Consider the following 57,671-nt stretch of genomic DNA (forward strand, 5'->3'; position numbering starts at 1 on the left):
TAATGCTGGATACTTAGAAGTAGAAACACCAATGCTTCACACAATTGCTGGTGGCGCAGCTGCGCGTCCATTTATTACGCATCACAATGCCCTTGATATGGAATTATATATGCGAATTGCCATCGAATTGCATTTAAAACGTTTAATAGTTGGTGGTTTAGAGAAAGTTTACGAGATCGGACGTGTGTTCCGTAATGAAGGAATTTCTACACGCCACAACCCTGAATTTACAATGATTGAACTGTATGAAGCATTTGCTGATTATCAAGATATCATGTCTCTAACTGAAAACCTTATTGCACATGTAGCCCAAGAAGTTCTTGGTACAACATCCGTTCAATATGGTGAAGATGAAATCAACCTTGCTGTAGGCTGGAAACGAGTTCATATGGTTGACGCTGTAAAAGAGGCAACAGGTGTAGACTTCTGGCAGCCGATGACAAAAGAACAAGCACAAGCACTTGCTAAAGAGCATGGAGTTGAAGTGAAGGATGTTCACGAAGTAGGTCATATTATCAATGAATTCTTCGAACAGAAAGTAGAAGAGACGCTTGTACAGCCTACATTTGTATATGGTCACCCGGTAGAAATCTCACCTCTTGCGAAGAAAAATCCAGAGGACGAGCGTTTTACAGATCGCTTTGAGTTATTTATCGTTCGTCGTGAGCACGCCAATGCTTTCACTGAGTTAAATGACCCTATCGACCAACGCCAACGCTTTGAAGCACAAATGGCAGAAAAAGAAGCAGGTAATGATGAGGCACATGAAATGGACAATGATTTCATTGAAGCATTAGAATACGGTATGCCTCCAACAGGTGGTTTAGGTATTGGTATTGACCGTTTAATTATGCTACTAACAAATTCACCATCAATTCGTGATGTATTATTGTTCCCAACAATGCGTCATATTACAAAATAAATTGCTGCGTAGGCTCTTTATAGAGCTATTAAAGAGCAGTCAATGGATTAAGAGGAGAATTCACATGATAGTGAGTTCTCTTCTTTTTGTTCAATGAAAAAAATTAAGTTGTTTAAACGTGGTTTATATTTAGGTTATACTTTTATAGTTCTATGTTTTTCAAATACAATAAGTATAAAAAAGAAGTATTTTATTGGGGGCTTATAATGAATTACAAAATTATTAACAAACAAGTATTTGAACAGGCACAATTACGTTCTGTTTCTGATGTTCCGTTTACAGAGGAAGAGCTCGAGCATGGTATGAAATTAGTCGTTGCTAAAAAAGACGAGACTCTTACTTTATATTTAGTAGAAATAGATGGCCATAAGAAATTTGATGTTCGTTGGGACGATTCTTCTGAAATCTTTAGTGGCTGGTATTCTGCATGGGATAACTTCTTGTGGTGTTTAAATATAGTTGACCCTCAAGGTAATGAAATAAAATAGGGACATATTAGAAATAAGCAGGCGCTAAAGTACTTTTACTTTAGCGCCTGCTTATTTTCATTTATTGCATTTTTATAAAACCTTCTAATACCTAAACAACATATTTAAATTTGTAGTTTTTTTATGAGCTATATTTAACTTGAAAAGTAAGTAGTATTGTAATTTAAGATATTGAGATTTAATAGAAAGAGATGTATAGTAAAACAAATAATAAATAAGGAAAGATACTATGATTCGCGATTCTCGTAAATGCGCAAAATAGCTTATTAAAGCAAGTTTATTAAATAAAATTAGATTTTGTTTAAAAAACACTTGCGAAGTGCTTTCCAACGTGATAAATTATTACTTGTCGTTAAGACAATGCAATCAACGACATCGAACTTCAAAAACAATTTGAAAAAGATGTTGACACAAATGATTGATTATAATATAATTTAAAAGTTGTCTCCGATGATTTGAAAAATATTTTCAAAAAAGTGTTGACAACGAAAAAGAAGAAATGTTATAATTTAAAAGTTGCTGTCGAGAGATGGTTACTAAATGAACCTTGAAAACTGAACAAGCAAAACGTAATCAATAAAGTTTTAAGTAACTAGCTTCGGCTAGTGAACGAAACGCAATTTTGGACATCAAACATGATGCCAGCAAAACAATTTGAGCTAATCAAATTTCTTTTATGGAGAGTTTGATCCTGGCTCAGGACGAACGCTGGCGGCGTGCCTAATACATGCAAGTCGAGCGAACAGAAAAGGAGCTTGCTCCTTTGACGTTAGCGGCGGACGGGTGAGTAACACGTGGGCAACCTACCCTATAGTTTGGGATAACTCCGGGAAACCGGGGCTAATACCGAATAATCTCTTTTACTTCATGGTGAAAGACTGAAAGACGGCATCTCGCTGTCGCTATAGGATGGGCCCGCGGCGCATTAGCTAGTTGGTGAGGTAACGGCTCACCAAGGCGACGATGCGTAGCCGACCTGAGAGGGTGATCGGCCACACTGGGACTGAGACACGGCCCAGACTCCTACGGGAGGCAGCAGTAGGGAATCTTCCACAATGGGCGAAAGCCTGATGGAGCAACGCCGCGTGAGTGAAGAAGGTTTTCGGATCGTAAAACTCTGTTGTAAGGGAAGAACAAGTACAGTAGTAACTGGCTGTACCTTGACGGTACCTTATTAGAAAGCCACGGCTAACTACGTGCCAGCAGCCGCGGTAATACGTAGGTGGCAAGCGTTGTCCGGAATTATTGGGCGTAAAGCGCGCGCAGGCGGTCCTTTAAGTCTGATGTGAAAGCCCACGGCTCAACCGTGGAGGGTCATTGGAAACTGGGGGACTTGAGTGCAGAAGAGGAAAGTGGAATTCCAAGTGTAGCGGTGAAATGCGTAGAGATTTGGAGGAACACCAGTGGCGAAGGCGACTTTCTGGTCTGTAACTGACGCTGAGGCGCGAAAGCGTGGGGAGCAAACAGGATTAGATACCCTGGTAGTCCACGCCGTAAACGATGAGTGCTAAGTGTTAGGGGGTTTCCGCCCCTTAGTGCTGCAGCTAACGCATTAAGCACTCCGCCTGGGGAGTACGGTCGCAAGACTGAAACTCAAAGGAATTGACGGGGGCCCGCACAAGCGGTGGAGCATGTGGTTTAATTCGAAGCAACGCGAAGAACCTTACCAGGTCTTGACATCCCGTTGACCACTGTAGAGATATAGTTTCCCCTTCGGGGGCAACGGTGACAGGTGGTGCATGGTTGTCGTCAGCTCGTGTCGTGAGATGTTGGGTTAAGTCCCGCAACGAGCGCAACCCTTGATCTTAGTTGCCATCATTTAGTTGGGCACTCTAAGGTGACTGCCGGTGACAAACCGGAGGAAGGTGGGGATGACGTCAAATCATCATGCCCCTTATGACCTGGGCTACACACGTGCTACAATGGACGATACAAACGGTTGCCAACTCGCGAGAGGGAGCTAATCCGATAAAGTCGTTCTCAGTTCGGATTGTAGGCTGCAACTCGCCTACATGAAGCCGGAATCGCTAGTAATCGCGGATCAGCATGCCGCGGTGAATACGTTCCCGGGCCTTGTACACACCGCCCGTCACACCACGAGAGTTTGTAACACCCGAAGTCGGTGAGGTAACCTTTTGGAGCCAGCCGCCGAAGGTGGGATAGATGATTGGGGTGAAGTCGTAACAAGGTAGCCGTATCGGAAGGTGCGGCTGGATCACCTCCTTTCTAAGGATTATTTCGGAATACAAACCTTGGGTTTGTAAGATTACGTTTTGCGTTCAGTTTTGAAGGTTCATTCTATCTGAATGAAACACTTCAAAACTTGTTCTTTGAAAACTGGATAAAACGACATTGAAATTGTAACAAACACATTTATTTTTTAAGTTTTTTTATAGGCTTAATAACTTGGTTAAGTTATTAAGGGCGCACGGCGAATGCCTTGGCACTAGGAGCCGAAGAAGGACGGCACTAACACCGATATGCTTCGGGGAGCTGTAAGTGAGCTTTGATCCGGAGATTTCCGAATGGGGGAACCCACTACGTTTAATCGCGTAGTATCTTGACGTGAATACATAGCGTCTTGAAGGCAGACCCAGGGAACTGAAACATCTAAGTACCTGGAGGAAGAGAAAGAAAAATCGATTCCCTGAGTAGCGGCGAGCGAAACGGGAAGAGCCCAAACCAAGAGGCTTGCCTCTTGGGGTTGTAGGACACTCAATACGGAGTTACAAAAGAGCGAGTTAGATGAAGCGACTTGGAAAGGTCCGCCAGAGCAGGTAAAAGCCCTGTAGTCGAAAGTTCGTTCTCTCCTGAGTGGATCCTGAGTACGGCGGAACACGTGAAATTCCGTCGGAATCCGGGAGGACCATCTCCCAAGGCTAAATACTACCTAGTGACCGATAGTGAACCAGTACCGTGAGGGAAAGGTGAAAAGCACCCCGGAAGGGGAGTGAAAGAGATCCTGAAACCGTGTGCCTACAAGTAGTTAGAGCCCGTTAATGGGTGATAGCGTGCCTTTTGTAGAATGAACCGGCGAGTTACGATTACGTGCAAGGTTAAGCTTTAGAAGGCGGAGCCGCAGCGAAAGCGAGTCTGAATAGGGCGAAGTAGTACGTGGTCGTAGACCCGAAACCAGGTGATCTACCCATGTCCAGGGTGAAGGTGAGGTAACACTTACTGGAGGCCCGAACCCACGCACGTTGAAAAGTGCGGGGATGAGGTGTGGGTAGCGGAGAAATTCCAATCGAACTTGGAGATAGCTGGTTCTCTCCGAAATAGCTTTAGGGCTAGCCTCGTGATGAGAATACTGGAGGTAGAGCACTGTTTGGACTAGGGGGCCATCCCGGTTTACCGAATTCAGACAAACTCCGAATGCCAGATATTTATACACGGGAGTCAGACTGCGAGTGATAAGATCCGTAGTCAAAAGGGAAACAGCCCAGACCACCAGCTAAGGTCCCAAAGTAATCGTTAAGTGGAAAAGGATGTGGCGTTGCACAGACAACCAGGATGTTGGCTTAGAAGCAGCCATCATTTAAAGAGTGCGTAATAGCTCACTGGTCGAGTGACGCTGCGCCGAAAATGTATCGGGGCTAAACGATTCACCGAAGCTGTGGATTGACATCTACGATGTCAGTGGTAGGAGAGCGTTCTAAGTGCGTTGAAGTCAGACCGGAAGGACTGGTGGAGCGCTTAGAAGTGAGAATGCCGGTATGAGTAGCGAAAGACGGGTGAGAATCCCGTCCACCGTATGACTAAGGTTTCCTGAGGAAGGCTCGTCCGCTCAGGGTTAGTCGGGACCTAAGCCGAGGCCGATAGGCGTAGGCGATGGACAACAGGTTGATATTCCTGTACCACCTCCTCACCGTTTGAGAAATGGGGGGACGCAGTAGGATAGGGTAAGCGCGCCGTTGGTTGTGCGCGTCCAAGCAGTAAGGCGTGTGTGTAGGCAAATCCGCACACTGTAACGTTGAGCTGTGATGGCGAGTCCGTATGGACGAAGTTCCTGATTTCACACTGCCAAGAAAAGCCTCTATCGAGGTGAGAGGTGCCCGTACCGCAAACCGACACAGGTAGTCGAGGAGAGAATCCTAAGGTGTGCGAGAGAACTCTCGTTAAGGAACTCGGCAAAATGACCCCGTAACTTCGGGAGAAGGGGTGCTCTTGAGCGTGCAAGCGCATGAGAGCCGCAGTGAATAGGCCCAGGCGACTGTTTAGCAAAAACACAGGTCTCTGCAAAACCGTAAGGTGACGTATAGGGGCTGACGCCTGCCCGGTGCTGGAAGGTTAAGAGGAGTGGTTAGCGCAAGCGAAGCTGCGAATTGAAGCCCCAGTAAACGGCGGCCGTAACTATAACGGTCCTAAGGTAGCGAAATTCCTTGTCGGGTAAGTTCCGACCCGCACGAAAGGCGTAACGATCTGGGCACTGTCTCAACGAGAGACTCGGTGAAATTATAGTACCTGTGAAGATGCAGGTTACCCGCGACAGGACGGAAAGACCCCGTGGAGCTTTACTGTAGCCTGATATTGAATTTTGGTACAACTTGTACAGGATAGGTAGGAGCCAGAGATCTCGGAGCGCCAGCTTCGAAGGAGGCGTCGGTGGGATACTACCCTGGTTGTATTGAAATTCTAACCCATGCCCCTTAGCGGGGCAGGAGACAGTGTCAGGCGGACAGTTTGACTGGGGCGGTCGCCTCCTAAAAGGTAACGGAGGCGCCCAAAGGTTCCCTCAGAATGGTTGGAAATCATTCGTAGAGTGTAAAGGCACAAGGGAGCTTGACTGCGAGACCTACAAGTCGAGCAGGGTCGAAAGACGGGCTTAGTGATCCGGTGGTTCCGCATGGAAGGGCCATCGCTCAACGGATAAAAGCTACCCCGGGGATAACAGGCTTATCTCCCCCAAGAGTCCACATCGACGGGGAGGTTTGGCACCTCGATGTCGGCTCATCGCATCCTGGGGCTGTAGTCGGTCCCAAGGGTTGGGCTGTTCGCCCATTAAAGCGGTACGCGAGCTGGGTTCAGAACGTCGTGAGACAGTTCGGTCCCTATCCGTCGTGGGCGTAGGAAATTTGAGAGGAGCTGTCCTTAGTACGAGAGGACCGGGATGGACACACCGCTGGTGTACCAGTTGTCTTGCCAAAGGCATCGCTGGGTAGCTATGTGTGGACGGGATAAGTGCTGAAAGCATCTAAGCATGAAGCCCCCCTCAAGATGAGATTTCCCATTACGCAAGTAAGTAAGATCCCTCAAAGACGATGAGGTAGATAGGTTCGAGGTGGAAGTGTGGTGACACATGGAGCTGACGAATACTAATCGATCGAGGACTTAACCAAAAAAGTTTGAAACATTCAATGTGCCGTTTATCCAGTTTTGAAAGAACAAGTAAGCTTTAAAAAAAGCTTGTATTTATACTGAAATATGGTATAATAAATCTTGTCTTTTAATAAGTCTAGTGATGATGGCAAAGAGGTCACACCCGTTCCCATACCGAACACGGAAGTTAAGCTCTTTAGCGCCGATGGTAGTTGGGGGCTTCCCCCTGTGAGAGTAGGACATCGCTAGGCATAATACCCAGGAGGATTAGCTCAGCTGGGAGAGCATCTGCCTTACAAGCAGAGGGTCGGCGGTTCGAGCCCGTCATCCTCCACCATATGCCGGTTTAGCTCAGCAGGTAGAGCAACTGACTTGTAATCAGTAGGTCGTGGGTTCGATTCCTATAGCCGGCACCATTTTTTCGAGCCATTAGCTCAGTTGGTAGAGCATCTGACTTTTAATCAGAGGGTCGAAGGTTCGAGTCCTTCATGGCTCACCATTTTCAAATAATAATAAGCGGGTGTGGCGGAATTGGCAGACGCACTAGACTTAGGATCTAGCGCCGCAAGGCGTGGGGGTTCGACTCCCTTCACCCGCACCATTATTTTCATTGCCAGATAAAAAAAGCTTATGCACATGCGGAAGTAGTTCAGTGGTAGAACACCACCTTGCCAAGGTGGGGGTCGCGAGTTCGAACCTCGTCTTCCGCTCCAAATGTGCCGGGGTGGCGGAACTGGCAGACGCACAGGACTTAAAATCCTGCGGTAGGTGACTACCGTACCGGTTCGATTCCGGTCCTCGGCACCATTTTAAATGCGCCCGTAGCTCAATTGGATAGAGCGTCTGACTACGGATCAGAAGGTTATGGGTTCGACTCCTGTCGGGCGCGCCATAAGAACAACGGGAAGTAGCTCAGCTTGGTAGAGCACTTGGTTTGGGACCAAGGGGTCGCAGGTTCGAATCCTGTCTTCCCGACCATTTCCTAAAAATAAAAAAACGGGGCCTTAGCTCAGCTGGGAGAGCGCCTGCCTTGCACGCAGGAGGTCAGCGGTTCGATCCCGCTAGGCTCCACCAATTCAAATACATGAACCTTGAAAACTGAACAAGCAAAACGTAATCAATAAAGTTTTAAGTAGCTAGTTTTACTAGTGAACGAAACACAATTTTGGACATCAAACATGATGCCAGCAAAACAATTTGAGCTAATCAAATTTCTTTTATGGAGAGTTTGATCCTGGCTCAGGACGAACGCTGGCGGCGTGCCTAATACATGCAAGTCGAGCGAACAGAAAAGGAGCTTGCTCCTTTGACGTTAGCGGCGGACGGGTGAGTAACACGTGGGCAACCTACCTTATAGTTTGGGATAACTCCGGGAAACCGGGGCTAATACCGAATAATCTCTTTTGCTTCATGGCAAGAGACTGAAAGACGGCATCTCGCTGTCGCTATAGGATGGGCCCGCGGCGCATTAGCTAGTTGGTGAGGTAACGGCTCACCAAGGCGACGATGCGTAGCCGACCTGAGAGGGTGATCGGCCACACTGGGACTGAGACACGGCCCAGACTCCTACGGGAGGCAGCAGTAGGGAATCTTCCACAATGGGCGAAAGCCTGATGGAGCAACGCCGCGTGAGTGAAGAAGGTTTTCGGATCGTAAAACTCTGTTGTAAGGGAAGAACAAGTACAGTAGTAACTGGCTGTACCTTGACGGTACCTTATTAGAAAGCCACGGCTAACTACGTGCCAGCAGCCGCGGTAATACGTAGGTGGCAAGCGTTGTCCGGAATTATTGGGCGTAAAGCGCGCGCAGGCGGTCCTTTAAGTCTGATGTGAAAGCCCACGGCTCAACCGTGGAGGGTCATTGGAAACTGGGGGACTTGAGTGCAGAAGAGGAAAGTGGAATTCCAAGTGTAGCGGTGAAATGCGTAGAGATTTGGAGGAACACCAGTGGCGAAGGCGACTTTCTGGTCTGTAACTGACGCTGAGGCGCGAAAGCGTGGGGAGCAAACAGGATTAGATACCCTGGTAGTCCACGCCGTAAACGATGAGTGCTAAGTGTTAGGGGGTTTCCGCCCCTTAGTGCTGCAGCTAACGCATTAAGCACTCCGCCTGGGGAGTACGGTCGCAAGACTGAAACTCAAAGGAATTGACGGGGGCCCGCACAAGCGGTGGAGCATGTGGTTTAATTCGAAGCAACGCGAAGAACCTTACCAGGTCTTGACATCCCGTTGACCACTGTAGAGATATAGTTTCCCCTTCGGGGGCAACGGTGACAGGTGGTGCATGGTTGTCGTCAGCTCGTGTCGTGAGATGTTGGGTTAAGTCCCGCAACGAGCGCAACCCTTGATCTTAGTTGCCATCATTTAGTTGGGCACTCTAAGGTGACTGCCGGTGACAAACCGGAGGAAGGTGGGGATGACGTCAAATCATCATGCCCCTTATGACCTGGGCTACACACGTGCTACAATGGACGATACAAACGGTTGCCAACTCGCGAGAGGGAGCTAATCCGATAAAGTCGTTCTCAGTTCGGATTGTAGGCTGCAACTCGCCTACATGAAGCCGGAATCGCTAGTAATCGCGGATCAGCATGCCGCGGTGAATACGTTCCCGGGCCTTGTACACACCGCCCGTCACACCACGAGAGTTTGTAACACCCGAAGTCGGTGAGGTAACCTTTTGGAGCCAGCCGCCGAAGGTGGGATAGATGATTGGGGTGAAGTCGTAACAAGGTAGCCGTATCGGAAGGTGCGGCTGGATCACCTCCTTTCTAAGGATTATTTCGGAATACAAACCTTGGGTTTGTAAGATTACGTTTTGCGTTCAGTTTTGAAGGTTTATGAAATTTAATAAAACTTCCAAGAGGGCCTATAGCTCAGCTGGTTAGAGCGCACGCCTGATAAGCGTGAGGTCGATGGTTCGAGTCCATTTAGGCCCACCATATATACCTCTTGGGGCCTTAGCTCAGCTGGGAGAGCGCCTGCCTTGCACGCAGGAGGTCAGCGGTTCGATCCCGCTAGGCTCCACCATTTTTTTGTTCTTTGAAAACTGGATAAAACGACATTGAAATTGTAACAAACACATTTATTTTTTTAAGTTTTTTTATAGGCTTAATAACTTGGTTAAGTTATTAAGGGCGCACGGCGAATGCCTTGGCACTAGGAGCCGAAGAAGGACGGCACTAACACCGATATGCTTCGGGGAGCTGTAAGTGAGCTTTGATCCGGAGATTTCCGAATGGGGGAACCCACTACGTTTAATCGCGTAGTATCTTGACGTGAATACATAGCGTCTTGAAGGCAGACCCAGGGAACTGAAACATCTAAGTACCTGGAGGAAGAGAAAGAAAAATCGATTCCCTGAGTAGCGGCGAGCGAAACGGGAAGAGCCCAAACCAAGAGGCTTGCCTCTTGGGGTTGTAGGACACTCTATACGGAGTTACAAAAGAGCGAGTTAGATGAAGCGACTTGGAAAGGTCCGCCAGAGCAGGTAAAAGCCCTGTAGTCGAAAGTTCGTTCTCTCCTGAGTGGATCCTGAGTACGGCGGAACACGTGAAATTCCGTCGGAATCCGGGAGGACCATCTCCCAAGGCTAAATACTACCTAGTGACCGATAGTGAACCAGTACCGTGAGGGAAAGGTGAAAAGCACCCCGGAAGGGGAGTGAAAGAGATCCTGAAACCGTGTGCCTACAAGTAGTTAGAGCCCGTTAATGGGTGATAGCGTGCCTTTTGTAGAATGAACCGGCGAGTTACGATTACGTGCAAGGTTAAGCTTTAGAAGGCGGAGCCGCAGCGAAAGCGAGTCTGAATAGGGCGAAGTAGTACGTGGTCGTAGACCCGAAACCAGGTGATCTACCCATGTCCAGGGTGAAGGTGAGGTAACACTTACTGGAGGCCCGAACCCACGCACGTTGAAAAGTGCGGGGATGAGGTGTGGGTAGCGGAGAAATTCCAATCGAACTTGGAGATAGCTGGTTCTCTCCGAAATAGCTTTAGGGCTAGCCTCGTGATGAGAATACTGGAGGTAGAGCACTGTTTGGACTAGGGGGCCATCCCGGTTTACCGAATTCAGACAAACTCCGAATGCCAGATATTTATACACGGGAGTCAGACTGCGAGTGATAAGATCCGTAGTCAAAAGGGAAACAGCCCAGACCACCAGCTAAGGTCCCAAAGTAATCGTTAAGTGGAAAAGGATGTGGCGTTGCACAGACAACCAGGATGTTGGCTTAGAAGCAGCCATCATTTAAAGAGTGCGTAATAGCTCACTGGTCGAGTGACGCTGCGCCGAAAATGTATCGGGGCTAAACGATTCACCGAAGCTGTGGATTGACATCTACGATGTCAGTGGTAGGAGAGCGTTCTAAGTGCGTTGAAGTCAGACCGGAAGGACTGGTGGAGCGCTTAGAAGTGAGAATGCCGGTATGAGTAGCGAAAGACGGGTGAGAATCCCGTCCACCGTATGACTAAGGTTTCCTGAGGAAGGCTCGTCCGCTCAGGGTTAGTCGGGACCTAAGCCGAGGCCGATAGGCGTAGGCGATGGACAACAGGTTGATATTCCTGTACCACCTCCTCACCGTTTGAGAAATGGGGGGACGCAGTAGGATAGGGTAAGCGCGCCGTTGGTTGTGCGCGTCCAAGCAGTAAGGCGTGTGTGTAGGCAAATCCGCACACTGTAACGTTGAGCTGTGATGGCGAGTCCGTATGGACGAAGTTCCTGATTTCACACTGCCAAGAAAAGCCTCTATCGAGGTGAGAGGTGCCCGTACCGCAAACCGACACAGGTAGTCGAGGAGAGAATCCTAAGGTGTGCGAGAGAACTCTCGTTAAGGAACTCGGCAAAATGACCCCGTAACTTCGGGAGAAGGGGTGCTCTTGAGCGTGCAAGCGCATGAGAGCCGCAGTGAATAGGCCCAGGCGACTGTTTAGCAAAAACACAGGTCTCTGCAAAACCGTAAGGTGACGTATAGGGGCTGACGCCTGCCCGGTGCTGGAAGGTTAAGAGGAGTGGTTAGCGCAAGCGAAGCTGCGAATTGAAGCCCCAGTAAACGGCGGCCGTAACTATAACGGTCCTAAGGTAGCGAAATTCCTTGTCGGGTAAGTTCCGACCCGCACGAAAGGCGTAACGATCTGGGCACTGTCTCAACGAGAGACTCGGTGAAATTATAGTACCTGTGAAGATGCAGGTTACCCGCGACAGGACGGAAAGACCCCGTGGAGCTTTACTGTAGCCTGATATTGAATTTTGGTACAACTTGTACAGGATAGGTAGGAGCCAGAGATCTCGGAGCGCCAGCTTCGAAGGAGGCGTCGGTGGGATACTACCCTGGTTGTATTGAAATTCTAACCCATGCCCCTTAGCGGGGCAGGAGACAGTGTCAGGCGGACAGTTTGACTGGGGCGGTCGCCTCCTAAAAGGTAACGGAGGCGCCCAAAGGTTCCCTCAGAATGGTTGGAAATCATTCGTAGAGTGTAAAGGCACAAGGGAGCTTGACTGCGAGACCTACAAGTCGAGCAGGGTCGAAAGACGGGCTTAGTGATCCGGTGGTTCCGCATGGAAGGGCCATCGCTCAACGGATAAAAGCTACCCCGGGGATAACAGGCTTATCTCCCCCAAGAGTCCACATCGACGGGGAGGTTTGGCACCTCGATGTCGGCTCATCGCATCCTGGGGCTGTAGTCGGTCCCAAGGGTTGGGCTGTTCGCCCATTAAAGCGGTACGCGAGCTGGGTTCAGAACGTCGTGAGACAGTTCGGTCCCTATCCGTCGTGGGCGTAGGAAATTTGAGAGGAGCTGTCCTTAGTACGAGAGGACCGGGATGGACACACCGCTGGTGTACCAGTTGTCTTGCCAAAGGCATCGCTGGGTAGCTATGTGTGGACGGGATAAGTGCTGAAAGCATCTAAGCATGAAGCCCCCCTCAAGATGAGATTTCCCATTACGCAAGTAAGTAAGATCCCTCAAAGACGATGAGGTAGATAGGTTCGAGGTGGAAGTGTGGTGACACATGGAGCTGACGAATACTAATCGATCGAGGACTTAACCAAAACGTTTGAAACATTCAATGCACCGTTTATCCAGTTTTGAAAGAACAAATCTTTCAATAAAAAAAGAGAGCTTCAAGACGCCGTAATACGCCGTGTATTGGAGGTCGAATAAAAGTCTAGTGATGATGGCAAAGAGGTCACACCCGTTCCCATACCGAACACGGAAGTTAAGCTCTTTAGCGCCGATGGTAGTTGGGGGCTTCCCCCTGTGAGAGTAGGACGTCGCTAGGCAAATGAAAGATCAGAGAATAAATTCTCTGGTCTTTTTTGTTGTACACAAATTAAGAAGATAGTTTAAATTAGGCTGTCCCCCGAAAAAGACAGCCCTATATACTTAAAATTCAAGAGCACTCCGAAGATCATTTAGATAAGATTGACTCACTGGCAACTCACTTCCATCAATTAAAGTGACAATAAAATTTGATGTTAAATCACGTGCCATTTTTTTTATGAAATGTATATTTACAATGTAAGATCTATGGATACGAATAAAATATGATGGTAAGCGTAATTGAAGTTCTTTGAGTGTAATACTCGTTTTATACTGATCACCCTCTACATAAAACCATGTTTTTTTCTGTAGGCTTTCAATATGAGATATTTTATTAATTGCTACAGGATTCCATTCCTCCTCTTGCTTTCCAGTTAAAAATTGAAATGGTTCTGCTCTTTTTGCTGTAAATGATGACGGTAGGACAATGACGAGAGCAGCAGGCTTATTTTGAATGTATATAGGATAACCAATGCCGTAATATGGCGTATCGAATAGGGAATTATCTAAAATAGCATCTGTTCTTTTTTGAGTCTGTAATACTTGGTCCGCAATACTCCCAGGTAATACTTGTTGACCTATCTCTAAATGAATACTTTGGTGACCAGAGTGAAAATAAACATAAGAATTTTCAACAGCAATCGCAATGGATGAATCAGCAGGTATCCAGTCTTTCAACATAAAAATATATTGTTGTGAAATATCTTTTACGAAAGAATTTAACTCATTGTTCATTGTGAATATCCCCCTTGTTTGTAAACAGTCTTCCAAATTTCATCGTCAAAAAAGGTAGTTTTATCCTTAAAATTTGATCTTTTATCGAAAAATAATGAAAATTCAAATAGTCTGTTATATATTAATTTACAACAAATAAACCTGTTATGGAACAGATAATTAAAAGTTTTTTAACAGAGTATATTGTACACAAAGGGGAAGGTGGAATTTCAATATGTCAACTCGTCAAGAAAGAATCGAAGCTTTAGAAAAACAATGGGCGGAAAACCCACGTTGGGCTGGAATTGAACGCACATATTCAGCTGAAGAAGTTGTTAAATTACAGGGAACAGTAGTAATTGAACAAACACTAGCGCAAAAAGGTGCTACTCGACTTTGGAATTCATTACATGAGGAACCGTTTATCAATGCATTGGGGGCATTAACGGGGAATCAAGCAGTACAACAAGTAAAAGCTGGCTTAAAGGCTATCTATCTATCAGGCTGGCAAGTAGCTGCTGATGCAAACCTGTCTGGTCAAATGTATCCTGACCAATCATTATATCCAGCTAACTCTGTACCAGCAGTAGTAAAACGAATTAATCAAGCGCTTCAACGTGCAGATCAAATTGATCATGCTGAAGGACGTGTTGATCAATTTGATTGGTTCGCGCCAATCGTAGCAGACGCAGAAGCAGGTTTTGGTGGGCCTCTAAACGTATTCGAGCTTGTAAAAGGTATGATTGAAGCAGGAGCAGCTGGTGTTCACTTAGAAGATCAATTAGCTTCTGAAAAGAAATGTGGACACCTTGGAGGTAAAGTATTACTTCCAACACAAAATGCTGTTCGTAACTTAGTAGCTGCACGTTTAGCAACAGATGTTATGGGTGTAGATACAATTTTAATCGCACGTACAGATGCTGACGCTGCTGATATGGTTACATCAGATATTGATCCACGTGATGCAGAGTTCATCACAGGTGAACGCACACCTGAAGGCTTCTTCCGTACAAAAGCTGGAATCAAACAAGCAATTGCTCGTGGTTTAGCTTACGCTCCATATGCAGATTTAATTTGGTGTGAAACTTCTAAACCATCACTTGAAGAAGCTAGAGAATTTGCTGAAGCTATTCATGCTGAGTTCCCAGGTAAAATGCTTGCATACAACTGCTCACCTTCATTCAACTGGAAGGCAAATCTTTCAGAAGAAGAAATTGCAGAGTATCAACGTGAACTTGGTAAGTTAGGATATAAATTCCAATTCGTTACTTTAGCAGGTTTCCATGCACTAAACCACTCTATGTTTGAGCTTGCTCATGACTATAAAGATAATGGTATGGCTGCATATTCTAAGCTACAACAAGCAGAATTTGCTTCTGAGTCTAAAGGCTATACAGCTACACGTCACCAACGCGAAGTAGGTACTGGATACTTTGATGAAATCTCTCAGGTTATCTCTGGTGGTACTTCTTCTACAACAGCAATGGCAGGTTCTACTGAGACAGAACAGTTTGTATAAGTCGTAGTTTAAATACGTGTTTTCCTAAATTCATAATCATAGAATAGTCTCCTCCGCTCCTCCTAAAGCGGAGGATGACGAAACTAAAATGGCAAAGGTGGGTAAACAGCTAATGGAACAAGCAACGACAGGTAAGCTTAAAATTGTTGGAGAACAAAATGAGCAAACTAATGAAATTTTGACACCTGAAGCTCTTGAATTTGTTCTTGCTCTGCACGAAAAATTTGATGCTCGCCGCAAGGAGCTGTTGGAGGCTCGACAAGAACGCCAAAAACGACTTGATGCGGGAGAGAAGTTGGATTTCCTACCAGAGACAAAGCATATTCGTGAAGGTGATTGGGTAATCGCACCACTTCCAAACGACCTGCAAGATCGCCGTGTTGAAATTACAGGGCCAGTTGATCGGAAAATGGTTATAAATGCGTTAAATTCTGGAGCAAAAATGTTCATGGCATGCTTTGAAGATGCATCTTCTCCGACATGGGAAAATATGATTGGCGGTCAAATTAATATGCGTGATGCTATTAATAAGACGATTGAGTTTACACAAGTATCCAATGGTAAAACATATAAATTAAATGATGAGACAGCAGTGCTGTTAGTTCGTCCACGAGGTCTACACTTGCTTGAGAAGCATGTCCTGGTGGATGGAGAGCCGATTTCAGGCAGTTTCTTTGACTTCGGTTTATATCTATTCCACAATGCCAAAAACGCACTTGCACAAGGTACAGGGCCATATTTCTATCTACCAAAGCTTGAAAGTCATTTAGAGGCTCGACTATGGAATGATGTCTTTGTGTTTGCTCAAGATTATATTGGTATTCCACAGGGGACAATAAAAGCTACTGTATTAATCGAAACGATTTTAGCTGCGTTTGAGATGGATGAAATTTTATATGAGCTACGTGAACATTCAGCTGGTTTGAATTGTGGTCGTTGGGATTATATTTTCAGCTACATTAAACGTCTACGCAATCAAGCTGATGTTATTTTACCAGACCGTGGGCAAGTAACGATGACAGTACCTTTTATGAAAGCCTATACATCTTTATGTATTCAAACATGTCACAAGCGAAATGCACCAGCAATGGGCGGAATGGCAGCTCAAATTCCAGTTAAAAATGATGATGAGGCGAATGCAGTCGCATTTGCAAAGGTGGCAGAAGATAAACGTCGTGAGGCAACAGAGGGGCATGACGGTACATGGGTAGCACATCCTGGTATGGTTGCAACAGCGATGGAGCAATTTGATGCTATTATGACAACGCCTAACCAAATTCATAAAAAGCGTGAGGATGTACAAGTATCTGCCGAAGATTTAGTAGCTGTACCAGAAGGAACAATTACAATTGAAGGACTACGCATTAACTGTAGTGTGGGTGTACAATATATTGCTTCATGGCTTCGAGGTAACGGAGCGGCACCAATTAATAACTTGATGGAGGATGCTGCAACAGCAGAAATCTCTCGTACACAAGTATGGCAATGGATCCGTCATCCGAAAGGAATCTTAGATGATGGACGTGGTATTACACTAGCATTTGTTTTAGAAATATTGGAAGAAGAACTTGTGAAAATTAAAGAGGCTGTTGGGGAACAAGCTTATAACAGTGGTCGCTATGAAGAAGCTGCTGAACTGTTTAAATCCTTAATTGAACAAGATGAATTTGCGGAATTCTTGACACTTCCAGGGTATGAAAAATTAGCGTAAAATACAAGTCTACTATCCAACATATCAAACTTTCCTAATAACTATCTAAGGATTGCACTCGAGTACAATCCAGCCTATTCCACTAACATAACGTGACGGGGTCTGTTCCCCCGTTTAAAGAGATGAGCACGATTGATTTAAAAGGGGTCTATAAATAAAAGTTAAGAGCTTTTAAGGGGTAAAGATGTCTTACTAGCTTAGATGGGGAGCAGTAAGGCATCTTTTATATAGTACATCCGCGTAACTGCTTTTTTAGTTACGCGGTTTTTCTATGCTAATTTACTACGGCTAGTACAAAGCCGTCATACCCTTTGACACCCACTGTTTGTATAGCCGTTGCTTCAATTCTTGGGTTTGCTTTTACTAAATCCATAAATTCTTGTACGCCTCTAACACGTTCATCCTCACTATTTTCATTAGTTACCTCACCATTACGTACAACATTATCTGCAATAATAAGAGCGCCAGAGTTTGCTAATTTTAACGCCCACCTCAAGTAAGCGGGGTTATTAGGTTTATCAGCATCAATAAAGATAAAGTCAAATAATAGTCCAGCATTTTTTAAATTTGGTAAAGTTGGCGTTTCGGAAGCTACCGTTCGGAGAAGATTGAAAGAGAATAAAAGTGAATTTTAGACATATTAGCTGTATATATTTTGTATATATACTTCCTGATAAATGGATATGAATGTATATAAAATGTATCTCTTTCTTCATTTCATTGATATCACGAAAAAGCTTTGCCCTGCCTAGCCCCCGACTAGGTGGGGGGCACTTTTTCCTTATGCTCTTTCTAACTTTTTCTGGGGATTTCCAGAAGTTTTTTTAATTAAGGATCATCTGTAAATTTTTTTACGGATTTGATTTTACAGATCTTTTTCTGTTTCAGAGGGATAATAATTGAACTTTTAAAAAACACTAATGCCTTCCAATTCTAAACGGAAGGCATTAGTGTTTTGTTTATTATTTACTCTTTAAAAAATTAATCTCTTTCTTTAAATCTTCTAGTGTCTTGCCTGCTATAAAATCAGTTATTTGCCCATTAACTTCATTTGAAATAGAGAGAGTTGTTGTATCACTTATATTTATATCATCTGTAAAATCGTCTGGATTATAATCGATTAGATTACTATTTAATGTAGCAGCTTTATTAACTGTATTGGTATCAATACTAATTAAATAAGGTTCAATTGCTCTTAAGTAGATATTATTGTTGATATCAAAACTGAGCAGTTGTTACCATTTTTCCAAAAAAACCAGTATCTGCATTGGTGAATCTAGTTAAGAAATTTACTGATTTTGAATCATTAAAAAATCGTATGTTCTCCGATGTTGATGTTCTCTACGATGATGCTCCGTCTATCCATCCGGTTTTTATAACGCCATTATTGAGGCTATCACCCCATTTATACGAAATAAAGTTCGTACTAGTAAAACGCCAACCAGTTAAAGAGTATGCTGAAGCTGTGTTTTGAAATATAGAAAATAATAAAACAAAAGACAGAATCATAACAGCAAGTTTCGATTTTGATTTCAAGTTAAAAACCCCTAGGTATTTTTCAAACAACACCATTTTATACCAATAATTAAAATAAATAGTTTTTTATAAATTAGTTAATTTTAGTAAATTAAGGTAATTCAAAAGTCTTGGCTCAAAAGCAAAATATTTTTGATTTTTTTTAATAAATAACTCTGCCATGTTTACGAATGTATGGGGCGAATACCCATACTTTCCCATCAGCCTTGATATCAAAACTTAAAGAGTTGTGGAACGGATTCTTGTTCAACTAACGAAGAAATTTAGTTGAATATGTAACTTTTGGTAGACAATAGGTGTCTATATAAAAGAGGTGGGTAAATTGAAAATAAAAAAATTATTCTATGGTTTGATCGCATTAGCTTTATTCATGATTACAGGATGCAATATTCAAGGGGGAACTACAATAGTATCAATTGACAGTATAGATGCCGAAGAAGTTTTAACATTAGATTCTGATGCTGATATTTTTCAGTATGATGGAGTTATCTACAAAACTAATATTGATTGGGTTGAAGAATTATCTTTAACAAAAGATGTTCAAATCGGTGAAATAAAAAAAAATGATGCTAATACAGATTTTAGAGATGAGATGTCGAATAAACTTCCTGTTGGTACAAAGATTTTTTCCACCAAAGAACGGGGAGATATTTTAATTGTTGAATCTGAAGGAGAAATCAAAAAATATCTTGCAATTGTTGAAGGGTAAACAAAATTCTAATAGTCGTAGAATATATTTACAAGTTGCTAACTTTAGCGTATGGTAAGAATAACTAAACCGAACGTAAAAAAGCCATTCCACAGTGACTAATAGAGAGTTGGCGCTCTTTATTAATCGCCTTATCGTACCGAAACTACGATGCAGCTTATCGTGAAATGACTTATTTTTTACTGTTAGATGATACATAGTATCTATATATGTCATTCTAGTATGAATTAGACGACATTTCAACAGTTAATTAAAAGGTCATTCAAGATTATTCTTTAATCTAAAGCGTTTTGCATCGTTAAGACACGATGTGAAACGCTTTTTTGCTTCAAAAAGGGGCAACTACCATGAAAAATAAACTAAAAACTACACCAAACCAAGCAGTCCAAACATTTATTACATACGGCAATCAAAAAGGAGACCGGCAACTCAAAGAAGATCGCCTGCAGCAACTAGAAGAAACTTTGGCAGCACAAGGTATTTATCCTGGGGAGAAAGTACATAGAGTGTTAGAAAAATTGATTTATGACCTTACATACAACGGCATTATCAAAGTAAGCCGAGAGCATTTAAGTAAAAAATTAGAGGTTGGATTCAATACAATCTCAACAGCTTTCAAGTATATGGAGCAATCCAAGCTATTTATCCTGTCCAGAAACAAATCCGGAAAGACGAATAGTGGTTGTCGTGTCATTGTGGATGTGCAGCACGTTAATTTTGAAAGCATTTTAAGCGAAGTTTTTCATCTAAATGCGTATGAAATTGCAATCGTAAAAGATGAATTTAAACAACCAAATAAACATCAAAATAAACATCAGGATTTGGCTCAAAACACTGTTATATCAACGCTGAATGGCTCGAATTTGACTCTTAACTATAATAACCAAATTAAAACAATCACGAGCAAGAAGAAGAAATAAGCGAAGAAAAGAAAGCCTATTTTGCACAAGAACGTGAGCGAATCTTGGCCAAGTTACGTGATCTTTAATCAAATGAGGAATGATGAAAAATCATACCTCTAGTTTGTTATACTCATTTTTAATAACGTAAAACATGGTTCTGGAAAATTAGGAGGTTGTGAAATGGAAAACAATAATACACTTTCAGGATTTCATATCAAAAGTAAAAAAGATAATGACGTATTGAAGTTATATCCTAAACTCTATACTTGGCATAATCCTAAACATTTACGTGATGTCAATCTTCAACCAGGTGATATTGTGGCTGTGGGGAAAACATTGGCGCCTTTTTTGGTAACAAAGGTTTTTCGGGAAGAGTTTGAGGAGACAGGACAACGATATGAAAGGGTTATTCGGCTTTTAGAGAAAGCGCCTAGGGAAGAGCATATGAGTGTATAGCTGTAATTATTGAATCAATACAAAGGTTTGTTCAATGCCGCCAAGAGGATTTTGATGCAGTAAGATTGTCAATCTAAATTTGCTCCTTATCCTCTCTTTGGTTCGGTACCGCAATTTAAGATTGACAACCGCCACGTTTCACCTTTTCTCTCCAGCGACTGTAAAGCCAAAATAAAAAGAGTAGCAAATGGCTACTCCTTAATGTTACTTTTTAAAATTTAGTTTGAGCATGTGTACTCGCTTCTGTAAATTTATCAGATTGACTAGCTGAAACTCCGAATGAAAGAGGATAGAAAGTAACAGTTGGAGCAATTTGGAACGTTGTTTCTTGATGTAGGTACTTTCCATAAGCATCTATCTGACTAGTAGCAGCTAATTTATCAGCTGTATAATAAGAAAATGCAGATAAAGTTTTTACTTCTTCACTATTACAAGCATAAGATTTCACAACATCATTTGGTAAATCAATATTTAAGGCATAACCAGATGCCCCTTTTGACCATGAATTACTGCCACTAGAATAAGTTGTACTTAGATATTTAATTTGATCACAAGAATGTCTCACTGACCAACTTTGTTGACCGTATTGAGAATTTGGAGCAGGAGCCCAAAAAGAACTATTAATAGCTGTACCTATAACATCAATTTTTCTATTACTTGGCATAATACTCCACGTAATTGCAGTTTTTAACCTGTACTGTTGTTTTGCTGCTAAAGAAACAATTGTAGTAGTAACAGTCTTATAGGATGTAGTATGTGTACTTGAAAGTGTAGATACAGAATCATTACTTCTTTTAGCTTCTTCTAATTGAACTTCTCTTAAATACGTATTTTCATCAAGTTCAATAACGACTTCCTTACTAAAATTGTTAATATCGTATGTACTAACATTGTCGTTAGAAGTATCTCTTTCAATGACTTTAAAAAACTTTTTATCGACAGCTACAACTTCTCCGTCAATTTCTAAGTTTTTTAATATTTCTGTTTCAGGCATGTTCAAAATTTCTTCTTCAGTGAAACCTAAAGACTCTAAATGCCTTATTTGATCTATATTTAGCTCAGCAGCTTTAACATTCATACTTTCCAAATTAAAAACTACAAAATATACCATAAAAACAACTAATAATATTTTTTTCAAATAATCTCCCCCTTTATTTTATATTAACCTAATGATAAGTTTAAATGAAGTGAAAAAGTCCATTATTTTACAAAAAGGGGTTTTGTTGATGAAAAGGTTTATATTGCCATTTTTGGTATTGGTTATATTATCTATGTATTTATGGAATTATTATGAAAAGTATCATATAAAACCATTTGAAGAAAGTGTAAAGACTTTTATAGAAGAATCTAGCAAGGATAAAGTAGAGCTCATAAATTTTGAACAAATAGAAAATACTAATATATGGTTAGCTCAATTGAAGTTTAAAGAGGGAGAATTTGGTCATGCAAAATTTCAAAAGGGATGGAATCATAATCTAAAATTCATTTACCTAAAAACAAATCCTAATATCACTTATGAAGAATATAATACTAATAAAGGGAAGTATGGCGTTATATTTGTTAATAATTTAGATAAAAATATATCAAAAATAAAAGTCAAATCACAATTAAAAAACTTTGAAACAGAAATAAACATTTCAAACTCACAAACATTTATAAAAACATTCAAGTTGCCAAAGAATGTTGAAAATACTTCACCTGCAACCTTTGAAGTATATGATAAAAATGGAAATCTATATAATGATTGATAAATATGAAAGAGCATTTTCATTCTAGTTTTTATGAAAAAAATCAAATTATAGGGGCATTTACATTTGTTTTAAAACGCTTATTTTATTTTTGCTTTATATCAACTTCATGTTTTAATCTCAAAAGGCTTAAAAAAGCTTGTGGGAGCTTAGAGAAATATACAGGATTTTATGCAAAGTGAAGAATAAACCAAGTCAGTAAAAATGCTGCTATATCAGCATTTACGCTATTTGTATAAAAAGATGTATAAACAATGTTCATAAGAAAAGCCATAAAACGTTGATTTAACAATGTTCATGGCTTTTCGATGTGTTTCCAAACGTACATTTGGGAACGTTATTGGCTTTATGAATGTATATGTTATAAATCCTTGCTGCACTAAAGCACCCTTCCAGCACTTTATTGGGAATATGAGTACTAATATTCCGTAATTCGCCAACCTGTTTCCTCATCCCAAATGGCATCCGTATCATCTAGATGCACATGCCAATCACCATTAGAAATACTTCTTCTAATATCTGTCAAACAGGTCAACCAATAAAACAGTACATGCAATGTATCTTCAAAATTATCTGAAAGTGGTAGCTTTGTTGAACCTGCAAAGATCACTGTTGGTTCATCCTGATCATAGTCATAAACACAAAATGTTTCTCCAATATCCTTTCTTTCAAAACCTGCATTGTATTCATCAATGATAGCCGTTATCTGTTGCTCCTCACTGTTGGTAAGGTTATGGTTTCTCATACAAGTGTAATAAACAGAAACTCCCATGCTACATTACTCCTTTATTAGTTTTAAACCTGCGCCGTAAAATGCACCCAAAACGAGGAAAGCTTTCCTCGTAGAGTCACCAAACTTCCATTTGGGGAACGTTATTAGGTTTATTTATGAATACGTTATAAATTCTTGTAAAATTTTTATCCTCTTAATTGATTTTTAAAGAACAATACGGTTTCTAATTCGTCTTCCCTGTCTTTAAAAATCTCCAACCTTTTTCCAACTGCGACCGCAAATTCAACATACGCATTCCCTTCGGCTGTGATTAAATTTTCACACACGGTTACATCGGTTTCACTCTTGAATGCCTCATTGAAATAATGTTTGTAAGCCAAGTCATCGTCAATAGAAGTTGAATATTTCCTTTTTCGTAAAACGCCTGCTGCTGCTAGAAAGGCAGACCCTCCACAAATCGCTGAAATCACTTTACCTTGGTCATCAAATTCTCTAATAAGATTCAATACACGATCATCCTTAACAAACGGATCAGGTTCCCCACCAGGTATGATTAAAACATCATAGTCGTTGGGATTACATGCTTCGATATTCATATCCAATTTGACTTTGAACATCCCTTTATGAATGACTTCATCATTTAATGCGGTTGTATTAATTTCTACACCAGTTACATTTAAAATGTATGATAAAAGACTGATTTCCCAATCAACATACCCTTCATACAGAAAAAATAATGCTTTCAACTGTTTATCCCCCCACACTTTTTTATATAACAATCTGCTCCGTTAGTTAAAGTATAACCTTCCCAAAGCGCAGTTTGGTCACAATTCTTTCTCTTTCCTTCACGTTGTAAATCCACATAAATCTGACTAACGATCATATATCACTCATTTGTTCAGTCAGAGTAGCATTTTACTACTTTCTTAGTTTTGTAAAAAATTCAAGGTTAAAGTAGGGCAAGCAACGGGTATGGCATGCCATGCCCCAAAAAACAGAGTTTTTGGCTTGGTAAGAGATTCCTACGACCTTTACAAATATAGCTGCTTATTTTTTTCCAAATAAGCAGCTATATTTGTTGTCGCTTTGCTCGAATTGTAAAGAAAGAAGATACAAATAAAGTACAAAAGGATGCCTATTAGGCATCCTTTTGTACACCTTAATATGATTATGTACTAACCAAATATAAATAGTGCCTTTTTGTCCTTTGTGCAGAAGGATAAAAAGGTACCTTAATTAGAATATCAATTTCTTGAATTGAAAGCTATCGAACGAAGGGACTAAAAGTAAAATAAGGAAAAGTTTACTTAAAAAAATACAAATTATACAAGATTTATTGATATAACTATCTCGAATTAGGCAGTAATGAGAGGAAAAGAATTTTAAAGGAAAGAGCATAAGGGAAATCTGCTATCACTTGGGGTGATAGACTAGGCAGAGCCTAGTGTTTCGGTGTCCCCATAAAAAAGTGCATTTCTACATGCTTTCTATACAAACGTTTATTCGTTCCTATACGTTTTCTACATAGAGTATCCAATTATTTTTGTTCTTTCAACCGTCTCCTAATAGTTGCTTCAGAAACACTTAGTATTCGAGCAATTTCACGATTACTTTTCCCAGCACCTTTTAAATACGACAGTTTAAATTCATCGATGGTTAATTTAGGGCGACCATTTGGATTTCCACCTTGCCATTTCTCATCATTTTTTTCATCTTTATTATTTTTAAAAAACCTTTTCAGCAATATTCTCCCTCCGACAATTGCGTCTTAACTCTAAATCTTAAGTTTTGACGCACACAATATCAACCTTACATTTTGGTAGGGCTCAATAAAAGATTAGGGAATTTAATTATTCAACAAGAAATAAAGTAACTGGAAAATGAAATTGTTTAGGAGTTGCGAACAAAACAAGGGAAGTTGATAGGGAAAATTGAAATGATTCGCTCTAGTGATGATATAATTTTATGAGTGAAAACCACAAATAAGTTCAGGAATAAATACAATACTGTAAATTGAAATGATAAAATATAAAAGGAGAGGTTGTGAGAAAAGTTTGATTTTTCGATTAGTAGGATACATATTCTATTTAATAGCTGCTGTATTTCTTTTAACCGGTTTTATGGAAGTGGTCTTTGTAAAAGATTTAATACATTCCATAAATTTTAATATGAAATGTACAATTGGTTTAGTAAGTTTAATAATTGGTACCACACTGCTTCAGATATGGAAATTAAAACATGATTAGATTTTGTTGCAGCTACTAATTGAGCTAAAAAGTGCAGTGAAAATCAGGCTGTATGATGCGAAATCAAAAAGGTAGTAACGACAGGGCTTGGCCCTTGCTCGTTACTGCCTTTTTCTAATGTTATGTAAAATAAAATGTATGAACTGAATAAAACTTTTAAAAAAAGTTGTTAAATCAATTGAGAGACCCCTTTATAGAGTGTTAGGTTGTTCAATTCTAACAAATTCATATAATATAGGGGGATATATAATGGCAACATCAAAAGTGGTAAGACGAGAAACAGAGGTTGTAACAGTACAAAGTTTCCTCGCTGCGGCACACAAAGAAAACAGTAAAATCAGTCCAGATGATTTAGGGTTAGGAATTGCTTCGGTGGGTGTAGCCTTAGTAGCAACAGCTTTTGCTAAACATATTGCACCAAAAATGGCAAAAGTTTTGGAAGTTGTTGGCTTTGTATTACGATAACTGGATTTGTTGAAATGTTCTTAAAAAATCCGAATAAAAACCAGTTACAATCCGTTTTAAACGATTGTGCGAAGCGTAAAGGTACTCACATTTTAACAACTACAACTTAGTGGAGTATGTAGGTGCGAGTGGTAACAATATTACCTACTCAACACAAACAAAATATTCGTACCATTAATTTTGAAAAACAAGCAAAAGGTATTAATCCTTTTGCTTGTTTTTTTTGTTTAGCTTAATTGTTATATATAATGAAGAACTGAACGCAATAAACATTATTACAGAAAAAGCAATTGAGAACGTGGCTTTATAGTAGATAGATGTAATAGCCAAGACAATTAAACTGATGATGATAGCTACACGTAATAATAAATCTGTTTTTTTACTTGGATTAAAAAAATCTTGAAGAATGGCAAATAAATAAGCTAATCCGAAAAATATAATGTACTCATAAACCAATACAGGCTTCACAGAATCGGGAATTCCTAAATACAGTAATTGAAATATGACAAGAAGTAATGCTACATATTTTAAATATTTATAGGAGTTTTTTGACAAATTATCACCCTTTTTTAGAGCTATTTATCCTTTCCAGAAACAAATCAGAAAGACGGATAGTGGGTGTCGTGTCATTATAGATGCGCAACATGTGAATTTTTAAAGCCATTTTAAAATGAGGGAGCATCTTTTCTCATTATGTCAAACCTACCAAGTGAGACCACCCAATATCGCACTCCAATTTAATGGCATTCATGAAACCATTCGCTCAGTCATGGCGGGCTATGGTGCAAATTTTAATTCTTCTCTTGCTGTTAGAGAGTATGTAGAGAGTGGGCAATTGGCGAGAGTTTATGTGAAGGATATACATTCCATTTAAACATAAAATTGCAATTTGTACAAGGAATAATGAGAAGCAGAATTTACTTGTGCAAAGATTTATTGAAACCATAAAAAATTCCCCTATTTAAACATTTCAATCTCATGCAAGGTGGAGAGAAATTTGTTATATTGGTTGTATAACAAATATGGAGCTGATAAACATGTTTATTCAAATAGAATTTCAATCAGACGTACCTATTTATGAGCAGGTAACACGTCAAATTATCGAAGGAATTGCTAGAGGAGAAATGAAGCCAGGTGATACTTTACCGTCTGTGCGAAGTTTAGCTGCCGATTTAGGTGTTAATATGCATACTGTTAATAAAAGTTATCATGAATTAGAGGCGAAAGGGATTATTGCCATTCGGCCAAAATCTGGAGCTATCATAAGTTCAGCAGAGGAGAGAGCTTTATCACCTGAGCAACTGCGACAAATCGAAAAGAATTTGAAACCTGTTGTGGCAGAAGGAATGGTGCTCGGCGCAACAGCTGAACAAATTGAGCACATGATGAAAAAAGTTTTTGCCGATTTGCAAATTCCAGTAGAGGGAGTGTAGCAAAATGCTACTTGGCGTTTTTATAACCATTTACATCATGACATTAGCTTTGCAAATAGTCGTTCCCTATATTGTACGAGAAACAATCGTTTTTGGAGTCACAGTGCCTGATCAAAATATTAAGCATCCCATCTTAGCTCAGTTGAAAAAACAGTATGTGCAGTTCGTAGGGGGAACAGGGATAGTTTTTCTAATCATCATGATTATAAGTTACAATCAATTTGCTCCTTCTGAATCTATTCAAAGTATTGTTTTATTAAGCTGTTTGTTTAGTATGCTTGCAGTAAGCATGGCGTTGTATTGGATAAATCATCAAAAGGTATCGAAGTTGAAAAAACAAGAGCAGTGGGGCGCAAATATTAAACAAGTACGGGCAGTGGATTTAACTGCAAGAAGCCGTGATGAAATGCTTCCTTGGTCTTTTTTTGCTGTTCCATTAGGAATATCGGTATTTTTGATCATTTACACATACCTTCATTACGATCTCATGCCAAATGATATAGCAGTACATTGGGGGCCGAGTGGCGAAGCGGATGCCTGGAGAAACAAGACCTATTTTACAGCTATTTCACTGCCACTGGTAATGCTAATGATGCAATGTATGATGTGGGGAATTACCGACTCCATTAAACGTTCTGCAATTAAATTAGCTGTAAATCGCAAAGAGGAATCGTTAGAGGATCAGCTAAAAACACGAAAATACATGAGTTGGCAAATACTACTGATCAGTTCTGCATTAACAGCTTTATTAACTATTTTACAATTAAGCAACATCTATCCTTCTATGACAGTAGGCTATAAGCTATTACCAGTATTTATTTTGTTCTTAGTTGTTTTGCTGGGTTCATTACTTGTATATGTGGTGAAAAAGTATAAACATAAAGTACGCTATGAAGCAAATATAGATTCCCAAGTAATGGACGTGGATGAGGATCGTTATTGGAAGGGCGGCTTAATTTATATGAATCGACAAGACCCATCTGTTTTTGTGGAGAAACGCTTCGGGGTAGGATGGACCATGAACCTTGCTAATCCTAGAGGCTATATTGTGATTGGTTTACCTTTTCTCTTATTGCTGTTGATTTCTATATTTTCGTTATAAAATAATAGTAATTTGTGATGAAAAAATTCGTTCTATATGATCGGATTTTTTCTTATTAACTGGAGGTGGGCAGATGAAGATCCTTGTTGTCGATGATGACGTTCATATTTTACAGCTAGTCAATATTTATCTTACAAAGGAAGGCTATCAAGTGCTACTTGCTGAAAATGCAAAGCAGGCACTAGCCTTACTCGAAGGGAATCTGCCTGATTTAGCTGTTGTCGATGTGATGATGCCAGGAATGGATGGTTTTACACTAACAGAGTATTTAACTCAAGATTATGATATTCCTGTTTTATTATTAACAGCAAAAGGTGAGCTAGAGGATAAAGAACGTGGCTTTTTAGCAGGTTCTGACGATTATGTTGTAAAGCCCTTTGAACCAAAGGAATTATTATTTCGTATAGCTGCGATATTGAGGAGATTTGATAAAAAAAATCAAGTAACCATCCAAGTAGGTAAACTAGTAATTGACCGACGAAGCTTTGAGGTTGTAATAGGGGAAAATACACTTATATTACCTTTAAAGGAATTTGAATTACTGGCTTTGTTAGCATCACGTCCCCATCAAGTGTTTACTCGTAGCTATATTATGGAACAAGTATGGGGCTATGACTATGATGGAGATGAGCAAACGTTAAATACGCATGTGAAGCGGATTCGTGAAAGATTAAACCGATATGACACGGCTGTTGAAATTACAACAGTAAGAGGTGTTGGCTATAAGCTAGAGGAAGCAACATGAAAACCTTATATAGTAAATTTGTTGTAACAACCATGCTGGTAATGATCGGAAGCTTATGTATGGGCTTTTTAGCAACAAATACTTATTACCATCAAGTTATAAAAGAAAAAAATGATTCAAAAAACGTTAGCATAGCACAGGATATTGTGCATTATATTGAGACAGACAAACCAGAGGATTTAAATAGCTATCTGGCAACATTGGGTGAAATCGGCTATCAAATTTATGTGACAACTGGTCAGGAGGGGCAATTTTTTGGCGGTCCATATCGTGATAAAACATTGTCAACGTCTGTTGTGGAGCGTGTTTTAAATGGGGAAATCTATCATGGTATGCGAGATTTTCCTAAAGAGACCTTTGTAACAGGATTTTTTGCTAATGAACTGAATAATACAATTGGTGTGCCATTTACCTATGAAAGCAAGTCCTATGCATTATTCATAAGACCTGATATTCGTTTATTGTTTTCTGAGGTGCATACAATACTTGCGGGATTAATGTTGGTTATGACAATACTGAGCCTACTTGCCATGCTACTATTTGCTAAAGCATTAATTCGCCCCATTACGAAGTTAACAGCAGCCACTCAACAGCTAGCGCATGAAAAATTTGATACAGTTCTAGATATTGATCGTGCAGATGAAATTGGTCAATTAGCATCAAGCTTTAATAGGATGACCGAGAGATTACAGGAAACAGATCGTACACGGAAGGAATTTATTAGTAATGTATCACATGATTTTCAATCACCTTTACTAAATATTCAAGGGTATGTAGATTTACTGAAAAATCCTTCCCTTACTGAACAGGAAAGACAGGAATATGCAGCAATCATTGAGCTAGAAACAAAACGCCTATCTACATTAACCAAACAGTTATTATTATTAACCTCCCTTGACCAATCGACAATAATTGTAAAACGTGAGTCTTATCGTTTAGATGAACAGCTAAAGGAAACTGTACGAAAGTATCGTTGGCAAATGGAAGAGTCACAGCTTCAAATATCATATAAGCTTGAGCAAATTATTTTTGATGGCGATGCAGGGCTTTTACAAAACGTATGGGATAATTTACTGACAAATGCCATTAAATATAATGTAGAGGGTGGGCAAATACATCTACATTTACAAAAAAGATCCACCTCACTTGAAATTCTTGTGGAGGACAGTGGGATAGGAATGACTGAGGATCAATTAGCAAAAGTATATGACCGTTTTTATCGCGCCGATGCGTCTAGAACCAAGCAAGGGACCGGACTAGGCTTAGCGATTGTCAAACAAATTGTTGAGCTACATGGAGGGACCATACAGATGCAAAGTACGGTGCATGCGGGCACAAAGGTTTATATCCATCTACCAATTTTGTCATAAGAAGTTCATGTAAAGTTCATGTTCACAAGATAAACTGCTACTTAGTTGAAACACGACTAGGGGGGGTTATCGTATGGAACAAAAGTGGAGCATACGCCTTATTCGATTAGCGGCAATCTTTGCTTTAATCGGCACGTATTTAGGTTCACATATGTCGGGATCAGGTAGTTATGAATATAGACCGATACATGCACATATTTTACTTGTTGGCTGGCTTAGTATGTTTGCCTGGGGTATTTTTTATCGAGCCTTCAAAGTGAAATCACAAAAATTAGTAACCATTCATGGTTGGACAGCTATTGTGGGTGTTCTGGGCTTAACGTTGGGCATGTGGTTTTACAATATAAATCCATTTAATTTTGGTAGCACTTTTACATTAGTCTTCTTTATTGTAGGAGGAACTACGCTATTAATTAGCTTTGCTTTATTTATTGTTGTAACATTTATGATTCAACAACAAAAGGATAATAGCAGTCATTAATAAAACCTACCGTGTCTTATGTGATGCGGTAGGTTTTTTAATATTTATTTAATTTCTTCCAGTGACTTTTTCAGCCATCTTGTCGCCTCTTGATAGTCTTGTGCAACACCATGCCCTTTTTTGTAGAGCATACCAAGCTGGAATTGGGCTTTTTGATGCCCTTGATTAGCAGATAGTCGATAAAGCTGGGCGGCCTTTGCAAAGTCCTTTGGTACGCCCTGTCCATGAATGTGCATTTGGGCTAATTGATATTGTGCCTTCATATGTCCTTGTGATGCAGCCTGTTCAATCCATTTAGCAGCCTCTGTGTAATCCTGTTCTACGCCTTTACCTTTATCAAATAAATTGCCCAGTTGATACTGCGCACCTGCATGGCCTTGAGTGGCTGCTAGGCGATAACATCTGCGTGCCTCCTCAAGATTTAAGGCTACCCCTAATCCCTGTTCATATAGTAGGCCTAATTGATATTCAGCTTGAATATGTGATTGATCGGTTGCTGCTCGCCACCATTTAACGGCCTCCTTATAATTTATAGGAACACCAGTGCCAGATGTCAGTAATAGGCCAAGCTCATACTGTGCATCTGCATAGCCCTTTTCAGCGGCTGTCCTAAAATATGACATTGCCTTGACTGGGTCTTCAAGCTGATATGCATATAGACGTCCAAGCTCGAAGCCAGCGCTGATATGGCCATTGTCAGCAGCTAGCAGTAGCCACTTTTCTGCTGACACAAGATTCTGTTCTTTTTCATACAGCAGGCCAAGACAGTATTGAGCATTTAAATGTCCTTTATGTGCCGCTAGCTTGAACCATTTTAAAGCTTCTATATGATCCTTCGTCATTCCTTGCCCAGTATTATAGAGCATGGCCAGTTGAAACTCTGCGTTCACATGGTCCTGTAAAGCAGCCATATGAAACCATTTTGCTGCTTCTTCTTGGTTTTGAGGAATACCACACCCTTTAAGATGCATATAACCAAGATTGTATTGAGCACTTGCATCTCCAGTTAAGGCAGCCATTTTGAAATAAGCAACGGCCTTATCATAGTTTTGCTCCACACCCGTGCCATTATGATAAAGAAAGCCTAGATTGTTTTGGGCACTTGTATTACCTTGATTGGCTGCTAAGGTATACCACTTGGCAGCTTCGTTAAAATTTTGAGATAGGCCTAAGCCTTGATTATAGAGTACACCTAAATTGTATTGGGCGTCAGCATTCTCTAAATCAGCCGCTATTTGGTAATGACGTGCAGCCTCTAGATAATCCTGTATAACACCTTGGCCTAGATGATAAAGTACACCGAGGCTATAGTGAGCATTTGCGTCATTTTGTGCGGCAGCTCGTTCATACCACATTTTTGCAAGCCTATAGTCCTTTTCTACACCTCGCCCATGATTGTAAAGAGCACCTAAGTTATATTGAGCACTTGCATCTCCATTCTGAGCAGCTACTTCAAACCATTTGACAGCATGTTCGTAAGCCTCTCGTGACTGCTCATGCTGTAGTATATTTTTATCAAATATAGAAGGAAGTTCTGTGACATGAGAAGACAGGCGGTTCGATTTGAAACTACGATCATAGCGCTTCATAAACCATTCAACAATATCGCTAAGATAGTCTAAAACAATTTTAGCTGCTTTGGCTTCTACAATGTCATTACTGGTATGGCTTGTCATTTTATGAATTAGATTCATCAATAAATAAATTCGACGAGGATGAATTTGCGCCACAAAACTTCGATTATTTAATAGCATTCGGACATTTTTGAGTTTAGGTTCGGTATGCATTTCCAATCGATAAATCTCATATAAAATTTCCTCTAATACAAGAAGTGACTTCTGTAAGGATTCTGCTGGGGTTGAAATGGCGAGCAAACTAGCATCCTGTAAATTTTTGGATAATATTATGAAGGACAGCTGTCTTAATTTTTGACATTGTTCTTCAAGATTTTCATAATGCATGACGAAAGTACTCACCTCTTTCAGTTAATTACCTCGGCGTCATTGCAAGCATTTTACTTTTAAACCTTTTTACAAAGCGCCTCTTCATCTCTTTGTTCATATATCGGAGAAAAATCGATATTATTGATATGTTTTAATGGGATTGATCAGTTGAATTGTTGGTGTTACATGATACTATTTGATATAAGGGAGATTCGTAGCTACGGAGAACCTGTCAGCCTTTAGGTGGGGGATCGAAATGAAAAATATTGCAGCTATTATACCAGCATATAATCCACAACAATCACTCATTACCTATGTACATCAATTATTAGCAACGACTATTACACAAATCATCATTGTCAATGATGGGAGTGATCAAAAATATAAAGATATTTTTGAAAACCTAGATAAAATTGAACGCTGCCAAGTACTACAGCATGATTGCAATATTGGTAAGGGGGGCGCACTTAAGACCGCCTTTGCATATATACGAGAACAACAAGCAAGGTGCCATGGTATCCTTACAGTTGGGGCTCATGGGCAACATACTTTACAAGATGTGAAGCTTGTTTTAACCATGACAAAGGTGTTTTCTGAAGGGATTGTGCTAGGTGTGCGTAACTTTCGTTCAACTGATAGTACATTTCTTTCTTACTGGGGAAATCGTGCAACAAGCTTATTTTTCGAGATACTGTATCATAAAAAATTAATGGATACACAAACCGGTTTACGTTATATTTCCATCAATGAGTTGCCTTGGTTAATGAAAGTAAAAGGTGAACGCTATGATTATGATACAAACATGTTGATTGCTGCACTTAAAAGAAAGTGTCCAGTTTTCGAGGTAGAAATTGGGCAATTACGTATAAAGAAAAATTCAATAATTCAGTACGATGAAATAACAAACGCTGGTACCATTATTACGAGAATGCTCATCAATTATCTAAAACCAAGGAATAGTAATGGCTAGGTTTAAATTTAAAATAATGAGCTAGGATAAAGAATAACGATCACTCATTAGAGCGTAGCGAGTATAAGAGAAGGAGCAATGTATATGGAATATTCAGATCAAGTGAAAAATCGTGTGAAACGGATGGAAGGACAGCTACGTGGCATTTTGAAAATGATGGAGGAGGAAAAAGACTGTAAGGCCGTCATTACACAATTATCAGCAGTACGCTCTGCTGTAGACCGTACAGTTGGGGTTATTGTTAGTACGAACCTATTGGAATGTGTACAGAATGCGGAAGGGGATGGGGAAAAAATGAACGAAGCCATTCAGGAAGCAGTTAATTTAGTGGTGAAAAGTAGATAATTTACTAAACGCCTGAACAATTACAGAATCTAAATCGAAATAAAACTCACTATTAATTAGTTGAGTTTTATTTTTTTGCAAAAAAATAGTTATATTCGCTAATTATATTTTATTAGTAGGTATTTTATAGTATATAAAATTTAATATATTTTTAGTTAAAAGTCTTAGTTAGTGAACTTGTATGATAGCTTAGTAGGTACATTCTTTGCTATGCTAAATAGTAAAGAAAGAATCAAAGGGAAGGTGATGAGTGATGAAAAAATTATTGTTATGTGGTGCGGCTTTATTGATGTTAAGTCCAACTGCGGTCTATGCAAAACAAACAGAAAATACCTCCCCAATTTATCCTATGGTAGCTAACTCAACAGTAGCAAGTTGGGATCAATTAACAGAAGAACTTGCAAAGCAAATACAAAACTTTGAGACCGATATAAAAATTAAGTATACAGGCAAAATAGGCGACCTCAAAAAAGAAATGATGGACGCACTTGAAAAAGCTAAGCAACAAGCCATTTATGCAAGTGGACATATAGAAAGTACCATGGTTTCCGCAGATTCTCTAGGGAATGTAACGTATAAAATGAAGTACCTGACAAGTCAAACTCAAGAAGCAGCTGTACAAAAAAAGATTAATCTAATTCTGAAAAATATTATCAAACCTTCTATGACAGATTTTCAAAAAGTAAAAGCTATTAACGATTATATTGTATCCAATACTATGTACGGAACTAAAACTAAGGCAAGTCCACATAGTGCTTATGCTTTGTTTTTTGAAGGACAAGCTGTATGCCAAGGTTATGCATTGGCAGCACATGCCATGTTAGAGCAATCTGGGATAGAGACAAAATATGTTGTGGGCTTTGTAAATGGGAATGAGGCACATGCTTGGAATTTAGTAAAGGTTGATGGGGAATGGTATCATTTAGATACAACGTGGAACGATCCTTTGCCAAATCGCGTTGGTGCGGCGTCCTATGACTATTTTTTAGTCTCGGACAATCAAATTAGCAAAGACCATACTTGGATTAAAGGAAATTATCCTACTGCTACAAGCACTAAATACAGTTATATGCTTAATGTCCATTTCGCACATCAGTTAAATAATATTGTTTATTTTAGTAATACTGCAGATAACGATAAACTGTATAAGCTTGATATGACTAGTGGTAGTAAGTCAAAGGTATTAGATAAACGTTCGTTGTATATTACAGGGACTAATCAAAACCTATATTATAGTGATTACAGTAACGGTGGGTATTTGACAAAGCTAGATTTAAAAACGTTAAAAGCTGAGGTGCTAGTGAAGCAGCCAGTAACAAATTTAAAGGTTAGTGACAATTATTTACTGTATAATGTCCAAACAAAAGAACATACACTTAAAATTAATTAAGTCAACAAACAAATATTAACAAGCACAAATGGACCCTTAAGTGAGTTCTTTGTGCTTTTTTTGTATATAATGTAAGGAAGACGGTTGGAGGTGAGGAGTTTGTGGAAGAAATTAGCTATAATTGCCATTATTATTATTTTTATTGATCCTATTTATACGGCTGGTAAGGCAGTTGTTCAGCAGGTGGTCAATTGGACAAATAATGATGACATAGAAACGATGCTACTTTCAACAAAGGAGAAGATCGTAGATGTTACTGCAAGACTTTCAGATAATGCCTCAATTGAAACAGCCCTACCTATAGAAGATGTACATGAAGCGGAGGTAGCCCCTACAACTCCACCTATTCAGAAACCTGAAACAAAGTTAGTCGTGACAAATGCCAAGGAACTGGCTGATGCGATGTATGCGTATTATAATAGCTTTTCACCAAAGTTTGAAATTCAATATAAAGGGAATACACAGCGAATTGAACAAATTGTAGAAGAGGCCTATAACAATGCTATCAAACGCGATGACTATGTTTACGGCCATGTAAGTAAACATTCAATTCGATATGAATATGGGCGAAATAAAGCAACTATTTTTGGAGAACAGAGCTATTTAATGACGCCAGAGCAGGCGGCATATGTAGAGATGAATGTTCAAGAAATTATTGCTAAGATTAGTAAAAAATCTATGACGGATGTAGAAAAAGTACGAGCTGTCAATGACTATATTGTTGCCAATACTTCCTATACAGAACAAACGAATTCTAGCCCACACAGCGCTTATACCGTTCTTGCTGAGCACGGGGGAGTATGTCAGGGCTATGCTTTACTTGCTCACTCTATGCTTCAAAAATTGGGTATTGAAACAAAATATATCGTGGGCTATGTAGGTCAAGAGGGACATGCGTGGAATCTAGTCAAGTTGGATGGACAGTGGTATCATCTCGATACGACATGGAATGATCCAGTACCAGATCGTAAGGGTGCAATACGCTACCAATACTTTTTAGTAGATGACCGTACAATGGCGAAGGATCACTCGTGGATTGCTGAAGACTATCCAAAAGCAACAAGCACACTGTATAGTTATTATCATGATATAGACTTCCCAGCACAGGTTGGAGACCAATTGTTTTATAGTAATATTGCAGATGACAATAAGCTATATGTACTAGATATGAAAACTGGTAAGACGAAACGTGTCACAAATTCCCGGGCGCAATATATCGTTTATTCAGATGGTTGGCTCTACTTTAGTAATTATTCCCGAGGGGCATATTTAACAAAGATTCGTCCAGATGGTAGTGGAGAAGAGGTACTAAATAGGGAGGATTCGAAGGATTTATTTATAAAGGATGGCTATCTCTATTTTACAACGAATGAATTGAAGAGACTGGCACTTTAAAAGCAAGAAAAGGGCAATGACTTATAAACAGTCATATGCCCTTTTTGCTCGTTCGATTAAATAAGTAATAGGCTGATGCTGACAAAGGGTAATGACCACTTGAGGATACTTGAAGGTTATTTCCTCAGTAAAGTTCTTTAAAATGAGTGGATTATGCTTGATGGCACCACCATTACAATAAAAAGTAAATGGTTCATTCTGATAGTCAATATTTTTCAATACAGCGCTTGCTAGAAGGACTAGTTCATGAGCAGCTTGTTGAGATATTGCGATGGCACAAGCATCTTCTTGCTCGACTGCTCTTGCCACAAAAGAGCCCATCTTGGCCAGTTGTGCATTTGTATAGGAAGGGTGGAATAGCCATTCAGCAAGCTCCGTAACATCTTGTATACCTAAAGACTGATAGACAGCTTCCTTTAAGATTGTTGGTTTCCCACGACCATCCTCCATTTTAAATATAGCTCTTACGACTTCCTGCCCTAACCAATACCCACTTCCCTCATCGCCAGCCCGATGTCCCCAACCCCCTGCACGTACAATCCGCTGCCCATCAAAGGCATAGGCAATAGCTCCTGTTCCAGCAATGAGCAGTGCACCAGCCTGTCCAGCAGTCACACCTAATAGTGTGGCCTCTGCATCATTTTCAATAATCATTGTGTCTATTTGTAGCTGTGTGATCTTAAGAGCATTTTGAACAATAGTCACGACGGCTGCATGATCCTTCGGAGAATCAATGCCAGCTAAAGCAAAGGTAGCTACAGCAATTTGGGAATTAGGATACTTTCGCAAAAATCTTTCAACATTTGCTAAAAGCTCTTGTAATATTGCCGTAGCCGATTCAACACCAATGGCTTGATAATTAGAGCCCTTAGTGGATGTAGAATATTCAATGTCACCAGATTCAGCATGAACAACTGCACATGCTGTTTTTGTCGCCCCACCATCAATAATCAATAACCATTGCTTCATTGATTCCATTCCTCTAGAAAGGCTGCTAGTTCTTTTTCTGCTTCTATAATGGCACTTTCCTTTAAGCGAATCCATTCATAAAAATCATGGGCGTTCAGTTTGGAACGTTCAAGAGCAGCCTTCATAGTGGCTGGAGCGGGACCACCTAGTAATGTTCGCACACCAACAAAAGATTCTGGTTTTAACGTCTTATAGAAATCCTCTTCCGAAATAGTTAATTCGTTGCCCGTAATCAATTTCGATTGTGTGTTTACAAGTCCCCAGGTAAGACTAGCTAATGATTCCTCTCCATGAGCAAGTAGAACCTTAATACATTTACTAACAATACTATGTGCTTGACGGAAGGAAATTCCCTCTGAACGGACTAATGTATCAGCTAGCTCAGTGACATTCGCAAAGCTATTTTCAGCGCGATTTTTTAACTTCTTCTTATTGACATCCATTGTAACAACAAGCGAACCAAACAACTTGTAAATACCAACTAAGCGGTCAATGGCACGCCATAAATAAGGCTGCATATCATCCTCAGTGTCTACGATATCTCCAAAAGGTGTATTATGTACCATCTGTAATACTGTACTTGCATCTCCTACAACCGCAGATAGTAATGAGCGTGTATGTTCTATAGAAACAGGATTACGCTTTTGAGGCATAATAGAGCTTATTTGCACATATGGACTTGCGAGTGTAAACGCATTAAACTCCTGAGTAGCCCATAATAAAAAATCTTGAGAAGTACGGCCAAGATTGAGTGCAGCAAGCTGTACAATACTTGCAGCCTCGGCTATATAATCTGCTCCTGCAACTGCATCCCATGCATTTTCGATAATATCATCAAAGGCAAGTAGGTCACGCATACGTTCTCTACTAATTTTAAAGCCTGTCGTTGTTAAGGCAGCGGCTCCCATACTGCTACGATTGACCGTTTTATAGACATGCTGCATTCGTTCAAAATCACGCTCTAGCTGGTCGATGACCGCCTTTAAATAATGGGCGAAGGTTGTAGGCTGGGCCTGCTGTGTATGTGTGTAGCCAATCATAATGGTATCGATATGTTCCTCTGCAGCAGCGATTAAATCATCACGTAATGTTAGTAACTCGCGCATTAATAATAATAATTTTTTTCTTAATGTCATTCGATAGATGGCGATACCCATATCATTTCTGCTTCTGCCAATGTGAAGATTTCCAGCAATATCACCAGCAAGCTCTATTAATTTATTTTCAATGCGGAAAAATAAATCCTCATATTGGGGACTGTAATCCTCTAAACGATAATAATTTAAGTCAATTTTTTTTAGAGCTATCCCAATTTGCTTTGCTTCATCTTTTTTTACAAGTCCTTGTTCTTCTAACATTTTTAAATGAGCAATATTGATTTGTAGCATAATTGTTAAAAAATTTTTCTTTGCCTCATCATAAGCTGGCTGTAAAACGATTTTTCGATAGATGTTAGAAGGGAATATCATCCCATCTTCCAGCTGTGTTTTATTGCGAAAATCTTCAAACATTGTCATGGCCCCCTAATAGATTGGCAGTTAGATGGCTGTACCAGCACTGCCTTTTGATAGTTTTTCAGAAATAATAAGGACAACTAAAATTAAACAAATTTGTAAGACACCATAAGCACAGGCGGTCCCAAATTTAAATGCATATAATTTTTGGAATATCGCTACAGACAATGGAATAGTGGATGTACTGTAAATTAGAATGGATGCAACAAATTCACCAAAGCTTTGCACGAGGGCTAAGAGTGTCCCTGCTAAAATCCCGGTGAATGTTAAAGGCACGACAATACGTCTAAATGTATACCACCAGTTGGCCCCTAAGCCACGTGATGCCTCTTCAATCGATTGATCTAGCTGTACAAGAGAGGCAGATGTTGATCGAAAAACAAGTGGTAAATGTCGAATAAAGTAGGCTAATGGTAAGATCCAAAATGTCCCGATCAATACTTGATTAAAACTAAAGATACTTTCTGTACTAAAGGCTGCAATTAAATTAACAGCAACAACTGTTCCTGGCAAAGCCCAAGGTACCATTATCAAAATATCGAGCAAGGTTTTCCCTTTAAAATTTAAGCGCACCATAGCATAAGCTGCCGCGACTCCAAAGATGATATTGCCCAGTGTTGCAATGACACCCATTTGAATGGAGTTCCAAATAGGTCGCCATGTGCGTTCATCGGTAAAAAGAGCAATATAATGATCGATTGTATAATCGGTTGGGAGAATTTGCGTTTTCCAAGCTCCATCCACAGAAAAAGAGATCAATATCAACACTAAAATAGGCAGTATCAATATTAATGTGCCAACAAAAGAAGCAATGGTTGCTATAATTTTTACCTTTTTTGAGGATACCTCTGAACGATGAACACTAATTCCCTTACTCAGGTTTTGATAATTTCTGCGATTTTGATACCAACGCATAATGATTAAAAAAGTGATAGAGACAAAAGATAATATCATCGACTGTGTTGCCGCCATCTCAAGATTCCCATTTGTACGTGATAAATAAATTTGCATCGTCATAGTACGCTCCACACCAAACATCAAAGGTGCAGTATAAGAAGCCATAGAAATCATAAACACCAATAAGGATGAGGCGACAATAGAAGGTGTGAGCATCGGTAAAATAACCTTTGTCCATACGCGAATACGCCCTGCACCCAGACTAGTAGCTGCCTCTTCAAGAGCAGGATCAAGCCCCTTAATAGCAGCAGAGGCAGTCAAATAGAAGTACGTATACATTGTGAATGTATGAACAACGATGACGCCCCATATTCCCTTCAAGGCAAAAGGAACGTGATCCAACCCAAATAGATGCTGAAAAATTCGTGGGAAAATCCCGCTATCGCCATATAAAAATGAAAAGGACAAAACACCTACTAGAGGAGGAAGTGCCATTGGAACCAAAACTAAAACAGACAATATCCGTCTCCCAGGGAAATTATAGCGTTCTAGTAAAAAGGCCATTGTTACCCCAACAAGTGCACAGCAAATAACGCTGATAAATGAAATATAAATACTGGTCCACAAGGCCTCTAAATTTGCTGGACTAGCTATATCAAAAAATTTCTTATAGTGAAAGAACGCTTCATCACCAGCAAAGCTTTGGATGAAAGTTTGATAGAAGGGATAAACCACATAGGCGAATAACACTAAAAATAATGGCGATATTAAAACATAGACAAACCAATTGGCATGCAAAATTCGCGTCCACGTACTTTCAGACTGTTTCCCCATATTGGCTTCCTCCTATTCCCCTAAAAAGTACAGTGAATCTTGTGCCATATGGATTGTAATATCTTCACCGATCTTTTTGATTTGGTCATAAGAATTAATAAGCATTACTTTAAGTGAGAACGCAGTAAAATCTACAATGTAATTAACGCTAATACCTGTGAATTCAACAAATGTAATTTTTCCTGTTAATGTGTTTTCACCAGTACCAAGTTGGATCGATTCTGGACGAATAGAAATAAATACTTTGTCTCCAATCATATGCGTTAAAGAGGGAGAGCTTTGTTGCTTTCGCCCAATTAAATTATGTCCATTCACTGTTCGTACTTGTACATTTTCCCCATCAATAGCTTGGATTGAGCATTCAATTAAATTAGTTTCACCAATAAAATTTGCCACAAAACGATCCTTGGGTTGATGATAAATTTCCTGAGGAGTACCAATTTGTTTGATATAGCCATTTTCCATAACCATAATTCGATCCGACATAGACATGGCTTCCATTTGATCGTGAGTAACGTATATCGTTGTGACTCCAAGCTCAGATTGGATTCGTTTGATTTCAATACGTGTTTCCTCACGCAATTTTGCATCTAGATTGGATAGAGGTTCATCAAGCAATAAAATATCTGGCTCTATCACGAGTGCCCTAGCTAAAGCAACACGCTGCTGTTGCCCACCAGATAGCTCATTTATTTTTCTGTTGCCGTAAGCAGCAAGATGTACTTGACCTCTAATTCGATCCACCTTGTGCTGAATCTCAGCTTTTGAAAATTTTCGAACTTGTAAACCAAATGCAATATTCTCATCAACCGTCATATGGGGGAAAAGGGCATAATTTTGAAATACCATGCCGATATTGCGCTTATTGGGCTGAAGTCGAGTGACATCTCGATCATCAAAAAGAATTTTGCCTTTAGTAGGGTAATAAAAGCCTGCAAGCATCCTTAAAGTGGTTGTTTTGCCACAGCCGCTAGGACCCAGAAAGGTAAAAAATTCACCAGCTTTTATTTCAAGATTTAAGTCCTTCACGCTATACACTTGACCAAATTGCTTCGAGACATTTTCGATTCTGACACTTCTCAATCATTAGCTCCTCTCTAACAAAGAATCTAGATGATACAGGAAGGTGAAAATTCGCTGTATAAGCCGAATTTTTACTCGTTCTACTATTTACCGCGCCCTTTAATATTGTTATCCCAGTATTCCATCCATTCTGCTTCTTTGTCAGACATTAGCTGCCAATCAATATCAAATGTTTTTAAATCTAATTCCTGATACCATTCTGGCATGGAGCCTTTGTCAATATCTGAACGTGTAGGAATTTGGTAATAATCATTAGCTAATTGTGTTACCATCTCTTTTTCAAATAAAAACTCTACAAAAAGTTTCGCATTTTCTAGGTTCTTCGCATTGTTTACAACTGCTACACCGTCTACTAAAATAGGTGCACCACTTTTAGGATAAATATAATCAAAAGGATAATCTGTCGTATATTTTTTTAACAAAATATCTTGTAGATTCCATAGGGAGACACTGCCTTCTTGACGTGTTAGTTTTAAATACAAAGCATTAGGGTCTTGTGTGTACTCCTTTGTATTGGCATCTAATTGTAGTAACCACTCGTAGCCTTTATCAGGTGAATCCGCACCTTGTCGTACAATCATGGAAGAATAAATCGTACGCATTGTGCCTGACGCCAGTACACCTCTGATTAAAATTTGATCCTTCCATTTAGGATCTAATAAGTCATCCCAGTCCTGTGGACCAGTTTCTTTTGTTAGTAAATCACTATTAATCATAATTACTTCAGGTAACAGCATCTCGCCGAACCAACGTCCATCTACATCTTTGTGTGCGGTATCAATAGCGTCAATAAAGCTCGGCTGCCAAGCATGTAGTAAGTCTTCATTGGCGCCAACAATGAGTGCGGATTGCGTTCCGCCCCACCAAAAATCTGCTTGAGGATTGGCTTTCTCTCCACGAAGACGTTCTAAAATCTGTTGAGCACCCATTGTTAGAAATTCTACTTCAATGTCTGGATATTTTTCATTAAACTGATCGATCACATTTTGCACCATTTCTTCGTCACGTCCAGTGTAAATTACTAGCTTGCCTGAAGGCGACGTTGTTGCTACTTCTGTTTGTTTACCATCTGATGCCTCGTCATTATTTGCTGCATCATTTGTAGAATTTTGCTGATCTTCGCCATTACAAGCAGCTAAAACGACAAGCATTAACATAAGGAAAAAACCAAGAATATAGGCTTTTTTCATCAACTTCCCCTTTCTTAAAGTAAGTTACTTGCATATTGCAGTATAATACCGAAGGGGAACATTAATGTTAGAATTATTAAAAAATTACATTTGCATTCATCATAGCGAAGTACATAATGGTAAGCAATGGCATTTCATTAAAGTTCAAAAAAACTCCTTAAAAAGGAATCATTCCATTTTTAAGGAGTTTTTTGTCGTTTTATAAATGTACTTCTAATAAGCTATCCTTTTGTTGACGTTGTGCAACAATAGTTGGCAGCATCATGCCAGCAATCACCAGTACAATCCCGATAATTTGTACAGCAGTTAAAGGTTCATGCAAAACAATAACGGAAACAGTAACAGCCACTGGTAATTCAATGGCGCTTAAAATAGAAGCAAGCGCACCACCGACTTTAGGGATAGCAATCGAAAATAGATAAATCGGTAAAATGATACCGAAAAGACCTAGTGCTAGTCCATATTTCCACAGGCCTTGCATGAATAGTTTACCGTTCCAAATAACCTCGGGGCTTAGGAAAATACTGATCATAATAAGGGCTATAGAGGAAACGATTAATACCCTTGATGTGGTAGTCACGCCCTCGACAGGTCGAGAATTAAATTGAATAAAACATGCAAAAGTAACGGCTGCTGTAAAACCGAATAGCCATCCTTGAATAGGAATGTCACTTAAATCTACATTTAATACACCTGCAGCTAGAATCGTTCCGATAAATAAGATGACGATTGAAATAACTTCAGGTCTACTTGGTAATCTTTTATGGAGGGCACAATCAATCAGTAGACCAATCCATGTAAATTGGAATAACATGACTACTGCAAGAGAAGCAGGAAGGTACTTTAAAGATTCTCCGTACACGATACCTGTTGTCCCTGTAAAAATTCCCGCACATATTAAAATAAGTAAACCCTTCTTGGACGGTCTTGGTAATTTTCTGTCAGTAAAAATAAAGATGGATATTACGAGTAAAAAGCCAATAATATATTGGCTTGATACAGCCTCTGCTGATGTAAAGCCATGCTGCATAGCTACTTTGACAATAGTCGACAAGATCCCGTAACTACTAGATGCAATAATAATCAAAAGAGGGTAAATCAAATTGTTCTTCATATATTAGTTATTCACTTCCTAAAACTGTTTAACCATATGGTGAAAAGGCTCATCAATAATTGACCAAGGCTCCGTAATAACAAAGCCTAGTCGTTCATAAAGACGGCGAGCTTCTTCTTTTTGGGTTTCAACATTTAATGATAATTTTGTATAACCACGCTGCTTTGTCAGCTCTTCGGCAAATTGTAATAGCAATGTTCCGATTCCTTTACCACGTGCAGCAGGTGCAACACAAACTGTATCAATGTAAGCCTCATCTTCATGGGCTTCCTGATCAATAACAATGGATGGCGCATTTTTTGCTTCAAGCCATTTAACAAGGTTAGCATCCATATGAACGGCTTGTTCGCCGTGATAATAAACGAGAATCCCCAAAATCTGTTCATTTTCAGTAGCGACAAAAGTATTTAAATAAGAATGTCGATTGTCTTCTTGTTGAAAAAGAACAGTCAGCTCTTGTATCACAGCCTCCGTTGATTGCTCACCAGTTAACCGATTAGCAATATCCCCAATGGCGTCGATAATTAAAGGCACCACAGCATGGGCATCTTGTAGTTGCGCTTGTCGAATTGTAATACTCATTTTGATAATCCCTACCTTTCTATAGGCAAGTATAACAAAGATAGGGGATGACTCAAGTTATCCATCCTCTCGTAAAGAAATGCCAAAAGTAAAAACCTTTATAGAATGACAATTTTCGTGTTAATCTATAATGACTAGACTTTCAGGAGGACTATCATGACAAAGCAAGAGAAGGATTTTATATTAGTCTATGGAGATGCTTTTATTGACTATATTGCTGATGATGTAACAAACACATCATTTACTAAATATATGGGTGGCGCAACGGTCAATGTTGCAGCGGGTATTAGCCGCATTGGGGCGCCTTCCGCATTAATTACAATTACGGGTGATGACGAGGGCTCGCAATTTGTGAGAGATGGGCTTGCCCAAGAGGGTGTGAAACTGGATTATGCCGTATTTGATCCAGCAAAACGAGTAAGTGGTGTTTATGTGCATCTAACAGAAGCATGTGAGCGAATTTTTAAGGATTATGTTGATGAGACACCCGATTTACAAGTTGAACCATCACAGCTAAATGAAGCAGCTTTTAAGCATGCCTCGGCTTTAACGGTGTGTTCAGGCACAATGTTCCATCCAACAGCCCTTGCTACAACACGAGCAGCAGTAGAAATGGCTAAGGACAAGGGTGCAATTATTGCAATGGATGCAAATATCCGTCCTTTACGTTGGAGCAGTGAAGAAATTTGTCGAGATACGATTACATCATTTTTCGAGGATGTCGATATTTTAAAGGTGACGGATGATGAGCTATTCTTCCTGACAGAGACAAGTAGCTTAGAAGAAGGTATCGAGCAATTAAATAGCTATTTAGTGCCTATTATTTTAATTACCGTAGGAGAGAACGGGACTTATGCGGTCCTTAATGGTGAGGTTATCCATGTACCGACTGAGAAAGTAGTGCCTGTGGATACTACAGGTGCGGGAGATGCATTTATGGCAGGTGTCCTACGTGATGTCCATTATAATGGTTTACCTACAACAAAAGCAGAACTAGTGCGTTGTACAAGCTTTGGCAACAAATTAGGAGCTTTTGCCGCAACAAAAGCAGGTGCTTTAACGGCTCTACCATATTATGAGGATATTAAGCATTTACTAAAATAAACATGTGAGGCGTGGAGAATATGGAGAAAAACTACGATGTTTTAGTAAAGGATCAACTGTTCTTTGGCGGTGCAAAAGATGCAGAGGCTGCATTTACACAAGAATCCGTTGATGTTGTGATAGATGTTCGTGTTCAAGGGCTATCCCTTCAAGAGCAGGAAACAGTTCCTTATTCTTATAAACATATGCCTATAGCAGATGAAGATAGTGAGGTAGCATCATCCATCCAACAAGTAGCGCAAGAAGTTGCTATAGCCTTTGAGACAGGGCAGAAAGTATATGTTCACTGTGGAAGTGGGGGTGGACGTGCAGGTGTTGCAGCTACTGCCATCTTAATGGAGTTGGGAATGGCTGATTCGTTAGAAGCAGCACAGTCAGCTGTCAAAAAAGCTCGTCCAGTAGTAACGATACGCCCTAAAATGGAAGAGGCTCTGCAAAAACTTTATAAATAATTGAGAAGATGTACTAATAAGGTACATCTTTTTTTATGATGTAACAGATACTTTGTTCTATACTTATTAGAACAAAGTTGTTATAGTTAGTGTATAACAAATAATGAGGTGATCTATATGATGGAGGAATTAGCAAAAGTTCCATGGGCAGTTATAGCACCGCTCATCATCGTTCAAATTATTTTGATGATCGTAGCACTTATTGATTTACGAAAAATTCATGCAACAAACGGCCCTAAAATTCTTTGGGTGTTTATCATTCTATTTGCTAATCTATTAGGGTCAATTGCGTACTTTATAGTGGGGAGAAAGCAGTCATGACAACTTTACTTCAAGTTACAGGTTTGACCAAGCAATTTGGAGAGCACAAAGTTGTAGATGCTATTCATTTCAACTTAGAGGAAAAAACTTCTACGGCTTTAATTGGTCCGAATGGAGCTGGCAAGACAACCACTTTATCTATGTTAACGGGACTTTTGAAACCGACTGCTGGAAATGTAAAGATGCTAGGTAATGATTTACGTGCGAATATAGGTTTTTTACCACAATATCCGCAATTTCATCCTTGGCTAACTGCGTTAGAGTTTACAGAAATGGCTGCAAAGTTGAATGGTATAGCAGCCAAAAAGGCTAAATTAGAAGCACAAAAAACCTTAGAATTTGTAGGGTTGGGGGACGTCCAACATAAAAAAATAGCCTCTTTTTCAGGTGGAATGAAGCAGCGACTTGGTATTTCCCAAGCAATAGTGCATAAGCCTAAATTACTGCTATTAGATGAACCTGTTTCAGCATTAGATCCAGTTGGCCGTAGAGAAGTACTTGATTTATTAAAAGGACTACAGCAAGAGACGACTATTTTATACTCAACGCATATTTTAAATGATGCTGAAGAAATGACAGATCAACTATTATTCTTGCAAAATGGAAAACTAGTAGAGCAGGGAACATTACGTGAAGTACGGCAACGTTTTGATGAGCAAAATTATGTCATTGAATTTGGCAGTGAAGAAGAGGCTAAGCTTTTTGCAAATCCATCTAATCATGTAATAGGTTGTAATGTGTATATTGAGATTGTGAATGAGGAGCCGACGATGAAAATGTTGCTTCAACGGTTAAGTGAATGTCCTTATACAATTAGAAAGGTAGAGCGACAGACAGCATCTTTGGAAGAAATTTTCATGAAGGTGGCGAAAAAAGCATGAGAGGATTCAATGTACTTCTGCAAAAGGAATTTAGAGAAGCATGGCGGAGTTGGAAGTTTTTATGGATTCCTCTAGTGTTTGCTCTGCTTGGAATGAGTGATCCACTAACAAACTATTATATGATGGATATTTTAAATGCTGTTGGGAATGTTCCAGAGGGCTTTGAAATGTTGATGCCAGAATTAATGCCACTGGATTTAATTCAAGCTTCTATTGGGCAATTTCAAACAATTGGCTTATTGGTGATGATGGCTTCGTTTGTAGGAGCTATTAGTAAGGAACGTGCTAATGGTATGGCAACATTACTATATGCTCGGCCCATTTCATTTGGCGCATATTTTTTGAGTAAATTTGTTGTTATGAGCACCATCTGTTTTGTTAGTAGTTTAGCTGGGTTTGGTGCAAGTGTCTATTATACAACTATTCTATATGGAACGTTGGACATGGGTGCACTGTTAGTAAGCTTTTCTACGTACTATATTTGGTTGCTATTTGTGATAGCTGTTACGTTAATGATGAGTGCCAGCTTTAAAACAGTTATTGCTACAACATGTGCATTTACAGTGATCTTTGTTGGGCAAATTATCGATATGATTATAGGAATCTTTTGGACAATATCACCGTGGAAACTAGCAAGCTACGGAATTGCAAAATTTCGAGGAACAATAGAGATGTCAGATTACTGGTGGAGCTTAGTCATTACGCTAGCATTGACAATTATCTGCATCGGCATTGGTATCATGATGATGAAAAGAAATGCGTCTATGACAAAAATCTGAAGAGAAAACGGTAAAAACCAACTTATAATGGATTTTTACCGTTTTTTATTTTAAATCATCCTACCATTTATCAGTAAAATCAATCCCACAAAGAACATGATCCAAGAAAGGGTCGAACTTGTTCTTTGATCAAAAAGCGTTTGAATTTTTCTTAAAGGTTTATTCATAAATCGGCGGAATAATAGATGTAAGCATAGTAGGATGATCCCTGGTGCAATCATTACTAAATTGTATCCTGCCAATAAAGGTAACCATTCATAAAACACTATTTGATTACTCGTTAAAATACCTATTGCCGCGAAATAAGGAAGAGCGGTTGCAACTTCTAAAATAGAAGTTGTGAAACCTAAAGCTACCATAGAGCTCACATGTAAAGATTTTGGTTTAGGTGATCCACTTGCCGTTCTTTTTGGTACTAACCAACTGCCAATAAATAAAACTCCCCCTACAATGGTCATGATTAATCGAGCTGAGTAACTATCTAGTAAATTAGAAAGAGGGCTGAATATGACACCTAGACCTAACATTAAAAAAATCCCGGTACTAAAGTAAAACAACCCAACAGTCATTAAATAGATTAATAAAAGGCGGGTCTGCTTTTTTTTAGCCACAAGCAATACATAGACGGATACGCCAATTATAGAAGGACTAAACATGTCTAACAAAGCTAAGGTCCCAATCAGTAGCAACATTTCTATGTTCATGATTGTGACTTTCCTAACGCCTGTTTTTTTGTTTCATAAACATGAAAAGCCTGCTCTATAAAATGTAGAAATTCTTCCTCTAAAGGATATAATCCTATTTGTTCAGATTTATAAGTAGATTTTCTTATCGTCCACATCTTCTCTAAAAACTCATCATTTCCGTTATATTCTACCTTGGCCTTTTCCATCATTCGTTTAATAATAAACTGCACGGAATCGGCTTCAGGGCTTTCCTTATGAAGCTGCTTTAATTGACCTAATAAACCAATCCACTCTAAAGAATTAGGATCATTTTGATTTAAATTGGGTAATTTTCGGAAAAGTTCTATTTCCGTAGCTGCAAAAATCTGCTGGCGGAAGGCTTGCTTATGATCTCGTTCTTGATTTGAAAGCTTAATGTACTTTTGGATAAGGGACTCTGTTAACCCACCTTCGATAGACGAAGCATTCTTTAATCCAAGGATGGTGTTCTTCATCTGCTGTAGTTTCTTTTGCTCTTCTGCTACAAAAGCTAACTGATGGTCTAAACTTGCTTCCCAATTCCATGAATTATTGATAAGTGTCTGAATTTCTTTCAACTTGAAGCCTAATGCCTTTAAAAATACAATCTGTTGTAACGTTTTGAGCTCGTTCTCTCCGTAAATCCTATGTCCTCCCTCAGTCTTTGCTATAGGAAGTAACAAGCTGATCTCCTCATAGTAACGTAATGTTCGAACAGAAATGCCAGTTTGTTTTGATACATTGTGAATCGTAAGCAAAGTAATCACTCCTCCTTTCATGACATTATATAAAATGACGTTACGTCACTTTCAAGAGGGATTGTAAAATTCCTTTCTTGGAATCTCTATAACTTAGGAATATAATGGGTGTGTAACTCGAAATTTGTCAAATAACTCGGAAAATATATAGACTACTATAGAAAGAAGGGACATGAAAAGTGGGAACTGAAAATTCCGATCGTTTCCTGACAGCGTTTAATCGAATAGATCATAGACTGAGAGATATTGTAGGTGCTAAGGATTTTATGCCTTTTTATCGGCTGATTGATCAAGCGAAGAAAAAGGATGTCTTGGTGAAGAAATATGAAGATGATCTCCGCTCATATGCAGACTTACGAAATGCGATTGTGCATCATCGTACATCATTACATTATGTGATTGCAGAGCCACATACTGATGTTGTAGAACGAATTGAATACATAGATGCTACCCTTGCTAAGCCAACGCTTGTAGGGCAAATGTTCCGTAAAAGAGTATTGATTTTTCAAGAAAATGATTCTTTAAAACATGTTTTAAAAGTGATACGACAGCGCAAATATACACAATTTCCTGTTTATTATAATAAGCAGTTTAAGGGGCTAATCACAACAGTTGGAATCACAAATTGGCTTGCGTCAAAGATGGGTGGCGATCATTTACCGAAAAGAATACCAACACTGCATGATATCTTATTTCATGAGAAAAATAGAGTGAATTACAAATTTGTCAGTAGAACGATATCTATCTATGAGGCTGAAGAAATATTTAAACAAGGAGTCGAAAGAGGGAGACGCTTTGAGGCATTATTAATAACGGAGCATGGTCAACCACATCAAAGATTACTCGGTATTATTACGCCCTTAGATATTGTCAAAATTGATTAACAAAAAAACGAGACTAGACAAGCAATTAAGGGCTTGAATGTCTCGCTTTATCTTTTAAGCTGATGTACAAGGAACCATTTGTTTGGACTTGAGCAAAATAAACTTCTTCTACAGAATGCACGTTTTGCTTTTTCAATTTCTTTAATACCCAGTCTTCTGTCAGCTCAAGTTCAACAATATTCTCAGTAATAAGTTGACCATCAGAAATAACTTCAGTAGGAAGATAGGTAGGTGGTGTTACATCTGCTTTAACATCCTGCTTTGTAGCCACTTGTTCAGAGGTTTTTTGTAGCACACTGAGCTTTCCATTCGTTTCTAGTAAGGCATACTCAACGTCTTGTACGGAGAAAATGGCTTGTTCACGTAGCATCATTGTAAGCTCATCTAGATGAAGACGATTTTTTTGTAGCGCTGATTCTAATATAAGACCCTTTTGAATAACAATCGTTGGTTTATCATCAACGAGAACGCGAGCTTTTTTAGATTTAATTGTAATAACGGTCATCAAATATGTTAAAGCACTCCACCAAACGAGCGAAATCAAACCATCTAAAAATGGTGTTTCTTCCTGAGAGGCAATTTCTGAAGCGATCGAACCAAATGTAATACCTGTAATATAATGGAAGAATGTTAACTGGCCTAATTGTTTTTTCCCAAGTATACGTGCCAAAATTAGTAAGGCAAAAAACGAAAGTGTTGTGCGTAGAATCATTTCCCAAAAATGAGCATGTATAAAGCTTTCCATGCATATATCAACTCCTTTTACAGCTGTCGAACTATAGCTTGTGCAAAATGGTCGATAGTATGCGACAATCATGTTTAAACAAAATAAGAGTGAGGTGGCAACATGAATAAACAATTAAATGTAACCAATCCAATCTATCCGATTATGATTGCAATCGGTGTTGCTCACCTTATTAATGATACGATGCAAGCTGTTATCCCGGCGATGTTTCCGATATTTAAGAGTGAATTAGGATTGACCTTTACACAAATTGGAATGATTTCTTTTGTATTAAACATATTTGCTTCTGCATTGCAGCCTGCGGTAGGCTATATCAGTGATAAAAAACCAATGCCTTATGCTTTACCTATCGGTATGATAAGTTCATTTATAGGGATTGCTATTATAGCGTTCACAACGCAGTATTGGATTATTATTATTGCAGTATTATTTATAGGCTTTGGGTCAGCTATCTTTCACCCTGAGGGATCGAGAGTTTCCTTTATGGCAGCAGGATCTAAACGAGGACTTGCGCAGTCTATTTATCAAGTGGGGGGAAATTCAGGGCAAGCACTAGCACCATTAATTAGTGCTTACATCTTTGATATTCTCGGACAACGTGGGGCTGCGATCATATTAGTCATTGCAACGTTTGGTATCATTTTATTAAGTAAAATTGCTACATGGTATAAAAAACAATTGGAGCAGGAGCGTACAACCAAGAAAAAGCGTGTACTCGTCTCAACATTGCCTCCATTAACAAAGAAACAAGTTGGCATCGCATTAACATTATTATTTATAATTATTTTTGCACGATCATTTTATACAACAAATATAACAAGTTTTTATGTGTTTTATCTAATGGATCACTATGAGGTTAGCCTTCGACTAGGGCAAATATTAATATTCACATTCATGGCATTTGGTGTAGTAGGTACCTTTTTCGGAGGCTCTTTATCAGACCGTATTGGTAGGAAAAATGTCATCATCCTTTCTGTAGTTGGCCCTATGCCATTTTGTTTGGCATTGCCATATGTACCATTATGGGCGGCTATGATATTTTTAGTTATTATTGGTACGTTGATTATGATTAGCTTCTCCGTAACGGTGGTCTATGCGCAAGAGTTAGTCCCAACAAAAATTGGCACAATGGCTGGTTTAACAACAGGATTTGCTTTTGGTATGGGCGCAATAGGGGCAATGGTTATCGGCGTTTTAATGGATCATAAAGGCATTGATTTTACAATGATTGTTGTTTCATTATTGCCTTTATTATTACTAGTTGCCTTCTTCTTACCGAAAGATAAACCTGCTTCAGCTGCTGTCTAATAAAAAAAAACGCGTATCTACGCGTTTTTTTATTGTCTTAATGGAGCTAAAAATTCTGCTGGCAATTTTTCCTGATCGATTACATAGCCCTCTGAAATATGAACTTCATGCATTTTATCGTTGTAAGTAAACTTAAAGATGCCGTTGTCAAAATCTGTGCCAATTTCTTTGAAGAATATACCTTCAATCGATACATACTTAGGACATGTAAATGCTACTTTAAAGTTCTCATGTTCTTTAATTAAGTAAGCACGTACTCCTTTTTCATATGTTTCATTTGCATCATCGTCTGTTGGGCGTTGAACAGCTACGATATGAAAATCAACAAAGGGAACTTCCTTTAACAGTACGTTTAGGAACGAGCCTTTCGTGATTTCCTCCCAACGGCTTTGTGCGCTTTGCCCTACGATAATTTGCGAAATGCTATAATTCTTTGCTACCTCTGCAATAACCTTTTGTATGGGGCGTTTTTCATTATCTTGCAGAATAAATTTTTCGACCTCAAGCTCATCTGATAACTTTTTCCATTGCTCTATATAACTAGATTTCTCTGCGTCAAATGCATCAAGGGGTTGCGAATCGACTGAAAGAATATAGAGTGGGCAATCAAGCATTGTGGCCATCTTATGACCACGACGAATCAAACGTTCGCCATTTAAGCCGTAGTAAACACAAACTAATATACTTTCATCCAAACGCCCTTTTACATGCTTCATAAAAAATGTACACCTCTTATCTGTTGGTATTTTGTTAATTTCACTGTTGATTTTGAAAAAATTATCCTAAAACAGCTAAAATCAATGCTGTTACAGTGCATTATGCTCATTTATATTGTATACTTAAAAATGTATAAAAGTTAACGAAAATGTATTGGAAAACCCTTGAAGGATTAAGCTTAAATCAATAATTAGAGATTATTTAATTTATGCATTCTGTGCATCTATGCTAATTTGCTTTCATATGCCACACTATTATGCAGTGAGTTAAATAGATAGTCAAGTGTCTTCATTAAGCTGATATTAACTGAGTTGTAACTGTATAAATTATCTGATTTTCCACAAGTTATTTAGGCTTGCATCGGGTTAGAAGTGACTAAATAACTAAAATAACCGTTTTTATAAACAATTAAGCACTTTAACACCCCACCACATTCCATTAAATAATTTCAAGAATACATCTAATATGTTCCTTAGCTTGAACAATTTTCTAAAGTCTTAGCACTTTACATACCCATCACCACAAAAATTTGCTAGATGATTTAGATAGTAGGAGGTTTTCATTTGGTCACAGTTCTCATTGCGATACTTTTGCCATTTGTTTGTGCTGCTCTAATTCCATTGCTTTACAGGCGACTAAGGCGTGTCACACATCTTGGCTGGTTTGTTTTATCTGTTCCATTCATCTTGTTTCTTTTACTCGCTCGCTATATTCCTCAATTAGCCGAGGGTAAAACCGTTATTCATACATATGAGTGGATTCCCTCTTTTAATATAAATTTCACTACTTACCTAGATGGACTCAGTATGATTTTTGGTCTGCTGATTACAGGTGTAGGTAGTTTAGTCATTTTATATTCTATTTTTTATTTATCAACGAAAGAATCTCTTCATCACTTTTACTGCTATTTATTACTATTCATTGGCGCTATGCTTGGCGTTGTTTTTTCAGATAACCTAATGGTATTATACACATTTTGGGAATTAACAAGTGTGTCATCATTCCTATTAATCGCATTTTGGCATCATAGAAAGGCATCTCGCGCAGGAGCTAAAAAAGCGATGATGATTACAGTCTTTGGCGGACTCTCAATGCTTGCAGGTTTTTTAATGCTCTATGTAGCTTCTCATACATTTAGTATTCGTGAAATTGTAGCTAATGTAGAGGTTATACGAGATCATGCCTTATTTACGCCTGCCCTTATTCTAATTTTACTAGGGGCCTTTACAAAATCTGCACAATTTCCATTCCACATTTGGTTGCCTGATGCTATGGAGGCCCCAACACCAGTTAGTGCTTACTTACATTCCGCAACAATGGTGAAGGCAGGTATTTATTTAGTTGCTCGTTTTTCACCAGTTTTTGGAGGAGAGGCAGAATGGTTCTGGCTAGTTAGTGTTATCGGCCTCGTTACATTATTCTGGGGCTCATTTAATGCTGTCCGTCAGACGGATTTAAAAGCATTATTAGCCTTTTCAACAGTGAGTCAGCTTGGTTTAATTATGAGTCTCTTTGGTCTTGGGTCTGTTGGTCATTATTATGGCTATGAGGAAAACTCAATTCTTTACACTCAAGCAAGCTTTGCAGCGCTATTCCACCTTGTGAATCATTCGACCTTTAAAGGAGCTTTATTCATGATGGTTGGCATTGTCGATCATGAAGTAGGTACTCGTGATATTCGTCGTTTAGGTGGCTTAATGTCTTTCATGCCTATCACTTTTACAATCGCAGTGATTGGTAGCTTCTCAATGGCAGGATTGCCACCATTCAATGGCTTTTTAAGTAAGGAAATGTTTTTTGCAGCAGTATTGGCTATTCGTGATGTAGAAGCATTCTCTATTGCTGATATAGGGTTATTTTTCCCAATAGTAGCATGGGTGGCAAGTATCTTTACCTTTATCTATAGTTTGATTTTAATTAGTCGTACATTTTTGGGTAAACTACAACCAGAGAAGATTGATAGAAAACCACACGAAGCTCCACTTGGCATGTTAATATCGCCAATTATTTTATGCTTGTTGGTAGTTGGTATCTTTTTCTTCCCTAATATATTAGGGCATTATATTTTAGAGCCTGCTATGGCTAGTATTTATCCTACATTCCCAACTACAAGTGAGTTAACACCACATATTCATGCATGGCATGGCATCAATGCAGAGTTATTGATGACAGTAGGTGTCATTATTATTGGCATTATCTTATTTAAAACATTAAAAAGCTGGAAGCCACTTTATCGTCTATTTTCACAAAAGTATACGTTTAATACGTACTACAATCGAATGATAGAGATGAGTGAAAATGGCTCACAGAGGCTTACCAATAAATATATGACAGGTAATTTAACACATTATTTTATCTATATATATGTATTTTTTGTTGCACTTATCGCTGGTTATTTTGTTTGGTCAGATGCCATGACCTTTAATTTTGACAAAGATTCCGCTATAGAATCCTACGAGTTAATCCTTGTGTTTGTCATGATCTTTGCTGCTGTTTGGATGATTTTCGCAAAGGGGCGGGTGACAGCCATGTTGCTAAATGGTGTACTAGGCTATTCTATTGCCTTCTTCTTTGTTATTTTCCGTGCACCAGACCTAGCTTTAACACAATTAGTTGTTGAATCGGTCACTACAGCTTTATTCCTTTTATGTTTTAAATATTTGCCAGATTTAATGCCAGAGCTACCACGTAAAAGAGTTCAATGGTCAAAAGCATTGATTTCTATTTTTGTTGGTGCAACCGTAACAATTGTTGGTTTAGCCGTCGTACACTATGATCGCTTTGAACCAGTGGCTACTTACTTCAATGATGCCTATGAATTGGCTGGCGGTTCCAACATCGTTAATACAATACTAGGGGATTTCCGTGCTTTTGATACGATGCTAGAGGTTGTTGTTCTTCTAATTGCTGGCTTAGGGGTCTATGCTCTAACAAAGCTTAAGCCACGAAAGGAGGAAGCAGATCATGAAAATTAATGATGTGATATTAAGGACCGTTACCAAAGCGGTCGTGTTCATTATTTTAACACTCGGCGTGTATTTATTCTTTGCTGGGCATCATGCTCCTGGTGGTGGCTTTATAGGTGGTCTGGTGTTAGCCTCGGGCATTGTTTTATTATATCTAGCCTATGATATTGAAACTGTTCATAAAGGGATGCCTTTCGACTTTAAAAAGGTTGCAGCTCTTGGTGTATTGCTTGCAACTGGAACTGCAATAGGTTCGTTGTTTTTCGATGTACCATTTTTAACACAAGCACATACGTATATAGATGTTCCTATCTTTGGGAAAATGGGCTTTTCAACTGTCACTATATTTGAAGCGGGTGTAGCTTTAACAGTGGTGGGGGTTGTTGTAACAATTATTTTAAGTATAAGTGAGGATGAGTAGCCAATGGAGTCTTTAATACTTGTTTTAGTAGGTATATTAGTAGCTGTTGCGACGTACTTAATCCTCTCAAAGCAGTTATTACGTGTTATTTTAGGAACCGCTGTTTTATCTCATGCTGCCCACTTACTGATTCTGACTATGGGAGGTTTAAAAAAAGGGGATGTGCCGTTATTAGGAGAATCAGAGGGACCATATACAGATGCATTACCTCAAGCATTAATATTAACAGCGATTGTGATTAGCTTTGCTGTCACTGCTTTTGTTCTCGTTTTAGGGTATCGTGCGTACAAAACAAATGGTTCAGGGAATTTTGATGAATTGAGAGGTACGCCTGATGAGTAATATGATTGTTTTACCATTAATTGTACCGGTAATTACGGCTATTTTACTGGTGTTTTTAAAAGAGCATGTGACGCTACAACGCATCATCAGCTTATTGACATTGAGCTTTATTATTATCATCAGCGTCATTTTATTAGTAGAGATTCAAG

47 protein-coding genes, 11 tRNA genes, 6 rRNA genes and 1 pseudogene (2 of these 65 running past the window's edge) are annotated in these 57,671 nt (G+C 39.3%); 46 read left to right on the plus strand and 19 right to left on the minus strand.

What is annotated here, in order from left to right:
• The 19 genes from lysS to rrf (LCP48_RS00965) form a co-directional block, all read left to right on the plus strand.
• On the plus strand, positions 1–922 hold the 3' portion of the coding sequence (gene lysS, locus LCP48_RS00875; protein WP_192807154.1) for a lysine--tRNA ligase. 581 nt of this gene lie to the left of the window's left edge; only the last 922 of its 1,503 coding nucleotides appear in the window; the start codon falls outside the window, past its left edge; its stop codon occupies positions 920–922.
• A 206-nt stretch (positions 923–1,128) separates the two neighbouring features.
• Positions 1,129–1,410 (plus strand): hypothetical protein, encoded by a 282-nt coding sequence (locus LCP48_RS00880; RefSeq protein ID WP_004229116.1) that lies wholly within the window; start codon positions 1,129–1,131, stop codon positions 1,408–1,410.
• Positions 1,411–2,083: 673 nt separating this feature from the next.
• A 16S ribosomal RNA gene (locus LCP48_RS00885) occupies positions 2,084–3,636 on the plus strand.
• Between the two features lie 182 nt (positions 3,637–3,818).
• Positions 3,819–6,746 (plus strand): 23S ribosomal RNA (locus LCP48_RS00890).
• A gap of 115 nt (positions 6,747–6,861) precedes the next feature.
• Positions 6,862–6,977: ribosomal RNA gene (gene rrf, locus LCP48_RS00895) — 5S ribosomal RNA — on the plus strand.
• 10 nt (positions 6,978–6,987) lie between these two features.
• Positions 6,988–7,063 (plus strand) — tRNA-Val (locus tag LCP48_RS00900).
• Positions 7,064–7,066: 3 nt separating this feature from the next.
• Positions 7,067–7,142, plus strand: a tRNA-Thr gene (locus LCP48_RS00905).
• A gap of 7 nt (positions 7,143–7,149) precedes the next feature.
• Positions 7,150–7,225 (plus strand) — tRNA-Lys (locus tag LCP48_RS00910).
• A 17-nt stretch (positions 7,226–7,242) separates the two neighbouring features.
• Positions 7,243–7,327: transfer RNA gene (locus LCP48_RS00915), tRNA-Leu, on the plus strand.
• A gap of 37 nt (positions 7,328–7,364) precedes the next feature.
• Positions 7,365–7,439, plus strand: a tRNA-Gly gene (locus LCP48_RS00920).
• Positions 7,440–7,444: 5 nt separating this feature from the next.
• Positions 7,445–7,533 (plus strand) — tRNA-Leu (locus LCP48_RS00925).
• Between the two features lie 8 nt (positions 7,534–7,541).
• Positions 7,542–7,618: transfer RNA gene (locus tag LCP48_RS00930), tRNA-Arg, on the plus strand.
• 9 nt (positions 7,619–7,627) lie between these two features.
• Positions 7,628–7,704, plus strand: a tRNA-Pro gene (locus LCP48_RS00935).
• A gap of 20 nt (positions 7,705–7,724) precedes the next feature.
• A tRNA-Ala gene (locus LCP48_RS00940) sits at positions 7,725–7,800 on the plus strand.
• A 142-nt stretch (positions 7,801–7,942) separates the two neighbouring features.
• Positions 7,943–9,495 (plus strand): 16S ribosomal RNA (locus tag LCP48_RS00945).
• 94 nt (positions 9,496–9,589) lie between these two features.
• Positions 9,590–9,666 (plus strand) — tRNA-Ile (locus tag LCP48_RS00950).
• Positions 9,667–9,678: 12 nt separating this feature from the next.
• Positions 9,679–9,754, plus strand: a tRNA-Ala gene (locus LCP48_RS00955).
• Between the two features lie 91 nt (positions 9,755–9,845).
• Positions 9,846–12,773, plus strand: a 23S ribosomal RNA gene (locus tag LCP48_RS00960).
• A gap of 115 nt (positions 12,774–12,888) precedes the next feature.
• Positions 12,889–13,004, plus strand: a 5S ribosomal RNA gene (gene rrf, locus LCP48_RS00965).
• Together the 16S, 23S and 5S rRNA genes with 11 tRNA genes alongside form the textbook arrangement of a ribosomal RNA operon.
• Positions 13,005–13,107: 103 nt before the next feature.
• On the opposite strand, the gene LCP48_RS00970 is transcribed toward rrf (LCP48_RS00965), so the two are convergent.
• The gene (locus LCP48_RS00970) at positions 13,108–13,779 is read right to left on the minus strand and encodes a LytTR family DNA-binding domain-containing protein (RefSeq protein ID WP_004233045.1); all 672 of its coding nucleotides are present in this window, start codon (positions 13,777–13,779) and stop codon (positions 13,108–13,110) included.
• Positions 13,780–13,993: 214 nt separating this feature from the next.
• Here LCP48_RS00970 and aceA point away from each other — a divergent pair, with 214 nt between their 5' ends.
• Both aceA and aceB read left to right on the plus strand, forming a co-directional pair.
• The gene (gene aceA, locus LCP48_RS00975) at positions 13,994–15,277 is read left to right on the plus strand and encodes an isocitrate lyase (RefSeq protein WP_004233046.1); all 1,284 of its coding nucleotides are present in this window, start codon (positions 13,994–13,996) and stop codon (positions 15,275–15,277) included.
• Positions 15,278–15,389: 112 nt separating this feature from the next.
• Positions 15,390–16,988, plus strand: a complete 1,599-nt coding sequence (gene aceB / locus LCP48_RS00980) for a malate synthase A (protein ID WP_039885193.1) — start codon at positions 15,390–15,392, stop codon at positions 16,986–16,988.
• Positions 16,989–17,262: 274 nt separating this feature from the next.
• Here the strand turns inward: aceB and LCP48_RS00985 are convergent.
• A pseudogene (locus LCP48_RS00985) lies at positions 17,263–17,565 on the minus strand (O-methyltransferase); the annotation flags it as partial.
• 1,272 nt (positions 17,566–18,837) lie between these two features.
• Here LCP48_RS00985 and LCP48_RS00990 point away from each other — a divergent pair.
• The 3 genes from LCP48_RS00990 (at position 18,838) to LCP48_RS01000 (ending at position 20,591) form a co-directional block, all read left to right on the plus strand.
• Positions 18,838–19,233 (plus strand): hypothetical protein, encoded by a 396-nt coding sequence (locus LCP48_RS00990; protein ID WP_225340583.1) that lies wholly within the window; start codon positions 18,838–18,840, stop codon positions 19,231–19,233.
• 347 nt (positions 19,234–19,580) lie between these two features.
• Positions 19,581–20,153, plus strand: a complete 573-nt coding sequence (locus tag LCP48_RS00995) for a hypothetical protein (protein ID WP_225340584.1) — start codon at positions 19,581–19,583, stop codon at positions 20,151–20,153.
• 162 nt (positions 20,154–20,315) lie between these two features.
• Positions 20,316–20,591: a DUF5839 family protein gene (locus tag LCP48_RS01000; RefSeq protein ID WP_004233063.1), complete on the plus strand. Its 276-nt coding sequence runs from the start codon at positions 20,316–20,318 to the stop codon at positions 20,589–20,591.
• Positions 20,592–20,802: 211 nt separating this feature from the next.
• Here the strand turns inward: LCP48_RS01000 and LCP48_RS01005 are convergent, their stop codons facing one another.
• Positions 20,803–21,729: a hypothetical protein gene (locus LCP48_RS01005; RefSeq protein ID WP_225340585.1), complete on the minus strand. Its 927-nt coding sequence runs from the start codon at positions 21,727–21,729 to the stop codon at positions 20,803–20,805.
• 88 nt (positions 21,730–21,817) lie between these two features.
• Between LCP48_RS01005 and LCP48_RS01010 the strand changes: the two genes are divergently transcribed.
• Positions 21,818–22,339 (plus strand): hypothetical protein, encoded by a 522-nt coding sequence (locus LCP48_RS01010; RefSeq protein ID WP_004233066.1) that lies wholly within the window; start codon positions 21,818–21,820, stop codon positions 22,337–22,339.
• 418 nt (positions 22,340–22,757) lie between these two features.
• Here the strand turns inward: LCP48_RS01010 and LCP48_RS01015 are convergent, their stop codons facing one another.
• The 3 genes from LCP48_RS01015 to LCP48_RS01025 form a co-directional block, all read right to left on the minus strand.
• Entirely contained in the window at positions 22,758–23,111 is a 354-nt protein-coding gene (locus LCP48_RS01015; RefSeq protein WP_004233069.1) for a hypothetical protein, read from the minus strand.
• Between the two features lie 146 nt (positions 23,112–23,257).
• The gene (locus LCP48_RS01020; protein WP_004233070.1) at positions 23,258–23,818 is read right to left on the minus strand and encodes a DJ-1/PfpI family protein; all 561 of its coding nucleotides are present in this window, start codon (positions 23,816–23,818) and stop codon (positions 23,258–23,260) included.
• Positions 23,819–24,609: 791 nt separating this feature from the next.
• Entirely contained in the window at positions 24,610–24,816 is a 207-nt protein-coding gene (locus LCP48_RS01025; protein WP_225340586.1) for a helix-turn-helix transcriptional regulator, read from the minus strand.
• A gap of 751 nt (positions 24,817–25,567) precedes the next feature.
• On the opposite strand from LCP48_RS01025, the gene LCP48_RS01030 reads away from it, so the two are divergent.
• Entirely contained in the window at positions 25,568–25,783 is a 216-nt protein-coding gene (locus LCP48_RS01030; RefSeq protein WP_004233075.1) for a hypothetical protein, read from the plus strand.
• Positions 25,784–25,984: 201 nt separating this feature from the next.
• Here the strand turns inward: LCP48_RS01030 and LCP48_RS01035 are convergent, their stop codons facing one another.
• Positions 25,985–26,338 carry a hypothetical protein gene (locus tag LCP48_RS01035; RefSeq protein WP_004233077.1) on the minus strand — a complete coding sequence of 118 codons (354 nt, stop codon included), beginning with the start codon at positions 26,336–26,338 and terminating at the stop codon, positions 25,985–25,987.
• A 482-nt stretch (positions 26,339–26,820) separates the two neighbouring features.
• Between LCP48_RS01035 and LCP48_RS01045 the strand changes: the two genes are divergently transcribed.
• The 5 genes from LCP48_RS01045 (at position 26,821) to LCP48_RS01065 (ending at position 30,914) form a co-directional block, all read left to right on the plus strand.
• Complete coding sequence (locus LCP48_RS01045) at positions 26,821–27,216, plus strand: GntR family transcriptional regulator (RefSeq protein ID WP_004233080.1); 396 nt, start codon at positions 26,821–26,823, stop codon at positions 27,214–27,216.
• Between the two features lie 4 nt (positions 27,217–27,220).
• The gene (locus LCP48_RS01050) at positions 27,221–28,318 is read left to right on the plus strand and encodes a DUF1648 domain-containing protein (protein WP_004233082.1); all 1,098 of its coding nucleotides are present in this window, start codon (positions 27,221–27,223) and stop codon (positions 28,316–28,318) included.
• Positions 28,319–28,391: 73 nt separating this feature from the next.
• A complete protein-coding gene (locus tag LCP48_RS01055) occupies positions 28,392–29,063 on the plus strand; it encodes a response regulator transcription factor (protein WP_004233083.1) in 672 nt (223 codons plus the stop codon).
• Positions 29,060–30,433, plus strand: coding sequence for a HAMP domain-containing sensor histidine kinase (locus tag LCP48_RS01060; protein WP_009371482.1), 1,374 nt, complete (start codon positions 29,060–29,062; stop codon positions 30,431–30,433). Before LCP48_RS01055 ends, LCP48_RS01060 begins: the two co-directional genes overlap by 4 nt.
• Positions 30,434–30,506: 73 nt before the next feature.
• On the plus strand, positions 30,507–30,914 hold the full coding sequence (locus LCP48_RS01065) for a hypothetical protein (RefSeq protein ID WP_004233089.1): 408 nt from the start codon (positions 30,507–30,509) through the stop codon (positions 30,912–30,914).
• 44 nt (positions 30,915–30,958) lie between these two features.
• Here LCP48_RS01065 and LCP48_RS01070 read toward each other — a convergent pair whose 3' ends face one another.
• Positions 30,959–32,875, minus strand: coding sequence for an SEL1-like repeat protein (locus LCP48_RS01070; protein WP_004233092.1), 1,917 nt, complete (start codon positions 32,873–32,875; stop codon positions 30,959–30,961).
• 238 nt (positions 32,876–33,113) lie between these two features.
• On the opposite strand from LCP48_RS01070, the gene LCP48_RS01075 reads away from it, so the two are divergent.
• From LCP48_RS01075 to LCP48_RS01090, 4 genes are all read left to right on the plus strand, one after another.
• A complete protein-coding gene (locus LCP48_RS01075) occupies positions 33,114–33,827 on the plus strand; it encodes a glycosyltransferase family 2 protein (protein WP_004233095.1) in 714 nt (237 codons plus the stop codon).
• An 84-nt stretch (positions 33,828–33,911) separates the two neighbouring features.
• On the plus strand, positions 33,912–34,172 hold the full coding sequence (locus LCP48_RS01080) for a metal-sensitive transcriptional regulator (RefSeq protein WP_004233098.1): 261 nt from the start codon (positions 33,912–33,914) through the stop codon (positions 34,170–34,172).
• Between the two features lie 253 nt (positions 34,173–34,425).
• Entirely contained in the window at positions 34,426–35,562 is a 1,137-nt protein-coding gene (locus LCP48_RS01085; RefSeq protein WP_004233100.1) for a transglutaminase domain-containing protein, read from the plus strand.
• Between the two features lie 90 nt (positions 35,563–35,652).
• The gene (locus LCP48_RS01090) at positions 35,653–36,957 is read left to right on the plus strand and encodes a transglutaminase domain-containing protein (protein ID WP_225340587.1); all 1,305 of its coding nucleotides are present in this window, start codon (positions 35,653–35,655) and stop codon (positions 36,955–36,957) included.
• 21 nt (positions 36,958–36,978) lie between these two features.
• Here LCP48_RS01090 and LCP48_RS01095 read toward each other — a convergent pair whose 3' ends face one another.
• From LCP48_RS01095 to LCP48_RS01125, 7 genes are all read right to left on the minus strand, one after another.
• Positions 36,979–37,926 (minus strand): N-acetylglucosamine kinase, encoded by a 948-nt coding sequence (locus LCP48_RS01095; protein ID WP_004233104.1) that lies wholly within the window; start codon positions 37,924–37,926, stop codon positions 36,979–36,981.
• A complete protein-coding gene (gene argH / locus LCP48_RS01100) occupies positions 37,923–39,437 on the minus strand; it encodes an argininosuccinate lyase (protein WP_004233107.1) in 1,515 nt (504 codons plus the stop codon). The genes LCP48_RS01095 and argH overlap by 4 nt, the downstream gene beginning before the upstream one ends.
• 27 nt (positions 39,438–39,464) lie before the next feature.
• A complete protein-coding gene (locus LCP48_RS01105; protein ID WP_004233113.1) occupies positions 39,465–41,171 on the minus strand; it encodes an ABC transporter permease in 1,707 nt (568 codons plus the stop codon).
• A 12-nt stretch (positions 41,172–41,183) separates the two neighbouring features.
• Positions 41,184–42,254, minus strand: a complete 1,071-nt coding sequence (locus LCP48_RS01110; protein ID WP_009371494.1) for an ABC transporter ATP-binding protein — start codon at positions 42,252–42,254, stop codon at positions 41,184–41,186.
• Between the two features lie 83 nt (positions 42,255–42,337).
• Positions 42,338–43,444 carry an extracellular solute-binding protein gene (locus LCP48_RS01115; RefSeq protein ID WP_004233117.1) on the minus strand — a complete coding sequence of 369 codons (1,107 nt, stop codon included), beginning with the start codon at positions 43,442–43,444 and terminating at the stop codon, positions 42,338–42,340.
• A 199-nt stretch (positions 43,445–43,643) separates the two neighbouring features.
• A complete protein-coding gene (locus LCP48_RS01120) occupies positions 43,644–44,558 on the minus strand; it encodes an EamA family transporter (protein WP_039885190.1) in 915 nt (304 codons plus the stop codon).
• Between the two features lie 18 nt (positions 44,559–44,576).
• Positions 44,577–45,140 (minus strand): GNAT family N-acetyltransferase, encoded by a 564-nt coding sequence (locus LCP48_RS01125; protein ID WP_004233121.1) that lies wholly within the window; start codon positions 45,138–45,140, stop codon positions 44,577–44,579.
• 156 nt (positions 45,141–45,296) lie between these two features.
• On the opposite strand from LCP48_RS01125, the gene LCP48_RS01130 reads away from it, so the two are divergent.
• From LCP48_RS01130 to LCP48_RS01150, 5 genes are all read left to right on the plus strand, one after another.
• Positions 45,297–46,244: a carbohydrate kinase family protein gene (locus LCP48_RS01130; protein ID WP_004233123.1), complete on the plus strand. Its 948-nt coding sequence runs from the start codon at positions 45,297–45,299 to the stop codon at positions 46,242–46,244.
• 20 nt (positions 46,245–46,264) lie between these two features.
• Positions 46,265–46,696 (plus strand): protein-tyrosine phosphatase family protein, encoded by a 432-nt coding sequence (locus LCP48_RS01135; protein ID WP_004233124.1) that lies wholly within the window; start codon positions 46,265–46,267, stop codon positions 46,694–46,696.
• Positions 46,697–46,813: 117 nt separating this feature from the next.
• Complete coding sequence (locus tag LCP48_RS01140) at positions 46,814–47,017, plus strand: PLDc N-terminal domain-containing protein (protein WP_004233126.1); 204 nt, start codon at positions 46,814–46,816, stop codon at positions 47,015–47,017.
• Entirely contained in the window at positions 47,014–47,898 is an 885-nt protein-coding gene (locus LCP48_RS01145; protein ID WP_004233127.1) for an ABC transporter ATP-binding protein, read from the plus strand. The genes LCP48_RS01140 and LCP48_RS01145 overlap by 4 nt, the downstream gene beginning before the upstream one ends.
• On the plus strand, positions 47,895–48,677 hold the full coding sequence (locus tag LCP48_RS01150; protein ID WP_004233128.1) for an ABC transporter permease: 783 nt from the start codon (positions 47,895–47,897) through the stop codon (positions 48,675–48,677). Before LCP48_RS01145 ends, LCP48_RS01150 begins: the two co-directional genes overlap by 4 nt.
• 50 nt (positions 48,678–48,727) lie before the next feature.
• Here the strand turns inward: LCP48_RS01150 and LCP48_RS01155 are convergent, their stop codons facing one another.
• Positions 48,728–49,381 (minus strand): GAP family protein, encoded by a 654-nt coding sequence (locus tag LCP48_RS01155; RefSeq protein ID WP_225340588.1) that lies wholly within the window; start codon positions 49,379–49,381, stop codon positions 48,728–48,730.
• Positions 49,378–50,148 (minus strand): MerR family transcriptional regulator, encoded by a 771-nt coding sequence (locus LCP48_RS01160; RefSeq protein ID WP_313150665.1) that lies wholly within the window; start codon positions 50,146–50,148, stop codon positions 49,378–49,380. Before LCP48_RS01160 ends, LCP48_RS01155 begins: the two co-directional genes overlap by 4 nt.
• Positions 50,149–50,318: 170 nt before the next feature.
• On the opposite strand from LCP48_RS01160, the gene LCP48_RS01165 reads away from it, so the two are divergent.
• Positions 50,319–51,023 (plus strand): CBS domain-containing protein, encoded by a 705-nt coding sequence (locus tag LCP48_RS01165; protein ID WP_004233133.1) that lies wholly within the window; start codon positions 50,319–50,321, stop codon positions 51,021–51,023.
• 25 nt (positions 51,024–51,048) lie between these two features.
• Here the strand turns inward: LCP48_RS01165 and LCP48_RS01170 are convergent, their stop codons facing one another.
• Positions 51,049–51,768 (minus strand): YetF domain-containing protein, encoded by a 720-nt coding sequence (locus tag LCP48_RS01170; RefSeq protein WP_004233134.1) that lies wholly within the window; start codon positions 51,766–51,768, stop codon positions 51,049–51,051.
• Positions 51,769–51,870: 102 nt separating this feature from the next.
• Between LCP48_RS01170 and LCP48_RS01175 the strand changes: the two genes are divergently transcribed.
• A complete protein-coding gene (locus LCP48_RS01175) occupies positions 51,871–53,076 on the plus strand; it encodes an MFS transporter (RefSeq protein ID WP_004233136.1) in 1,206 nt (401 codons plus the stop codon).
• 29 nt (positions 53,077–53,105) lie between these two features.
• Here the strand turns inward: LCP48_RS01175 and LCP48_RS01180 are convergent, their stop codons facing one another.
• A complete protein-coding gene (locus tag LCP48_RS01180; RefSeq protein WP_004233138.1) occupies positions 53,106–53,792 on the minus strand; it encodes an adenine nucleotide alpha hydrolase family protein in 687 nt (228 codons plus the stop codon).
• 564 nt (positions 53,793–54,356) lie between these two features.
• Here LCP48_RS01180 and LCP48_RS01185 point away from each other — a divergent pair.
• The 4 genes in view from LCP48_RS01185 to LCP48_RS01200 are tightly spaced (at most 3 nt apart) and all read left to right on the plus strand, a layout consistent with a single transcriptional unit that may run on beyond the window.
• Complete coding sequence (locus LCP48_RS01185; protein ID WP_004233139.1) at positions 54,357–56,768, plus strand: Na+/H+ antiporter subunit A; 2,412 nt, start codon at positions 54,357–54,359, stop codon at positions 56,766–56,768.
• Positions 56,758–57,180, plus strand: a complete 423-nt coding sequence (locus tag LCP48_RS01190) for a Na(+)/H(+) antiporter subunit B (protein WP_004233141.1) — start codon at positions 56,758–56,760, stop codon at positions 57,178–57,180. Before LCP48_RS01185 ends, LCP48_RS01190 begins: the two co-directional genes overlap by 11 nt.
• Before the next feature lie 3 nt (positions 57,181–57,183).
• On the plus strand, positions 57,184–57,522 hold the full coding sequence (locus tag LCP48_RS01195) for a Na(+)/H(+) antiporter subunit C (RefSeq protein WP_004233143.1): 339 nt from the start codon (positions 57,184–57,186) through the stop codon (positions 57,520–57,522).
• Positions 57,515–57,671: the 5' end (the start) of a Na+/H+ antiporter subunit D gene (locus LCP48_RS01200; protein ID WP_004233145.1), read on the plus strand. 1,349 nt of this gene lie beyond the right edge of the window; the window shows 157 of its 1,506 coding nt (coding positions 1–157); the start codon lies at positions 57,515–57,517; its stop codon lies off the right edge, out of view. Before LCP48_RS01195 ends, LCP48_RS01200 begins: the two co-directional genes overlap by 8 nt.

The sequence above is a fragment of the Lysinibacillus capsici genome (assembly GCF_020217405.1).
GTDB classification, from domain to species: domain Bacteria; phylum Bacillota; class Bacilli; order Bacillales_A; family Planococcaceae; genus Lysinibacillus; species Lysinibacillus capsici.

Coding starts and splice junctions, on each gene's coding strand:
- LCP48_RS01190 (WP_004233141.1), top strand. CDS start 56,758: ATGAAAATTAATGATGTGATATTAAGGACCGTTACCAAAGCGGTCGTG.
- LCP48_RS01015 (WP_004233069.1), bottom strand. CDS start 23,111: ATGGGAGTTTCTGTTTATTACACTTGTATGAGAAACCATAACCTTACC.
- aceB (WP_039885193.1), top strand. CDS start 15,390: ATGGAACAAGCAACGACAGGTAAGCTTAAAATTGTTGGAGAACAAAAT.
- LCP48_RS01045 (WP_004233080.1), top strand. CDS start 26,821: ATGTTTATTCAAATAGAATTTCAATCAGACGTACCTATTTATGAGCAG.
- LCP48_RS01155 (WP_225340588.1), bottom strand. CDS start 49,381: ATGAACATAGAAATGTTGCTACTGATTGGGACCTTAGCTTTGTTAGAC.
- LCP48_RS01075 (WP_004233095.1), top strand. CDS start 33,114: ATGAAAAATATTGCAGCTATTATACCAGCATATAATCCACAACAATCA.
- LCP48_RS01065 (WP_004233089.1), top strand. CDS start 30,507: ATGGAACAAAAGTGGAGCATACGCCTTATTCGATTAGCGGCAATCTTT.
- argH (WP_004233107.1), bottom strand. CDS start 39,437: ATGTTTGAAGATTTTCGCAATAAAACACAGCTGGAAGATGGGATGATA.
- LCP48_RS01130 (WP_004233123.1), top strand. CDS start 45,297: ATGACAAAGCAAGAGAAGGATTTTATATTAGTCTATGGAGATGCTTTT.
- LCP48_RS01180 (WP_004233138.1), bottom strand. CDS start 53,792: ATGAAGCATGTAAAAGGGCGTTTGGATGAAAGTATATTAGTTTGTGTT.
- LCP48_RS01095 (WP_004233104.1), bottom strand. CDS start 37,926: ATGAAGCAATGGTTATTGATTATTGATGGTGGGGCGACAAAAACAGCA.
- LCP48_RS01175 (WP_004233136.1), top strand. CDS start 51,871: ATGAATAAACAATTAAATGTAACCAATCCAATCTATCCGATTATGATT.
- aceA (WP_004233046.1), top strand. CDS start 13,994: ATGTCAACTCGTCAAGAAAGAATCGAAGCTTTAGAAAAACAATGGGCG.
- LCP48_RS00880 (WP_004229116.1), top strand. CDS start 1,129: ATGAATTACAAAATTATTAACAAACAAGTATTTGAACAGGCACAATTA.
- LCP48_RS01070 (WP_004233092.1), bottom strand. CDS start 32,875: ATGCATTATGAAAATCTTGAAGAACAATGTCAAAAATTAAGACAGCTG.
- LCP48_RS01150 (WP_004233128.1), top strand. CDS start 47,895: ATGAGAGGATTCAATGTACTTCTGCAAAAGGAATTTAGAGAAGCATGG.
- LCP48_RS01140 (WP_004233126.1), top strand. CDS start 46,814: ATGATGGAGGAATTAGCAAAAGTTCCATGGGCAGTTATAGCACCGCTC.
- LCP48_RS01050 (WP_004233082.1), top strand. CDS start 27,221: ATGCTACTTGGCGTTTTTATAACCATTTACATCATGACATTAGCTTTG.
- LCP48_RS01010 (WP_004233066.1), top strand. CDS start 21,818: ATGAAAAGGTTTATATTGCCATTTTTGGTATTGGTTATATTATCTATG.
- LCP48_RS01000 (WP_004233063.1), top strand. CDS start 20,316: ATGGAAAACAATAATACACTTTCAGGATTTCATATCAAAAGTAAAAAA.
- LCP48_RS01195 (WP_004233143.1), top strand. CDS start 57,184: ATGGAGTCTTTAATACTTGTTTTAGTAGGTATATTAGTAGCTGTTGCG.
- LCP48_RS01125 (WP_004233121.1), bottom strand. CDS start 45,140: ATGAGTATTACAATTCGACAAGCGCAACTACAAGATGCCCATGCTGTG.
- LCP48_RS01105 (WP_004233113.1), bottom strand. CDS start 41,171: ATGGGGAAACAGTCTGAAAGTACGTGGACGCGAATTTTGCATGCCAAT.
- LCP48_RS01170 (WP_004233134.1), bottom strand. CDS start 51,768: ATGGAAAGCTTTATACATGCTCATTTTTGGGAAATGATTCTACGCACA.
- LCP48_RS00970 (WP_004233045.1), bottom strand. CDS start 13,779: ATGAACAATGAGTTAAATTCTTTCGTAAAAGATATTTCACAACAATAT.
- LCP48_RS01085 (WP_004233100.1), top strand. CDS start 34,426: ATGAAAAAATTATTGTTATGTGGTGCGGCTTTATTGATGTTAAGTCCA.
- LCP48_RS01060 (WP_009371482.1), top strand. CDS start 29,060: ATGAAAACCTTATATAGTAAATTTGTTGTAACAACCATGCTGGTAATG.
- LCP48_RS01135 (WP_004233124.1), top strand. CDS start 46,265: ATGGAGAAAAACTACGATGTTTTAGTAAAGGATCAACTGTTCTTTGGC.
- LCP48_RS01145 (WP_004233127.1), top strand. CDS start 47,014: ATGACAACTTTACTTCAAGTTACAGGTTTGACCAAGCAATTTGGAGAG.
- LCP48_RS00995 (WP_225340584.1), top strand. CDS start 19,581: ATGAAAAATAAACTAAAAACTACACCAAACCAAGCAGTCCAAACATTT.
- LCP48_RS01030 (WP_004233075.1), top strand. CDS start 25,568: ATGGCAACATCAAAAGTGGTAAGACGAGAAACAGAGGTTGTAACAGTA.
- LCP48_RS01115 (WP_004233117.1), bottom strand. CDS start 43,444: ATGAAAAAAGCCTATATTCTTGGTTTTTTCCTTATGTTAATGCTTGTC.
- LCP48_RS01055 (WP_004233083.1), top strand. CDS start 28,392: ATGAAGATCCTTGTTGTCGATGATGACGTTCATATTTTACAGCTAGTC.
- LCP48_RS01080 (WP_004233098.1), top strand. CDS start 33,912: ATGGAATATTCAGATCAAGTGAAAAATCGTGTGAAACGGATGGAAGGA.
- LCP48_RS01120 (WP_039885190.1), bottom strand. CDS start 44,558: ATGAAGAACAATTTGATTTACCCTCTTTTGATTATTATTGCATCTAGT.